Raw genomic sequence first — 57,671 nt, 5'->3', positions numbered from 1 at the left:
TCCGGTCACCTCGACGTCGACGGTGACATGTACACCCTGCTGTCTCGCATGTGGTCGCTCACGGTCAACGACATCCCGGTCGGGCAGAAGCTCGCCGCCATCCGGGCTTTGGGGATCCGCCCGTTGCTGACGCGGATGCCGCCGCCTCCGCAGGAGGTGCGGCGCAGCGTGCTCGCCCGGATGGGCAGCAGGCATGCCAAGCAGCGCGACGCCGAGGCCATTCACCACCACTACGACGTGTCCAACAAGTTCTACTCGTGGGTGCTCGGCCCCTCGATGGCCTACACCTGCGCGGTCTTCCCCGAGCAGGAGTCCACGCTGGAGGAGGCGCAGCTCACCAAGTTCGAGCTCGTCGCCCGCAAGCTGGCCCTCAAGCCCGGCATGAGGCTGCTGGACGTCGGCTGCGGCTGGGGCGGCATGGTCATCCACGCCGCCCGCGAGTACGGCGTGAAGGCGCTGGGGGTCACGCTCTCGCGCCAGCAGGCCGAGTGGGCGCAGAAGGCCATCGCGGAGGCCGGGCTCGGCGAGCTCGCCGAGGTCCGCCACATGGACTACCGCGACGTGCCGGAGACCGGGTTCGACGCCGTCAGCTCGATCGGCCTGACCGAGCACATCGGCAAGGACCAGCTGCCCTTCTACTTCCGCTTCCTGTACGACAAGCTCGTCCCCGGCGGACGGCTGCTCAACCACTGCATCACCCGGCCGACGGGCACGGAGAAGACCCTCAACGCCGGTGGCTTCATCAACCGCTACGTCTTCCCCGACGGGGAGCTGGAGTCGGTCGGCTACCTGGCGCGCCAGATCGAGGACACCGGTTTCGAGATCCGCCACGAGGAGAACCTGCGCGAGCACTACGCGCAGACCCTCCGCTTCTGGTGCGCCAACCTCGACGAGCACTGGGACGAGGCGGTCCGGGAGGTCGGCGAGGGCACGGCGCGGGTGTGGCGCCTCTACATGGCGGCCTGCGTGGTCGGCTTCGAACGCAACAAGATCCAGCTCCATCAGGTCCTCGGGGTGAAGCTCAACGACGACGGCAGCGCCGGCGTCCCGCTCCGTCCCTCGCTCGACTGGCCCTGACCTCCGGGACACACGCTCACGCGGGACCCCGCGCGGGAGACGCTCATCTGGGACGTTCCTCTATGAGAATCCGCGCGGCCCCTCACGAGGGCGCGTTCACACCGGACCGGACGGCCCCCGCCGCGGACACTCCGCGGCGGGGGCCGTCCGGCTTCGCGGCTCCATCGGCCGGGCGGATGCGGGCCCCTCAGCGGAGCTCGCGCTTGAGGATCTTCCCGGTCGCGGTCATCGGCAGGGTGTCGCGGAACTCGACGATCCTCGGATACTTGTACGCCGCCATGTTCTCCCTGCCCCAGGCGATGAGCTCCTCCTCGGTGACCGTCGCGCCGGGGGTGCGGATGACGTACGCCTTGACCTCCTCACCGTGCGAGTCGTGGGCGACACCGACCACCGCCGCGAGGGAGACCTCGGGATGGGTGATCAGGACCTCTTCGAGCTCGCGCGGGTAGACGTTGAAGCCACCCCGGATGATCATGTCCTTGACCCGGTCGATGATGGAGTAGTAGCCGTCGGCGTCGCGGGTGGCGATGTCACCGGTGCGGAACCAGCCGTCCCTCATGACCTCGGCGGTCGCCTCGGGCCGGTTGTGGTAGCCCTTCATCACGTTGTGGCCGCGGATCGCGATCTCGCCGGGCCCCTCGCCCTCGATCGTCTTCCAGTCGCCGTCGATCAGCCTCATCTCCACCCCCCAGATCGGCGTGCCGATCGTGCCGGGCTTGGTGGGCCTGCCCAGCTGGTTGAAGCTGGCCACCGGGGAGGTCTCCGACAGGCCGTAGCCCTCCAGGATGCCGATCCCGAAGGTCCTCTCGAAGTCCTTGAGCACCTCGACGGGGGAGGAGGCGCCGCCGGCGACCGCGACCCTGAGCGAGGTGGGCACCTCGTCGCCGTCGGCGTGGATCTTCGTCAGCATGGCCCAGTACATGGTCGGCACGCCCGCGAACAGCGTGACGTTCTCGGTGCGCATCAGTTCCAGGGCCGGGCCCGGCTCGAAGCGCGGCACGAGCACGATGGTCCCCCGGCGCCGGAACCCGGCGTTCATCACGACGGTCTGCCCGAAGGAGTGGAACAGCGGCAGCACCGCCAGGTAGGCGTCACCGCCCTCGGTGCGGGGGAACATCTCGTCGGAGACCATGGCGTTGACCAGCATGTTCTGGTGGCTGAGCTCGGCGCCCTTGGGCTGGCCGGTGGTACCGCTGGTGTACAGGATCACCGCGGTGTCGTCGGGCGCGGTCTGCACCGTCTCGAACTCGCCGGACACGCCGTCCAGCGCCGCCCACAGCGTCTCCCCGTACTCGGACTCGGTGGCGAACGCGGTGGCGGGCAGGACGAGGAAGTGCTCCGCCGAGGAGTTCTCGAAGCCCGCCCTGCCCCGCTCGCCCAGCGGCAGCTCGGGGGTGCCCTCGAAGCAGAACAGCGCCTTGGCCTGGGAGTCCTCCAGGTGGTAGGCGATCTCCCTGGACTGCAGCAGCACGTTGAGCGGCACGACCGTGGCACCGGTCTTGAGGATCCCGTAGTAGACGAAGGGGAAGTAGGGCAGGTTGGGGCAGGCCAGCGCCACCTTGTCGCCCTTACCGATCCCCCGGGAGACCAGGAGGTTGGCAACCTGGTTCGCGACGGTGTTGACCAGGGAGTACGGCAGCCGCAGGTCACCGAAGACCAGTGCGGTGCGGTCGGGGGCCTCCCGGGCGCTGTCCTCCAGCGCGATCGACAGGTTGAGCATCGTGCGTCCTCCTCCGAGCAAGCTCTGACCCGCTCATACTGACAGTCCGGGATACCGACCGGTAGGTAACACGGTGACAAATTGACGGGCAAACCGCGGGGGAGTAAGCAGATAGGAGCGCGCTTACGGGGAGGCGAGCTGGCCGTCTGTGCGATGAAAGGTCAGTGAGCGTGGAGTACGACTACGTCATCGTGGGCGCGGGGTCGGCGGGGTGTGTGCTGGCCAACCGTCTTTCCGCCGATCCCGGCACGAGGGTCGCCCTCATCGAGGCGGGCGGCTCCGACCGGGGGCTTGAGGTCCGGATGCCCGCGGGCTTCTCCAGGCTGTTCAAGACCGAGCGCGACTGGGACTTCACCACCGTCAGGCAGCCCGAGCTGTCCGGCAGGGAGCTGTACTGGCCGCGTGGCCGGATGCTCGGCGGATCCTCCTCGATGAACGCCCAGATGTGGGTGCGCGGGCACCGCGCCGACTACGACGGATGGAACATACCGGGCTGGTCCTACGAGGACGTCCTTCCGTACTTCCGCAGGACCGAGCGCCGCGCGGGCTCCAACCGCGGCGAGGTGTACGGCACGAAGGGCCCGATCCACATCTCGGAGCTGCGCTCCCCGAACCCCGCCACCGCGCTGTTCCTGCGGGCCTGTGAGGAGCTGGGCATCGCCCGCCTGGACGAGCTCAACGGCCCCTCCAACGAGGGCTGCTCGCCGACCCCCGTCACCCAGCGCAGGGGCCGCCGCTGGAGCTCCGCGGACGCCTACCTCGCCCCCGCGGCCAAGCGGCCCAACCTCACCGTGCTGACCTCCTCGCGCGTGCGCCGGGTGCTCGTCGAGGACGGTCGCGCGACCGGGGTGGAGTACGGCGACGACGGCGGCGGCGCGGCGGTGGTACGGGCGCGCGGGGAGGTCATCCTGTCGGCCGGGACGATCGGCTCGCCACACCTGCTGATGCTGTCGGGCGTCGGCCCGGCCGACGAGCTGCTGGCCGCCGGTGTCGAGCCGGTCCACGAGCTGCCCGGCGTCGGCGCCAACCTCCAGGACCACCTCGCCTCGGGCATTTTCCTGCACTGTCTCAAGCCGATCACCCTCGCCGGCGCCGAGTCGGCGGGCAACCTGCTGCGCTTCCTGGCCGGGGGCCGGGGGATGCTCACCTCCAACGTCGGTGAGGCCGTGGCGTTCATCCGTACCTCGGAGGAGGAGCCCGCCCCCGACATCGAGCTGATCTTCGCTCCCGGGTCCTTCGTCGGCCACGGCCTCACCCCGCCGCCCGGCCACGGCCTGACCATCGCCTCGATCCTGCTACGGCCGGAGAGCCGAGGACGCATCTCGCTGGACGGCCGGGACATCGTGATCGACCCCGGCTACCTGACGGCGGAGGCCGACGTCCGGCGGATGGTCACCGGGCTGCGGAAGGCCGGGGAGCTGTTCGCCACCGAGGCGCTCCGACCGCTCGCGGGCCCCCCGATGGACCCGTACTGGGGCCCGAGGACCGACGAGGAGCTCGTCCGCTGGATCCGCGAGCGCAGCGAGACCCTCTACCACCCGGTCGGCACCTGCCGGATGGGCGAGGATCCCGGGTCGGTGGTGGATCCCGCCCTGAGGGTCCGGGGGATCGCCGGGTTGCGGGTGGCCGACGCCTCGGTCATGCCGGTCATCACCCGGGGACACACCCACGCGCCCACCGTCATGATCGCCGAAAGGGCCGCCGATCTCATCGCGGCCGAGTCGTTGAGCCGTTGAGGTGAGGCGCGGAGGCGTGGAGGCGCGGGCCGCCGGGGTACCTTCCGGATACCGGCCACCCGGAGGGACCAGCTTGGCCAGGCTCCAGCCTTCCTTTCGCCGGGTTCCAGGGTGGAGCATGTTCTGCAGGCCGGGCGCTTCCCGCATCTGGAGTGCTCCGGGGAAAGTCGACGACCTCGTTCCGGGCTGGTTGGGCTGAGGGTCCTGTGGCAGGATCCACAAAACAGAACGCGGTTCTAGTGGAGGCTGGCATGACGGTTTCACTCGCGGACATCGATCTGTCGGACATCTCCTTCTGGGAGCGGCCGATGGCCGAGCGGGAGGCCGCCTTCGCGGTGCTCCGCGCGCAGCCGGGGCCCGTCCTGTTCACCGAGCCCGAGATCCCGTTCGCCCCGCCGGGGACCGGCTACTACGCCCTGGTGCGGCACGCGGACATCATCGAGGCCAGCCGCCACCCCGACGTCTTCTCCTCGGGCCGGGGGGCGACGTCCATCCAGGACCTCGGCCCCGAATTCGGCGAGTACTTCGGCTCGATGATCAATATGGACGATCCCCGGCACGCGAGGCTGCGCAGGATCGTCTCCCGGGCGTTCACGCCAAAAATGATCAAGCAGTTCGAGGTCGACGTCGAGGCCGCCGCCGTGCGGATCGTGGACGAGCTGATCGCGAAGGGGCCCGGCTGCGACTTCGTGACCGAGGTGGCCGCCAAGCTGCCCCTGAAGATCATCTGCGACATGATGGGCATCGGTCCCGAGCACTACCAGGCGGTCTTCGACGCCACGAGCGTCATCCTGTCGGGCGGCGACCCCGAGTTCATCGCCGACGTCAGCCGCGCGGCCGAGCTGCTCCTCGGCGCGGGACAGGGGCTCCAGGACCTCGTCGTCTCCCTGGCCGCCGAGGGCGGAGACAACCTCACCACCGCCCTGACCAGCGCCAACATCGACGGTGAGAAGCTGACGATGCAGGAGCTCGGCTCGTTCTTCATCCTGCTGGTGGTGGCGGGCAACGAGACCACCCGCAACGCGATCTCGCACGGCCTGCACCTGTTCAGCGAGAACCCCGGCCAGCGGGCACTGCTGCTCGAAGACCTCGACGGGCGCCTGCCCGGTGCCGTCGAGGAGGTCGTCCGCCTCGCCTCGCCCGTCGCCTGGATGCGCCGCAGCCTCACCCGCGACCACGAGATGAACGGCCACCGCTACCGCGAGGGCGAGAAGGTCCTGCTGTACTACTGGGCCGCAAACCGCGACGAGAGCGTCTTCACCGACCCGCACCGCTTCGACATCCGGCGCACCGAGGGGCCGCACGTCGGCTTCGGCGGCCCGGGTCCGCACTTCTGCCTCGGCGCCCACCTGGCCCGCCGCGAGATCACCGTGATGTTCCGCGAGCTGTTCACCCGCCTGCCGGACATCCGTTCGGTGGGTGAGCCCGACCGCCTGCGTTCCAGCTTCATCAACGGCATCAAGCGCGTGAGGTGCACCTTCTAGCCTTCCGGGAGCTTCCCGGGTCTCCCGACGGGCGGGACGCTCACCGATCCAGCGCGCGGATCGACTTGAAGACGGTGTTGATGTCGGGGAGCAGCTCCTTCTTGCTGTCCGGCACCGACATGTAGACGATCGCGGGCAGGTCGGCGCCGGTGCTCACGGCCGCCACGACCATGGTCGTCTTCGAGTCGCCAGAGGTGATCTCGTACGCGGCGAGCTGGCCCGGCAGGCCGTTCACCGACAGGGTCTGCTGAGCGGTCTTACGGGCGGTGTTGTCCTCGGGGAAGAACCTGTTGCGCCCGCTGGAGGCCACCGCGTTGATCACCGGGGCGAGGTTCTCCGGCGAGGTGTACTTGGCCCTCAAACGCTGCGAGAGCGGGCCTGACATCAGCTGCGCGAACTGGGCCTTGCCGGTGGAGTCCGTACCCGCCGGGAGATACTGGCGGGTCGTGAAGCCGTAGGTGGCGGGCATGGTGGGACGCTGATCCTGCCGCCAGGGGGCGCCGAGCTGGGTCAGGGTGATCCCCGCCTGCTGGTCGGTGAGCGTACCGGCCACCGGCGACGCCTCACCGGCGAAACGCGGCAGGCGGCCGATGGCGGCGGGCTTGGCCGGCTTCTTGGTCGTCGCCGCCGAGGGCTTGGGGTCGGAGGGGATCTCCTCGTCGGCGGAGGCCAGCGGCCCGGCCAGGAACGCCCAGAGCACCGCGCCGAGCAGCGCGACGACCACGGACCCGGCCAGCGCGAAGATCCAGATCGGCCGGCCCCGCTCCCCGAGCTCGTCCTCGTCCTCGATGGCCTGGTAGTTGTCGCCGAAGACCGTGTTCCACAGCTCCTGCTGGCGCTCCGGCGGAGGCGTCTTCGGGCCGCTGATCTGGCCCGCGGTGACGAACGGCTTGTTCGGGTCGGACGGGTCGCGGCTCAGGTGATGTCCGGGCTGGCCGGGGTGCCCCGGCTGACCCGGTTGTCCCGGATGCCCTGACTGACCCGGGTGCCCTGGCTGTCCTGGGTGACTCGGATGTCCGGACTGCCCTGGCTGTCCCGGCTGGCCGGGGTGGCTCGCCTGGCCCGGCTGGGGCTGTCCCGGCTGGGGGCCGGGTCCGGGGTGAACGGGGGCCTGGGGGGAGGGCGCGTTGGGAGCCGCCGCGTTCGCCGCGGCCAGGGCCCACATGGCGGGGTTGTCCGGCACGCCGTAGCTGCGCCGCGCGTTCCCGTTGCCCGCGCCGCCGCCGTCCGGGGCGCCGTTCGCGCCGCCGTCAGGTGGGGCGCCGAAGGGGGGACCACCGGGCAGGGGGCCCTGAGCGGTGCCGGGGGAGGCGCCGCCGAAGGGAGCGGCCGGGGCGTCGTCGCCTGCCCAGGAGGGGGTGAACGCCGAGGTCTGCGCCTCGGCGGGCTCCGCCCCCGGGGAGGCCGGAGGCCACGCGCCACCGCCCGCCGGGGGCGTGGGCGGCCAGGGGGCGTTCTCCGCCCGCGCCGGTGACCATCCGTTGTGCTCCGCGGGGGGCCGGCCGGAGGCGTCGTTCCCCGCCACACCGGAACCCTGCCGGTGCGCGTTCCCCTGCGGGCTGGACGCCTGGGCCCAGCCGTTGTTCTGCGGGCTGGTGGCCTGTGCCCAGCTGTCGGCCTGCGGGCTCTGCGCGCGGCCGTCGTTCTGGGGCGGGGTGCTCTGGGGCCAGGCGTCGTTGGGCGGGGTGGTGGCTTGGGCCCAGCCGTTGCCGCCGGGGGAGTCCGCGGGGGGAACGGGGGGGTGCTGACCGTTGCCGTCCCGCGACGGGGTGGACTGCGGCCACCCGTTGCCCGGAGAGGACGGGGTGCGGCCGTCGCCGTCGGCCTGCGGGCCCGACGCCTGCGCCCAGCCGTCCTGGGAGGCGGCGGGCTGCGGCCATCCGTTGCCGGGAGAGGTCTGGTGCCGGTTGTCGGCGCCCTGCGGGCCCGACGCCTGAGCCCAGCCGTCGCCCTGGGAGTTCGATGCCTGGGCCCAGCCGTTGTTCTGCGGGCCGGATGCCTGAGCCCAGCCATCGCCCTGGGAGTTCGACGCCTGAGACCAGCCGTCGCCCTGCGAGCCTGACGCCTGTGCCCAGCCGTCGGCCTGCGGGCTCTGCGTACGGCTGTCGTTCTGGGGCGGGGTGCTCTGGGGCCAGGCGTCGTTGGGTGGAGTGGTGGCCTGGGCCCAGCCGTTGCCGCCGGGGGAGTCCGCCGGGGGAGCGTGCTGCTGGTCACCGTCCTGGGAGGGCTGCGGCCATCCGTTGCCGGGGGAGGTCTGGTGCCGGTTGTCGGCGCCCTGCGGGCCCGACGCCTGAGCCCAGCCGTCCCCCTGGGAGTTCGACGCCTGGGCCCAGCCGTTGTTCTGCGGGCCGGATGCCTGGGACCAGCCGTCACCCTGGGAGCTCGACGCCTGGGACCAGCTGTCCCCCTGGGAGGAGTTCGACGCCTGCGCCCAGCTGTCGTTGCGCGGGCTGAAAGCCTCCGACCAGCTGGTGTTGCTGTGGGAGGCCGGCGTCTGGGGCCGGCCGTCGCCCTGCGAGCCTGACGCCTGTGCCCAGCCGTCGGCCTGCGGGCTCTGCGTACGACCGTCGTTCTGGGGCGGGGTGCTCTGGGGCCAGCCGCCGCCGGGGGAGTCCGCCTGGGGGGCGGAGGCGCGCTGCCCTCCGCCGGGTGAGGCGGGTGAGGTCTGCCAGGAGGAGCCGTTGCCGCCCCGCTGCTCGTCCTGCGGGAGGGGAAGCCGGGGACCGGTGCCGAGCGGGTCGTTCGTCCACGGGGCCGATGGCTCGGCAGCCTCCGGCCATGCCGAAGGCAGGTGGGACTGGCTGGACTGCTCCGAGGCCATGCTTTCCTTACCTCCCGCGCGGGTGCCCGAATTAGGCGCATTGGGCATGGTCTCACGTGAGGCGGGGGGGCTCGCAGGGAAACTGGAGAACGCCCCCCTGAACTGGAGTCCGGTGGGATCGGTCGGTGGATCCTGCATGGGCAGGCCGACCTCCATCGGATCCGGGCCCTGCCCCGGCTCTGCTGAATGTGCCACGGTTAGAAGAGTAAACGCGAGAGACATACGAGGTCACAACAGGCGTATAGCCATCGGGTCTCGTTGTCCCGGCGATCGCGGGAAGCTCCATTCTGCTGACCTGGCCGGACCCTGTCCCCCGTTCGCCGCGATCGGCCCTGTTTCCTCCGGCCATGAATACGCCTTGCGGGCTGCGATAGTCTTGCCCTATGCGTGCCGCGACCCTGCTTATCGGGCCGCATCGGCTTTCCCGTCCCTGAGCGACCTGCCGATGCGGCTGCCCTCCGCGTGAGCGGGGGGTTTTTGTATTGGGCCGGACGGGTCGGACCATCCACGCAGGCATACCCCGAGGAAGATCGACGTGAGCGAGCGAGCCGACATGCAGAGCGACGAGCAGCACTATGACCCGCAGGCCCTGCAGGTCAAGTGGCAGCGCAGGTGGGAGGAACTGGACCCCTTCCGGGCCTCCGACGACCCCGCCGACCCGCGCGAGCGGCGCTACATGCTCGACATGTTCTCCTACCCCTCGGGCGACCTGCACATGGGGCACGCCGAGGTCTTCGCCCTGGGCGACGTCATCTCCCGCTACTGGGTCCAGCGCGGCTACAACGTGCTGCACCCCGTCGGCTGGGACTCCTTCGGTCTGCCCGCCGAGAACGCCGCGATCAAGCACAACGCGCACCCGGCGGAGTGGACCTACGCCAACATCGAGACCCAGGCCACCTCCTACCGGCGCTACGCGATCTCCTTCGACTGGTCCCGCCGCCTGCACACCAGCGACACCTCGTACTACAAGTGGACCCAGTGGCTGTTCAACCGCTTCTTCGAGCGCGGCCTGGCCTACCGCAAGGGCGGCCTGGTCAACTGGTGCCCGAACGACCAGACCGTGCTGGCCAACGAGCAGGTCAAGGACGGCAGGTGTGAGCGCTGCGGCGCCGAGGTCGTCCGCCGCGAGCTGACCCAGTGGTATTTCAAGATCACTGATTACGCCGACCGGCTGCTGGACGACATGTCCCTGCTGGAGGGCGGCTGGTCCGAGCGCGTGCTGACGATGCAGCGCAACTGGATCGGCCGGTCCGAGGGCGCCGACGTCGACTTCGTGATCGAGGGCCGTGACGAGCCGGTCACCGTCTACACCACCCGTCCCGACACCCTGTACGGCGCGACCTTCTTCGTGGTCGCCCCGGACGCGCCGCTGGCCGAGGAGATCGTCACCGACGACCGGCGCGAGGCGTTCGAGGCCTACCGGGTCGAGGTGTCCAAGCTGTCCGACATCGACCGGCTGTCCACCGAGAAGGAGAAGACCGGCGTCTTCCTGGGCCGGTACGCGATCAACCCGGTCAACGGCGAGCGCATGCCGGTCTGGGCGGCCGACTACGTGCTGTCCGACTACGGCCACGGCGCCATCATGGCCGTGCCCGCGCACGACCAGCGCGACCTGGACTTCGCCCGCGCCTTCGACCTGCCGGTACGGGTGGTCGTGCACACCGGCCTGGCCGACCCCGGCGAGACCGGCGTCGCCACCGCCGGTGACGGCGCGATGGTCAACTCCGGTCCGCTGGACGGCCTGACCAAGGCCGACGCGATCCGGAAGATCATCGAGGTGCTGAGTGAGCGGGGCACCGGCCGCTTCACGGTCAACTTCCGGCTGCGCGACTGGCTGCTGTCCCGCCAGCGCTTCTGGGGCTGCCCGATCCCGATCATCCACTGCGCCGACTGCGGCGAGGTCCCCGTCCCCGACGACCAGCTGCCCGTCACCCTGCCCGACATGCGCGGCGAGGCCCTGGCGCCCAAGGGCGTCTCCCCGCTGGCCTCGGCCGAGGACTGGGTCAACGTCTCCTGTCCCAAGTGCGGCGGCCCGGCCAGGCGCGACACCGACACGATGGACACCTTCGTCGACTCCTCGTGGTACTTCCTGCGTTACGTCGACCCGGCCTACGACGAGGGCCCGTTCGACGTCGAGCGCGTGCGCAGGTGGGGGCCGATCGACCAGTACATCGGCGGCGTCGAGCACGCCGTGCTGCACCTGCTGTACGCCAGGTTCTTCACCAAGGTCCTGCACGACATGGGGATGGTCGACTTCGTCGAGCCCTTCACCCGCCTGCTGAACCAGGGGCAGGTCATCAACCACGGCAAGGCGATGTCCAAGTCGCTGGGCAACGGCGTCGACCTGGGGCAGCAGATCGACGCCCACGGTGTCGACGCGGTCAGGCTGACCGTCGTCTTCGCCGGGCCGCCGGAGGACGACATCGACTGGGCCGACGTCTCCCCGGCGGCCTCGCAGAAGTTCCTGGCCCGCGCGTTCCGCGTCATGGCGGAGGCCGGTGCGGCCTCCGCGCCCGGTGTGGACGTCACCGCGGGAGACCTGAACCTGCGCAAGGTCGTCCACCACACCATCGACGAGGTCACCAAGCTGATCGACTCCCACCGCTTCAACGTCGCGGTGGCCCGGATGATGGAGCTGACGAGCGCGGCCCGCAAGGCCATCGACTCCGGGCCCGGCGCCGCCGACCCGGCGGTCAGGGAGGCCGCCGAGACCCTGGCGGTGATGCTGTCCCTGGTCGCGCCGTACGCGGCGGAGGAGGGCTGGGAGCGGCTGGGACACGCCGCCTCGGTCGCCACCGCGGGCTGGCCGGTGGCCGACCCGGCGCTGCTGGTCCAGGAGTCGGTGACCTGCGTCGTCCAGGTCGCGGGCAAGGTGCGCGACCGGCTGGAGGTCTCCCCGGAGATCTCCGAGGCGGACCTGGAGTCGCTGGCCCTGGCGTCGGAGAAGGTGCGGTCCTTCCTGTCGGGCGCGCCGCGCAAGGTGATCGTCCGCGTGCCCAAGCTGGTCAACATCGTCCCGTAGGCGGCCGGGGAGGCCGTCTCGCGCGGGTCTCGGGGTCGCTGCGGGAACCTCGCTCCCGTGCCCCCGGCGCGGGGACTTCCCGGCACATCCCGTCACGTGAAAACGCCGGGTGGGTGGTGTCCCGACCTCGGGACACCACCCACCCGGCGTGTCGCGCCTCCTCCGGCGTGTCGCGCGGAGGCTGGAGGCGCGTGATTCGAAGCCCGTGCCCGAACGGTGTGGTTCGGTGGTTCGGAGTCCACGTCCCAGAGCCCGTGGAAGGTGGTTCCGAGCCTGCGCGGGACGCTCGCGTCAGAGCTTGCGGAGGACCGCGACGACCTTGCCGAGCACGGTGGCCTCGTCACCGGGGATCGGGTCGTAGTTGGGGTTGTGCGGGACCAGCCAGACATGGCCGTCTCTGCGCTTGAAGGTCTTGACCGTGGCCTCGCCGTCGATCATCGCCGCGACCACGTCGCCGTTGTCGGCGACCGGCTGCTGGCGTACGACCACCCAGTCGCCGTTGGCGATGGCGGCTTCGATCATCGAGTCACCGGTCACCTGGAGGAGGAAGAGCGTGCCCTCGCCGACAAGCTGCTTGGGCAGGGCGAAGACGTCCTCGATGCTCTCCTCGGCGAGGATGGGGCCACCGGCGGCGATCCGGCCGACGAGAGGCACATAGGCGGCGGTCGGACGGCTGACCGGAGCCTCGTCCTCACCGGAGTCGGGATCCACCCACAACACGGGCTCGCCGGGAAGGCGGACCTCCAGGGCGCGGGGGCGGTGCGGATCACGCCGCAGGTAGCCCTTGCGCTGCAAAGCCGTCAACTGGTGCGACACGCTGGAGGTGCTGGTGAGCTTCACCGCCTCGCCGATCTCCCGCATGGACGGCGGGTAACCGCGCTGCTGCACGGAATCGCGGATCACCTCAAGGATCTTCCGCTGCCTGGGGGTGAGGCCAAGGGAGTCACGCCTTCGCACCGCCAGGTCGCTGGCGGCCGAACCGTTCTCGTTGTGCTGGCTCATACGAACTCCTCGCCTCCCGGTCTGTATTTAACACGTCGCACACAGCGACCATACCTCGGCCGAAGATCATACTCAAACAATTGTTCGAATGTCCTCGAAATCGGCGACGCCGTGGTGTACAACATCGTACGGGAGTTCGATCGACATCGTGTTCGATTCACCGATCTTTCTTCGACATGTGTTCGGCCAGGTCGAAGGGATGGGGGGCACCGTGAAACCGACCGCGACGACACCACGATCCAGGGTCACGCCGAGGTCCCGGGCGGCGCAGCGATCACCGGGGGCGCCGCGCCTGCGGCTCGTGCCGCCCCCGAGACCGGAGCCGGGGTCCGAGCCGGGTCTCGCGCCGGAGTCCGCGCTGAGACCGGAGTCCGCGCTGAGACCGGAGTCCGTACGAAGGTCCGAGGCCGGGCTGAGGCGGGAGTCCGGCCGCGAGTCCGTGAAGAAGTCCGGGCGCGAGCCGGGGCAGGCGTCGCGACGGCCCGGACGCGAGCCGGGGCGAGGGTCCGGCCGTGAGGCGGGGCAGTCGTCCGGGCGCGACCGGAGGCGACGGGCCGGTCGTGAGCCGGAGTGGGGGACCGGGCGGCGGGCCGGGCGCGAGTCCGGGCCGGGACGGGCGCCGGGATCGGCGGCGGCGCCCACGGTGGGCGCCCGCCGTCCGGGTGCGGCTCACCGTCCGGGTGCCACTCGCCGTCCCGGTGCCGCTCGCCGTCCGGGTGTCTCCCGCCGTCCGCGGGCCTCCCGGCGGCCGCTTCGGCTCACCCGGCGTGGCAGGATCGTGGCGGTGACGGTGCTCGTGCTGTTCACCCTGGCGGTGCTCTGGATCGGCGGGCGCGTCGACCTGGCCTCGGCGGGCGAGCGGGCGGGTCTTGAGGGCCTGCCGCGGATCACGGTGCACGCGGGCGACACGCTGTGGGAGATCGCGGACGCGTTGACGGAGGAGGCGGACACCGGCCCGGCGGTCCGTCGCATCATGGACCTCAACGGGCTCTCCGGCCCCGAGGTCCGGCCGGGGGATCGGCTCTATCTCCCCGAGGGCCTCGTCCCCCTGAGGTGACCCGGTCGGTGGCGCGACTGAAGGGCCTCGCCTGACAGGTCTCCGGACGATCGTGAGGGAAGAGGCGCCGGGGACGTGAGAGGTCCCTCCTGACGGGTCGCCTGGGGTGATTGTGAGGGAAGGGACGCCCGGGGCGAGAGGGGCCTCCTTCGGGCGGCGACACGCCGGGACGTGACGGCTGATCAGCGACTTCGTGCGACAAGGTCGTTTCAACTTGCGTTCATGGTCGAGCACTTCTACGGTTGGACCACAACATCTAGTGGCTGCATCGCAACCCTTCACCACAGATTGTGTTTCCATTACCGCACCTCGACTATTCGAAGGTGTGTGCGCGGGCGTCTCGGCGTGCGTGTCATGGGCGGGTGAGGTGGGGTGGCCGCTTCGGTAGGTCAAGGAGGCGACACGCGTGCATTGTCCGTTCTGTCGTCATATGGACACGCGAGTCATCGACAGCCGGGCCACCGAGGACGGTGGGGCCATCCGCCGCAGGCGCACGTGCTCGGAGTGCGGGCGCAGGTTCACCACGCAGGAGACCGTCCTGCTCATGGTGAGCAAGCGCAGCGGTGTGACGGAGCCGTTCTTCAGGGACAAGGTGATCGCCGGGGTCCGGCGGGCGTGCCAGGGGCGGTCCGTCGGTGAAGACTCCCTGGCGCAGCTGGGCCAGCGGGTCGAGGAGAGCATCCGGGCCACCGGGTGCGCCGAGATCGCGGCCCACGAGGTCGGGCTCGCCATCCTGGGCCCGCTCCGCGAGCTGGACGAGGTGGCGTACCTGCGCTTCGCCTCCGTCTATCGGGGCTTCGAGACCCTGGCCGACTTCGAGGCGGAGATCGAGAAGCTCCGCGCGGAGCGCTCCACCGAGCGGGACTGATGCAGGCCCCGGGCGCCGGGGGTGAGGCGGCGCGTTGGTGTGGTCCGATTCGAGGGCTCTGCGGAGCTCCAGAAGGGGGAAGTCATGACGGAGACTGTCGGCGCGGTGACACGTGGGAGCAAGAGGCCACGTAGGGGCCTGAAGATGAAGCGCGTCTTCACCACGCCAGGTGTGCACCCCTATGACGAGCTGGTCTGGGAGCGCCGTGACGTCGTCATGACCAACTGGCGCGACGGCTCGGTCAACTTCGAGCAGCGCGGTGTCGAGTTCCCCCGCTCGTGGTCGGTCAACGCCGCCAACATCGTGACCACCAAGTACTTCCGCGGCGCGGTCGGCACCCCGCAGCGCGAGTGGAGCCTCAGGCAGCTGGTCGACCGGGTGGTGGGCGTCTACACGCGCACGGCGGTCGAGCACGGTTACTTCGCCACCGACGAGGACGCCGAGATCTTCGACCACGAGCTCAAGCACGCCCTGGTCAACCAGGTCTTCAGCTTCAACTCGCCCGTCTGGTTCAACGTCGGCACCGCGTCGCCGCAGCAGGTCAGCGCCTGCTTCATCCTGGCCGTCGACGACCAGATGGAGTCGATCCTCGACTGGTACAAGGAAGAGGGTGTGATCTTCAAGGGGGGCTCCGGCTCCGGCGTCAACCTCTCCAGGATCCGTTCCTCCAAGGAGCTGCTCTCCAGCGGCGGCACCGCCAGCGGCCCGGTCTCCTTCATGCGCGGCGCCGACGCCTCCGCGGGCACCATCAAGTCCGGGGGCGCCACCCGCCGCGCCGCCAAGATGGTCGTCCTCGACGTCGATCACCCCGACATCGAGGAGTTCGTCGAGACCAAGGCGCGCGAGGAGGACAAGATCCGCGCCCTCCGCGACGCCGGGTTCGACATGGACCTGGGCGGCAAGGACATCGTCTCCGTCCAGTACCAGAACGCCAACAACTCCGTGCGCGTCTCCGACGAGTTCATGCGCGCGGTGGAGAACGGCGAGGAGTTCGGCCTGCGCGCCCGCCTCACCGGCGAGGTCATCGAGAAGATCGACGCCAGGGAGCTGTTCCGCAAGATGGGCAAGGCCGCGTGGGAGTGCGCCGACCCCGGTGTCCAGTACGACGACACGATCAACGACTGGCACACCAGCCCGGAGACGGGCCGCATCACCGCCAGCAACCCCTGCTCGGAGTACCTGCACCTGGACAACTCCTCGTGCAACCTGGCGAGCATCAACCTGCTGAAGTTCCTGAAGGACGACGACACCTTCGACATCGCGAACTTCGTGAAGATCACCGAGCTGGTCATCACCGCGATGGACGTCTCCATCACCTTCGCCGACTTCCCGACCGAGAAGATCGACCAGACCACCCGCGCCTACCGCCAGCTGGGCATCGGCTACGCCAACCTCGGCGCGCTGCTCATGGCCACCGGCCACGCCTACGACTCCGACGGCGGCCGGGCGGTCGCCGGGGCCATCACCTCGCTGATGACCGGCGTCTCCTACCGCCGCAGCGCCGAGCTCGCCGCGGTCGTGGGCCCGTACGACGGCTACGCCCGCAACGCCGACGCGCACAAGCGGGTCATGCGCAAGCACAACGACGCGAACGAGGCCCTGCGCACGTTTGACGAGATCGACGGGGCCATCCACCGCGAGGCCTCCCGGCAGTGGAACGAGTGCCTGCGGCTCGGTGACAAGAACGGCTACCGCAACGCCCAGGCCTCGCTCCTCGCCCCGACCGGCACCATCGGCCTGATGATGGACTGCGACACCACCGGCATCGAGCCCGACCTCGCCCTGGTCAAGTTCAAGAAGCTCGTCGGCGGCGGTTCCATGCAGATCGTCAACCAGACGATTCCCCGCGCGCTGCGGCGGCTCGGCTACCAGGAGGAGCAGGTCGAGGCGATCGTCGAGTTCATCGCCGAGCACGGCCACGTCGTCGACGCCCCCGGCCTGCGGCGCGAGCACTACGAGGTGTTCGACTGCGCGATGGGCGAGCGCGCGATCGCTCCCATGGGTCACGTCCGCATGATGGCCGCGGCCCAGCCGTTCCTGTCCGGGGCCATCTCCAAGACGGTCAACCTTCCCGAGTCCGCGACGATCGAGGACATCGAGCAGGTCTACATGGAGGGCTGGAAGCTCGGCCTGAAGGCCCTGGCCGTCTACCGCGACAACTGCAAGGTCGGCCAGCCCCTCTCGGCCTCGGGCAAGAAGACCGAGGAGAAGGAGGCCCCCGCCGAGCCGGCGATCCAGGTCGTGGAGATCAGCCGCCCGACCCGGCGCCGGATGCCGAACCAGCGCCCCAGCACCACCACCCGCTTCACCGTGGGCGGCGCCAAGGGCTACATGACCGCCTCCTCCTACCCCGACGACGGCCTCGGCGAGGTCTTCCTGAAGATGTCCAAGCAGGGCTCGACCCTCGCGGGCGTCATGGACGCGTTCTCGGTGGCCATCTCCATCGGCCTGCAGTACGGGGTGCCGCTGGAGACGTACGTCGGCAAGTTCGTCAACATGCGCTTCGACCCGGCCGGTATGACCGACGACCCGGACGTCCGCATCGCCGCCTCGGTGATGGACTACATCTTCCGCCGCCTCGCCCTGGACCACCTGCCCTACGACGACCGCGCCGCCCTCGGGATCTTCTCCGCCTCCGAGCGCGCCGCCCAGCAGCGCGGTGAGGACCCGGCCCCGATCCACACCGCCGACGAGGTCATCGCCGAACTCGCCACCTCGGCTCCCATCGAGGAGCCGCAGCCCCGCCCCGAGGCGGCACCCGTGGAGGCTCCGCGGCGGGGCGGCTCCCTGGAGTCCCACCAGGGCCGCACCGCCGACGCGCCGCTCTGCATGACCTGCGGCACCAAGATGCGCCCCGCCGGTAGCTGCTACGTCTGCGAGGGCTGCGGCTCCACCAGCGGCTGCAGCTGATCCCCGAAGTCGACGTCTCGGCTGAGGCTTCGCCGATGCCGGGTTCGCGAGGAGGTCCGGCCTTCTGGCCGGGCCTCCCTTCCCGCTCCCGCGAAGGCGAGGGAGGGGGCGTCTTCTCCCGGGCTCTCACAGGCGGTAGACCCGGCGGGCGGTCGCGGCGAACACGTTCTGGGCGACCTGGGCGGACCGGCGGGAGAGGACCTCCCGCCAGGTGGAGACCAGCGTGGGCAGGTCGGTCCAGATCTTCTCGATCGGGAAGTTGCTCCCCCACATGCAGCGGTGGGAGCCGAAGGCCTCCAGGCAGGTGTCCGCGACCGTCTCGATCAGCGCGCGGTCCACGCGGTGCACGAACGTGCCCTGGCCGGTGAGCTTCACCACGACGTTGGGCCGCTCGGCCAGCAGTCTCAGGCCGCGTTTCCACTCCGCGACCCGGCGCGCCTCGGATCCGTCGAGCATCCCCGCGTGGACCAGCACGAACGTGACGTCGGGGAAGTCGTCGACGAAGCTCGCGGCGTCGGCCATCTGTCCGGCGAACACCTGGAGTTCGAACAGCCAGCCGAGGTCGGCGAGCGAGGCGATGTTGCGGCGGAAGACCGGGTCCTTCATGCGGTCGGGGGCGGAGGCGAACCGGAACTCCGGCCGTTCGTGCCAGTGCAGCTGCAGCCGGGTGCCCCTCATGAGCGGGGTGAGCGCGGCCTGGCGGCGCATCACCTCCGCCGCGCCCTCGTCGAAGAGGTCCGCGGAGCCGACCACGGCCGTGGGCCAGCCGGTCTCGGCGTGCGTCTCGCGCAGCCAGCGCACCTCGTCCAGGGAACGGTCGAGCGGCCAGTTGGCCTGGACGTAGACCGCGGAGGTGATGCCGCAGGCGGTGGCCTCCTCGACGTACTCCGACACCGGGTAGTCGCGGCGGATCGGTTCGTAGGGGCCGAAGATGCGCGGGACCATCTCTCCCTGGAGCCAGGGCAGGTCGGCGGCGCGCCAGATGTGGTGGTGCGCGTCGACGATCCCGGTGGGGGCCGGACGGGCGGTGGTGTCGGTCATCGAATGCCTCCGGCGTGGAGATCCCCGGCTTCGGTGCGGGGGAGGGGCTTGTCCGTTCCCGTGGGGAGTGGAGGGTGCGGGCGCCTCGCCGCCGCGCGCCGGGGGCCGGACAGGACCGCCGGGAGGCGGCGGACCTCCGCGAGGCCGGTGGCCAGGTCGCGCACGCCGCCGAGGTGGTCGAGGTGGGGGAGCTGGGCGGCCATGGCGCGCGTGACCGGCCGGTAGGTGGGGGAGCACGCCAGCGGCGACCACCAGACGAGCCGGTGGCCGAGCCGGGACAGGCGGGCGGTCGCGCGGACCATGGGGACGCAGTCGCCGCGTTCGAGCCCGTCGGAGATCACGATCACCAGCGCGCCCCTCGCGAGCGCCACGAACCGCGGGACGCCCAGGAACTCGTGCAGTGCCGCCCCGATCGCGGTGCCGCCGTCGGCGTCCGTCACCAGCTCGGACACCGCCCGCAGCGCCCGCCCCGGGTGGGGATGCGACAGCGCGGAGGTGATCCTGGTGAGCCGGGTGCCGAAGGTGAAGACCTCGGTGCGGGCCGGTGCCGCGCGCAGCGCCGTGTGCGCCAGGCGGAGCAGGCCGGGGGTGTGCCGCCGCAGCGAGCCGGAGACGTCGACCAGGATGAGCAGGCGGCGCGGGCGCGGCGGCCGGGCGCGGTGGCGCAGTTCGACGATCTCCCCGTCGTGGCGGTGCGCCCGCCGCCAGACGCGCCGCACGTCCAGCCGGTCTCCGGACCGCGCCGGGCGCCGCCGCCTGGACGGGGCCGAGGGCAGTACGGCGGGCCAGGCGGCCTCCAGGGCGCGGGTGACCGAGCGCCACCGGTCGCCGTCCGTGTCGAAGTCCCGCCTGCCGTACGTGCTGAGCGTGCTGGCCTCGACGCCGTCGCCGGGCAGCACCTCTCGCGGGGCCGGATCGTCCTCGCCCGGCCCCTGGGGGGAGGGGACGTCGCTCTCCCCGGCGGGGGGCGGGGGTACGGCGTCCGGAAGGCCGCCCCGCCGGAACCACGCGGTGAAGACCCGGTCGAACGCGGCGAGCTCGCCGATGTCGTGCAGCAGGGTGATCCGGGCGTACCAGTACAGGGTGGTCAGGTCGCGCGGCGGCGACGCGCCGACGACCCGCAGCAGGTCGGCCTGTTTCGGCAGCGCGGTGGTCACGCCCTCGGCGCGCAACGCGGTGAGGAACCCCCACAGGTGACCGGCGGCGAGGACGGCCGGTCGGGGGTCGGTGGCGGGTTCGGGATCGCCCGGCGGCTCCTTCGCGAAGGTGGCCGGTTGGGAGGCGTCCGGTGGTTCCTCCGCGTGGTGGGAGGCGTCCGGCGACCTCTCCGCGCCCCCGGTGGGTTCAGACATCGCGGAACAGCTCCTCCGCGTGCCCGGCGACCAGCCGGGTGTCCTCCTCGTCCTTGATGAGCAGGCCGAGGGCGCGGCGCAGCGCCACGGGCCACGGGCTGCCGCCCTCGGCCAGGGCCGTCGCGCCCCTCGCCCACTCCACCGACTCGGCGATGCCGGGCCGTTTGAGCAGCGGCAGCCCGCGTACCCGCTGGACGGCGCGCACCAGCCCCTCCGCGGCCCGCTCCTCCAGGCCGGGTACGGCCGCGCGCAGGATCGCCCGCTCGCGGTCGACCTCGGGGAAGGCGATCCAGTGGTAGAGGCATCGCCGTTTGAGCGCGTCGTGCAGCTCGCGGGTCCGGTTGGAGGTGAGCACCACGATCGGCGGCGTGCGCGCCCCGATGGTGCCCAGCTCCGGGACCGTGATCTGGAAGTCGCCCAGGAACTCCAGCAGGAACGCCTCGAACTCGCTGTCGGCGCGGTCGATCTCGTCGATCAGCAGGACCGCGCCGCGATCGGCCTCCAGGGCGCGGAACAGCGGCCGCCGCAGCAGGAACTCCTCGCGGTAGAGGTCGCCGACCTCCTGGCCCCGGCTCTCGGCCACCCGGACCCACAGGAGCTGCTTGGGATAGTCCCACTCGTACAGCGCCTGTCCGGCGTCCAGCCCCTCGAAGCACTGGAGCCGGATGAGCTCGCGGCCGACGACGCGCGAGAGCACCGAGGCGACCTCGGTCTTCCCGACGCCCGGTTCCCCCTCCAGCAGCAGCGGCCGGCCCAGCCGCAGCGCCAGGTGGACGGCCGTGCGGAGTCCCTCGTCGGCGAAGTACCCCTCCCGTTCGAGGGCCGAGGCGAGCGCGCGCTCGTCCAGGGGACAGGCCGCCACGGAGGCCCCACCGGCCGGTGGGAAGGGCCCGCCGGGTGTCACAGCTGGGCGTGCTCGGTCGTGAGCAGGTGGATCCGCTGGGTGGTGTGCGCGGCGGCGTCGGCCGCGGCGGCCTTGCCGTGCTCGGAGCCGAACGCGGCGACGCGGGCGTCCTCGTCGTCGAAGTAGAGTTCGTTCACCGAGTCGAACGGCGCGTCCTCGCCGTTGCTGACGCTCACCGTGTACTTGCGCAGCCCGGGAAGCCTTTTGGCGAACTCGACGTGGTCCTCCACGACCCACTTCGCGAACTCCTCGTGGGACATGTTCTCCGCGCGCTTGAGCAGTGAGACGACTTTCAGCATGGTTGCCGGTTCCTTCGGATCAGGTGGGTGTGCTGGGTGTTCAGGCGTCCCCGCGCGAGGGCACCCCGGGCGGGGCGTCCTCGTACAGGGTGTCCTCACGCAGGGCGTCCAGCCCGCGCAGGACGCGTTCGGGGGTGAAGGGCATCGCGGTGACGCGTACGCCGCAGGCGTCGAAGATGGCGTTGGCGATGGCCGGGATCGGCGCGTTGGCGGTCATCTCGCCGATGCCCTTCGCGCCGTAGGGGCCGTTGCCCGCCGGGCGTTCCAGGAACAGGCTGTGCTGTACGGGGATGTCGGCCGGTCCCGGCATGAGATAGTCGGCGAAGTCGCGGGGCCCGTGGTCGCGCCGGGGATAGTAGGGCTCGGTGGTCTCGAACAGGGCGTGCGACATGCCCATCCACGCCCCGCCCTCGACCTGCTGGGTCGCCATGGCCGGGTTGAGCGCCCGGCCGATCTCGTAGGCGTTGTACAACTCCAGCACCTCGACCGTCCCGGTCTCGTCGTCCACCTCGACGACGGCGACCGTGCACGCGTGCGCCTGGCACGAGTCGGGGTCCATCTCTCCCGTCTCGGGCACCGGCACGCTCGGCTCCTTGAGGAAGATGCCGCGCCCGGAGATCGTCCGGCCGTGCTTGAAGTGCGCGGCGAGGGCGAGGTCGGTGATGTGGATGCTCGGCTGCTCCGAACCCTTGAGCTTGACGACGCCGGTGCCGTCGGTCTCCAGGTCCCCGGCGTCGACCTCCAGCTCCTCGGCGGCGACCTCCAGCATCACGGCGCGCGCCTCGGCCGCCGCCATGATGACGGCGTTGCCGACGCGGTGGGTGCCCCGGCTGGCGAAGGTGCCCATGCAGTGCGGCCCGGTGTCGGTGTCGGCGGTGTTGACCAGGACGTTCTCGATCGGCAGGCCGAGTGTCTCGGCCGCGCACTGCGCGGCGATCGTCTTGATGCCCTGGCCGAGGTCCACCGAGGACAGCGTGATCACGAAGGTGCCGGTGGTCGTGGCGTGGATCAGCGCCTGCGAGGGGTCGCCGCCGAGGTTCATGCCGGTCGGGTAGTTCACCGAGGCGTACCCGCGCCCGCGCAGCCTGGCCATCTCCTACAACCCCTCTCGTGTCGTCGAGGACATCCGGCGGTACGCCTCGGGCAGCTCGTGCCCGGACATCTCAGCGGCCTTCTGGATCACTTCGACCAGGGCGGTGCCCTCGGCGACCTTGCGGTGGGCCTTGAGGTCCCCGTCGCGGTAGGCGTTGAGGAGACGCAGTCGCAGCGGGTCCATGGACAGCGCCCTCGCGATCCGGTCCATCTGCGACTCCAGCGCGAAGTCGCCGATGGTCACGCCGAACCCGCGCATCGCGCTGGAGGGCGTGCGGTTGGTGAACACGCAGTGGCAGTCGGCCCACACGTTCGGGATCGAGTACGGTCCCGGCAGGTGGGCGGCGGCCTTGGTGGTGCCGTACGGGGTGTGCCGGGCGTAGGCGCCGGAGTCGACGTACAGCGTGACCTTGCGGCCGACGATCCGGCCGTCGTCCATCACGGCGTCCCTGATGTAGATGCGCTCGGCCGCGCGCGGCGAGGAGACCTGCATCTCCTCGTACCTGCCGTAGACGAACTTGACCGGGCGGTCGGTCATCATGGCGGCCACGCACGCGACCGGCTCGACGACGACGTCGACCTTGCCGCCGAAGCCTCCGCCGACCGTCCCGCCGACGACACGCAGCTTGTTGAACGGGGTTTCCAGGATCAGCGCGGTGTTGTCGAGGGTGAAGAAGCACGCCTGGGTGTCGGAGTGGATCCGCAACCGGCCGTCGGCCTGCGGGATCACCACGCATCCGGTGGTCTCGGTGGGGGCCTGCTCGATCGGCGCGGACTCGTAGCGCCACTCGAAGACGTGGTCGGCCTCCCCGAACGCCCGCTCCACGTCGCCGAACCGGATCCGCCGGCAGTGGTGCCCCTCGTAGGTGAAGAAGTTGCGGCCGTGGTACTCGTTGACCAGCGGCGCCCCCTCCGCCAGGGCCTCCTCGACGTCGAAGACGGCGGGCAGGTCCTCGTAGCCGACCCTGATCCTGGCCGCGCCCTCCAGGGCCGCCGCCTCGGACTCGGCGACCACCGCGCAGATCGGCTCGCCGAGGTAGCGGACCTTGTCCACGGCCAGGATCGGCTCGTCGTCCGGTCCGACGCCGATCAGCTTGAGCGGGGTGTAGAGGTTGTTCGGGATGTCGGCGTGGGTGAGGATCCGGACGACGCCGGGCACGGCGAGGGCGTCGGTCAGGTCGACGCCGGTGATCCTGGCGTGGTGGCGGGCCGAACGGTGCATCTTCAGGTGCAGCATTCCCCTCGGGGCGACGTCCTCGAAGAACTCGGTCCTGCCGGTGACGTGCCCCAGCGCGTCGGAGCGCTGGACGACCGAGCCGATGACGGTGAAGTCGTCCTCGCGCTCGGCGGCGAAGGAGCCCTTGTCGATGGGGGCGAGCCGGTAGGTCATCGCGCCACCGTCCCTTCCACGGGCCGTCCCGGCTTCGCGCTCTCCTCGCGCCTGCGTCTGGCCGCGTCCAGGATGGCGATCATGATGGGCTGGTAGCCGGTGCACCGGCAGACGTTGCCCGAGATCGCCTCGGCCACGTCCTCCCGGCTCGGGTCGGGGTCGCGGTCCAGCAGGGCCTCGGCGACCATGATCATGCCCGCCGTGCAGAACCCGCACTGGGTGGCGAAGTTGTCGACGAAGGCGCTCTGCACCTCGTCGAGGTCCCCGCCGGCTGCCACCCCCTCCAGCGTGCGGACCGAGCAGTCCGAGACCGTCTCCACGGCGACCAGGCACGCCGTCACGGGCCGGTCGTCGACCAGTACGGTGCAGGTGCCGCAGCTCCCCTGCGAGCAGCCGCGCTTGGCGGCCGTGAGCCCCAGCGTGTCGCGCAGGGCCGCCAGGAGCGTGGTGCCGGGCCTGGCGATGAACTCCCGGGGTTCGCCGTTGACGACGAGCGAGACGATCTGTGACGGCATTGTCCGGCCCTTTCTGGGGGATGGGCGCGTATACGGGGGCGGCTAGGAGGTGAAGGCCCGGCGCAGGTGCACGGGCAGGACGCGCGCCCGGTACCACGCGCTGGCGTAGGCGTCGTCGAAGGGGGCCGTGTCGGCGCGGGCGGCCTCTCCGGCCTCGGTCAGGACCTCGGCGCTCAGCGGGCGGTCCCGCAGCAGCCGCTCGGCCGACACCGCGCGCACCGGGCGCGGGGCGACGCCGCCGAGGGCGATCCTGGTCGAGGTCACCACGCCGTCCTCGACGCGCGTCACGGAGGCGACGGTCACGATGGACGCCGAGTTCAGCCTGCGGCGCATGGCCTTGTGGTAGTACCAGGTTCCCGGTTCCGGCAGTCTCACCACCACCGCCGTGACGAACTCGCCCCCGGCGACCCCCGAGGCGAGCACGTCGGCCACCGGGGCGTCACGCCGCCCGCCGGGGCCCGCGATCTCACACAGCGCGTCGAGGGCGAGCAGGCAGACCGCCAGATCGCCGTACGGCTGCGCGACGAACAGGTTGCCGCCCACGGTCGCCAGGTTGCGGATCGTCGGGGAGGCGATCGTGCGCAGCGCCGGACGCAGGAAGCCGAGCCCGGGATGCTCCTCGACGGACGACAGGGGAGCCGCCGCGCCGATCCTGGCCACGCCGCCGCGGACCTCGATCCCCGCCAGCCCGGCCCTGCGCAGGCTGATCAGTTCGCTCCCGGCCGCGGCCCCGCTGTTCACCAGCGGCATCACGACGGTGCCACCGCCCATGATCCAGCCGCCCCTCGCCGAGTGGGCCGCCACGGCCTCCGCGGACTCGGGGACGTGGACCGCCTGGATCATCATGGCCGAACCCCCTGCGTTACAAGCGGGTTAACTATCGATAATTGATTATCGGCACCGTAGGCTGAGCGTCGTCTCGGAGTCAAGAGGGAGTCAAGGGAAGATCGATGAGCGAGAATCGACACTCGGTAGGATGCGCTCCATGACCGAGGAGCCCCCCATGCTGCCGCGGCTGACGCTGTCGCGGCAGATCCGCGACTCGCTGGTCAGCCGGATCGTCTCCGGCCAGTTCAGGCCCGGTGAGCGGCTGGTGGAGACGCGTCTCGCCGCGACGTACGGCACGAGCCAGGCCCCCGTCCGCGAGGCGCTGCGCGAGCTGGAGGTCATGCGGCTGGTGGAGACCCAGCCGCGCAGGGGCACCTTCGTGCGCCCCTTCGTCCACGAGACGCTCCGGGAGAGCTACGTCGTGCGGGCCGCGCTGGAGGAGACGGCCATCCGCCTGGCCCTGCTCGCCGGGACCGTCCCGGTCGAGGCGCTCGGATCGGACGTGGCGGCGATGCGGGCCGCGGCCGTCGAGGGCGACGGTGAGGCGTCCATGCGAGCGAGCGTGTCCTTCCACCGGCGCATCGTCGAGGCGGCCCACAACGAGCTGCTCAGGCTCTCCTGGGAGGGGTTGCAGATCGAGGCGCGCACCTCGGTCACCATGCTCGCGACCGGCGTGAACCTCCACGACATCGCCCGCGACCACGCCGAGCTGCTGGCGGTGATCGAGCGCGGCGACCTGGAGACGGCCTGCAAGCACGCCCGCGACCACCAGTGGCACTACGCCGACCTGCCGCACGACGCCCACGGCCGGATCCGCGACACCGCCGCCGGCTGAATCGCCGCGCGATCCGGGGTTTTCGCGGTTGGAACCCGGCGACCGGGGTAGCCGGGCCGGACTGTCGTCATCACCGGCCGGAACGGCGGGGACCGCTCCTCACGAGGAACCGGCACCCGCCGAGGCACGGGCGGCGGGGTCGTGCGCGACCCCACGGCCCGGCCCGGGATGCGAGGGACGCGGATACGGTTCGAGGAAAGGTGAGATCGTGACGAGCAACTCCGGACAGACCGGTTCCGAGGCGGCGTCGGCCGCGGCCAAGACGCTGGCCGACCCCAACGCGACCGAGGAGGAGAAGTCCGCCGCCGCCAGCGCGCTGTCGCAGGCCCCGGAGAGCCAGGGGGAGACCGGCTCCGAGGCGGCGTCTGCCTCCTCCAGGACGCTCTCGGACCCCGAGCAGGGCGACACGGAGAAGTCCGCGGCGGCCAGCGCGCTGTCGCAGACGCCGGAGAACCCCGACAAGGAGTGACGACCGCGGCTGCCCGGAGGCCGCCTCCGGGCAGCCGCCGTTCGGGGCGTCCCGAGGCCCTCTTCAGGGGGTCGTCCGGGTCGTCCCGGGGTCGCCTCGGGGTCGCCTCGGGGTGGCTCGTCCTCCGGTCGTCACATCGCCCAGCGCCGGAACCCGCCCTCGGAGTTGATCACCTGGCCGGTGATCCAGGCGCCGTCGTCGGAGGCGAGCCAGCGGACCAGCCGGGCGACCTCCTCCGGTTTCCCCCACCGCCCCGCGGGCAGGGCGCGGCCCACCCTGCGGGTGAGGTCGGGGTCGGCCCAGCCGGTGTCGACCGGTCCCGGGTTGACGGTGTTCACGGTGATTCCCCGGTCGGCGAGGGCGTCGGCGAGGCTGAGCGTCATCTGGTGGATCGCGCCCTTGCTGATGGCGTACGGCAACTCCTGGCTCATCGGGGCGAGATGCTGCCCCGAGGTGAACATGATCACCCGCCCGCCGGGCCGCCGGTCGTCGTGCTGAGCGGCGAAGGCTTGTGCCAGCAGCACGCTCCCGCGGGCGTTCACCGCCCAGGAGAGGTCGAGTTCGGCCGCGGTGATCTCGTCGAGCGTTCCCAGGGCGCTGCGGGTGTGGTTGGCGACCACCACGTCGACGTGCCCGAAGGACCGCGCCGCCAGCTCGATCACCGACGCCGGGGTCTCCGGGTCGGTGAAGTCGGCCTCCACGTGCCGCAGGCGCTCGCCCACACCGCCGAGTTCCTCAAGGATCCCCGCCATCCCGGCGGGGTCGGCGCCCCACGGCTGGTCGGCGTCGTGCGGCGTCCACGAGTGCGCCAGCACGCTCGCCCCCTCGGCGAGCAGCTCGCGGGCGATCGCGAAGCCGATCCCGGCCCGCCTGCTCACCCCGGTCACCACCGCGACGCGCCCCGCCAGCGACTCCCGGCCGCGACCTGTGTCCATTTCGATGGTCATGATCTGATTTTGCCGAAAAGGAGCCCACTCGCGGCCGATCGCCGCGATTCCCCGTCCGGAGGCCCGGAAGTTCAGGAGCCCGGAAGGAGGCGGGGCTCTCCCGTGGAGGGATCGCGAAGGACCCGTGGCCGCCGCCGGAGGCCGACGGCGTGCCCGGCCGCCGGTCGGGCTCCGCCCCGGCTACGCGCTCATTCGCTCATTCGAATCGCCAGCGCCGGTTGACCTCCTCGACGCTGGGCGGCGGGCCGGGCAGCGGATCCGCCGAGGGCAGGCGCAGGCCGTCCAGGACCAGGGTCAGGTAGCGGTCCCTGATCTCGGCGGTCCTGGCCTCGTCGCCGAGCCGGAGGCAGGCGATCTGCTCGAAGACCATCGCCACGTCGGCGACGGCCAGGCCGGGGCGGAGCACTCCCGCGTCCCTGGCCCGCTCGAAGATCCGTATGGTGAGCTCGTTCGCGTGGGCGGACGCGCGGTGGAGGTCCTCGCCGGGGGCGAAGGTCCCGGCCAGGTTGATCACCAGGGAGTGGTTGTCGGTCTCCACGACGCGGCGGACGAACCCGGCGAAGGCGTCCCACGGGTCGTCCTCGCCGGTGAGGGCCGCCTCGGCCTCGGCGATGTAGCGGTCCAGGCCGTCCGAGCAGAGCCTGCGGAGCAGGTCCTCCTTGCCCGCGTAGCGGCGGTAGAGCGCGCTGATGCCCACCCCGGCCCGCTCGGCCACCGCGGAGATCGGGGCGCCGGGGTCGGCGACGAAGACCGCGCGGGCGGCCTCCAGGATCACCTGGTCGTTACGGGCGGCCTGGGCCCTGCGGCCGTTCATCGGTCCCGGAGTGGCTGTCTCCATGCCGCCAATATAACGACCGGAACATAGCATTCCATTCTGGCGGGAGGCTCCGGCGCGAGGGGAGTCCGGGTCGCCTGTGGGTCGGGTGTTCCGTGGTTTGGGCCGTCCCGGTGAAGGATTCGCGGGAACCCGAGACAGGAACGACGGCGGAACCGAGAAAGACCCGCCGTGGCGGGTCTTTCGCGAGGAGGCCGGACGAGGGGTCAGGCGGCGGAGGTGGGGCCGCTCGTCCGTGGAAAACGCAGGACGTTGCGACCCGTGTGGGCACTGAGGTCGATGACTTTGGCGTCACCGGTCACGCCTCGGCGTGTCGCGGAACGAATGTCCCTGATCTTGAGCCGTGCGACATATGGTGGCACGACCACAAGTCTCTTCATTGAGCCCCCCGGCGTGATGGTTCCGTTATAAGAAATATTTACAGAGCGCCACATAAGACTGCCGTAAAGACCAGGTCAACAGGGGAGTGGGTGCCCTGAGGGGGATCGCGGATCCGGGCCCTGGGTGCGGCCGGGGCGACGCGGGATCCGCCGCCGGGTGATCCGGGTGCGTCGCCGCATGATCCGCCCCCTTCCCGGGCTCGCCGTGCTCCGCGTCCTGTGACGCCGGTCCGCCGGCCGCTCGCGCGTCCGGCTCGCACGGTCGCCCGTGCGAGCCAAACCTAGTCCGCCCCGCCCCTCCCGATCAACCGCTTTGACTACGCAGGGTCCCCGGAACCATACGGGTGGTGACGGCGATCCGGTTCCACGCGTTGATCGTCGAGATGGCCACGACCAGCGCGGCCAGCACCTCGGGCTCGTAGTGCCTGGAGGCCTCCTCCCAGACCTCGTCCGGCACCGTCTCACCGCGGTCGCTGAGCCGGGTGGCCTCCTCGGCCAGGGCGAGGGCCGCCCGCTCGGCGTCGCTGAAGAAGGGCGTCTCCCGCCAGGCCACCACCGAGAACAGCCGCTCGTCGCTCTCCCCGGCCGCCTTGGCGTCGTGGGAGTGCATGTCGACGCAGAAGGCGCAGCCGTTGATCTGGCTGACCCGCAGCTTGACCAGCTCCTTCGTGGTGTGCGGCAGCCCGCTGTCGGTCAGATATTTCTCCAGCCTCAGCATGGCCCGGTAGGCCTCGGGGGCGAGTTCGCCGATGCTCATCCGCTCTTTCATCGGACACTCCTTAGTTTCTCCGGGTTCCTCATGATGTCGATCCCGGTGATCCGGCCCTCGGAGACGGTCAGCCCGTAGACGGCGAGCCCGCCCTCCGGCGTGCGCAGCAGCCCGGCCCGGCCGTTGACCGTGGTCACCGTGAGCCGGTCCGCGGCGCCGATCTTCCTCGCGATGCCGAGCAGGAAGCGGGCCACCCGCGCGGAGCCGTGGATCGGCCGCCTGGCCGCCACCACCACCCCGCCGCCGTCGCTGCGCAGCACCACGTCCGGATCGAGCAGCGCCGTCAGCGCGCCGATGTCGCCGTCGCCGTTCCCGCCCCGGATGACCCGCGCGAACGCCTCGACCACCCTGCGGTGCTCGGCCTCGTCGACCTCGAAGCGGGGCGCCCGTGCCGCGACGTGCCCGCGGGCGCGGGCGGCGAGCTGCCGGCACGCGGCGGCCGAGCGCCCGACCGCGCGCGCCACCTCCCCGAACGGCAGCCCGAACACGTCGTGCAGCACGAAGGAGGTGCGTTCGGCGGGGCTGAGCGACTCCAGCACCACCAGCATCGCCATGCTCATCGACTCGTCCAGGGTTACCCTGTCGGCGGGGTCGCCCCCGCCCACCACCGGCTCCGGCAGCCACGGCCCGACGTACTCCTCACGCCGCACGCGCGCCGAACGCAGTACGTCCAGCGCGAGTCTCGATACTGTGACCACCAGCCAGCCCGTGACGTCCCCGATCTCCGAACGCTCCGCCCTGCCCAGCCGGAACCAGGCATCCTGCACCACGTCCTCGGCCTCGTCGACGCTGCCGAGCAGGCCGTAGGCCACGCCGACCAGCCGTGGCCGGATGGCCGCGAACTCCGCCGCGAGAGCTTCGTCACCGTTCACGTAAGGAGGACGAGACATGTCCCCAGTTTGTGACACCGCCCGAACCTCGCCGTCCTCCGGGGCGTCCAATCCACCGGCGAAACGGAGCGTGAGTTGAGTACGGCACTTATCGACGGTGATCCGCAGCGGCTAGGTGACTACTGGCTGGCCGGACGGCTGGGCGCGGGCGGCCAGGGCGTGGTCTACGAGGCGTACGACGCCGAGGGCACGCGCGTCGCGGTGAAGGTCCTGCACGGCGATGCCGGGACCGACCCCGAGCTGCGCGAGCGGTTCGGCCGCGAGGCCGCCGCCGCCCGCCGGGTGGCCTCCTTCTGTACGGCGGGCGTGCTGGACGCCGACCTCGACGGGCCCAGGCCGTACATCGTCAGCGAGTACGTGGAGGGCCCCAGCCTGCGCAGGGCCGTCGCGGAGGGGCGCCGCTTCACCGGGGGTGACCTGCACCGCCTCGCGACCGCGATCGCCACCGCGCTGACCGCCGTCCACGAGGCCGGGGTCGTCCACCGCGACCTCAAACCCGACAACGTGCTGCTGGGCCCGGACGGCCCACGGGTGATCGACTTCGGGGTCGCCCGCACCGAGGACATGTCGCTGACCGCGACCGGCATGGTGGCGGGCACCCCGACGTACATGGCCCCCGAGATCTTCATGGGTCAGCGCGCGAGCGCGGCCGTCGACGTCTTCGCCTGGGGCGGGATCATGGTCTTCGCCGCGACGGGGGCCGACCCGTTCCGCGCGGAGAGCCTGGGCGGGATCATGCACCGCGTGCTGTCGGTACAGCCCCAGCTGGACATGCTCCCCGAGCACCTGCGGCCGTTCGTCGCCGCCTCGCTCGCCAAGGACCCCGAGTCCAGGCCCACCGCCAGGGACCTGCTGCTCGCCCTGGTCAGCGGTGACGGCGCCGTCGACACGCCGAGACTGCTCGCGGCGGGCAGCGACGCCGGGGCCCAGGTCCGCGCCACCTCGTCCGACCCCGCGCTCGGCACCCTCGCCGAGGACGCCTACGTCGCGCTCGGTCCCGCCGAGCGGGAGCTGGCCCCCGAGATCTTCCTGCGGCTGGTCACCGTGACCGACGACGGCCAGCTGGTCGTACGCCACGCGCAGTGGGCCGAGCTCCTCGACGGGCGCCAGGAGGGTGAGGCCGCCGCGGTACGGCGCCTCGTGGAGGTCTTCGCGTACCTGCTCACCCACGACGACCGGGAGGTCTGGCTGTCGCGGCCCGCGCTGCCGCAGGCCTGGCCCAGGCTGCGCGCGTGGGTCCGGGCCAACCGGGACGGCCTGGCCGTGCACCGGGGCATCCTCACCGCCGCGCGGCGCTGGCAGGTCCAGGGGCGCAGGGACGGGGACCTTTTCCAGGGCGGCAACCTGGAGAACGCCATGCGCTGGGCGGCCACCGGACGCCGCAACATCACGCTCAGCCCGGTCGAGCGCGACTTCCTGGAGGCCGGAGCCGCCCTCACCCGCCGCCGGGCCCGCAGGGGCAGGGCGATCTCCGGCACGCTGGCCGTGCTGCTCGTCGCCGCGCTGGCCGCCGGGGCGTTCGCCGTGCAGCAGAGCAGGGTGGCCGACGCGCGCAGCGCCGTCATCGCCTCCCAGCGCGACCAGGCGACGGCCGCGAGGCTCGCCGCGACGGCCGACACGCTGCGGATCGCCGAGCCGGTCAGGGCGATGCTGCTCAGCGTGGCCGCCTGGCGGCTGGCACCGGTGGTCGAGGCCAGGGCGAGCCTGGCCGGTTCGCTGGCCCAGCGGGAGACGGCCGCCTTCCACGACCCGGCCACCGGGATACAGACCCTCAGGGCGCTGAGTGCCGACGGGCGCACGCTCGTCAGCGCGAGCGACGGCGAGGCGCGTGTCTGGGACGTGCGGACCGGCAAACGCGTCGGCGGCTTCACCGGGATCGGCGGCGACCTGCGCGGGATCGCGCTGAGCCCGCGAGGCGGCCGGCTCGCGGTGATCAGCGGCCTGAGGCTGAGGATCTGGGACGTGCGAACCGGCAGGCCGACCGGCGCCGTCCTGGGGGTCCAGGGCCGGAGCGCGGGCGGCGACACCAGCGCGTCCTTCGGGCAGTCGGATGACTGGCTCATGGTCTGGCAGGGGGAGGGGTTCACCGTCTGGAACGTCGTGACCGGCGAGAAGCGCTACCCGCTCGGGGGAGCCGTCGGCACCGACATCTCCGCCGACGGGCGCGGGCTCGCGGCCGGGGACCTCAACGGCGAGGTGGCGGCCTTCCCCCTGGACGGCCCGCGCAGGATCCCGCTGGGGAGCCGCTGCAACGGCTGCGCGCCGCGCCCTGCCTACAGTCCCGACGGCGCGACCATCGCCGTCGGCAGGGGGAAGACCGTCGAGCTGCGTGACGCGGCCACCGGGACGAAGCTGGACCGCTTCTTCGAGCCGGGCGCGACCGGCGACCTCGTCTTCAGCCCCGACGGGCGTTTCCTGGCCTCGGCGCTCGACACGGCCCTGCGGCTCTGGCGGGTCGAGGACGGCAGGCTGCTGCTCACCCAGAGGATCGACGCGTACGACCCTGTCGTGGCCTTCGACCCCGATGGGCGCACCCTGCGCTACCTCACCGAGTCCTCGGTGACGAGCCTGGACGTCTCCGCGCTGACCAGGCCCGACACGCTGAAGGGCCCGGGTACCGGCTGGGCGGTCCTCAGCCCCGACGGGCGGCTCCTCGCCTCCAGGGCCGCCGAGGCGAGTGAGGTCGTGATCCGCGACGTCCGGCGGCGCGTCCGGGTGGGCTCGCTGGACATCGGGCCCGGGGGCGCCGACGGCTACTTCGAGATGGCCTTCAGCGCCGACGGCGGGCGGCTGGTGGTCAACAACGGCGCGGACAGCGCCCGGCTGACCGTCTGGGACACCTCCACCTTCAAGCGGATCACCACCGTCTCCCTCGCCCGCGGCGGCCAGGTGCCCGCCGTGGCGATCAGCGCCGACGGCACCGCCGTGGCCTCGTACACCCTCTACTACGACGCCGAGGTGGAGCCCGGCGGGGAGCTCCACGTCTGGGACGTGCCCAGCGGGCGGCTCCGCTGGTCGCGGCCCCAGGAAATGGTGGAGAAGCTGGTGTTCGCCCCGGACGGCGGGGCGCTCGCGGTGGCGGGCGGTGAGCACCGGCTGCTGGACGCGGGCACCGGCAAGCCGTTCGGCGACACCTACGGCTCGCCCACCGTCAGCATCCCGGCGATCGCGCTCGCCTTCGGCGAGGAGGGTGCCCGCTTCGCGGTCGCCGACCAGGTGGGGCGGATCTCGGTGTTCGAGACCCGGGGCAGGAAGCGGGTGGGCAGCATGATCAGGGGCGAGGCGGGAACGGGGACCGGCCTGGCGTACTCGCCCCGCGGCGACGTCGTCGCCGCGGCGGTGACCGAGCGGTCGGTGGGGATGTGGGACGTCGCGACCGGGCGCCGCCTCGGTCAGCCGATCGTCGCCCAGACCGGCGATCTCCAGGCGCTGGCGTTCAGCCCCGACGGTGCCCGGCTGATCACCGTCGACGGGGCCGGCACCCTGAGCGAGTATCCGGTCGAGCCGGAGGCGGTGACGCGGGCGGTCTGCGAGCGCGCGGGCCGCACCCTGTCCCGCGAGGAGTGGCGCACCTACCTGGGGGATCTGCCCTATCGCGACGTCTGCCCTGGTTGAAAGCAACTTTTTCCCCACGTACCGCATCAAACACCGCATGAGAGTGGCGCAGGGGTTGATCGTGGGCGACCCGTGGCGGCTGGGAGGGTACCGCCTCGCCGGGCGGCTGGGGGCGGGTGCCCTGGGCGTGGTCTACGAGGGGTACGACCCGGCCGGGCGGCGGGTCGCGGTGCGGGTCCTGCACGGCCCTTCGGGGCGTGAGGCGTCCGCCGAGGCCGCCGCCGCCCGCCGCGTCACCGCGCCCTGTACGGCGAACGTGCTGGACGCCGACCTCGACGGGCCCAGGCCGTACATCGTCAGCGAGTACGTGGAGGGCCCCAGCCTGCGCCGGGCCGGGCGGATCTTCGGCGGCGACGACCTGCACGGCCTCGCGACCGCGGTCGCCACCGCGCTGACGGCCCTGCACGAGGCCGGGGTCGTCCACCGCGGCCTCACGCCCGGCGACGTGATCCTCGGCGGGAACGGCCCCAGGGTCACCGGGTTCGGGACGAACCCCGGGCGGGGAACGTCGCTGACCGCCACCGGGCTCAGGACGCGCGTGCCGTCGTACACGGCGCCCGAGGTGTTCACCGGCGGCGCGGCGGGCCCGGCCGTCGACGTGTTCGCCTGGGGCGGGATCGTGCTGTACGCCGCGACCGGGGAGGACCCGTTCGCGGCGGGCAGCCTGGGCGGGGTGATGCACCGGATCCTCGCGCGCGACCCCGACCTGGACCCGCTGCCCCCGCTCCTGCGGCCCCTCGCCTCCGCCGCGCTCGCCAAGGACCCCCGGGCCAGGCCCGCCGCCCGCGACCTGCTGATCGCCCTGCTCGCCGCGGGCGCCCCGGGACCGAGGGCGGTGATGACGGCGGGGCCGTGGGTGGCCTCGCTGCTGCGGTCGGGAGCCGAGGTGGCGGCCGGGATCCGTACGGCCTGCGACGATCCCGGGCTGGGAGCGCTCGCCGAGTCCGCGTACGCCGCGCTCGGCCCGGCGGACAGGGAGCGCGCGCCCGGGATCTTCCTGAGGCTCGTCGCCATCGCCCCCGACGGGCAGCCGGTCGCCCGCGAGGCCAGGGTACCCGCCGGGTCCGAGCGCGTCCTGCGCGGCTTCGCGGGGCTGGTCGCGCACCGGGGGAATGAGGCGATCCTGGTCCACCAGGCGCTTCCGTACGCCTGGCCCCGCCTGGGGGAGTGGATCGAGGCCGATCGCGCCCGCCTCGTGGCGCGCGGGACGTTCGCCCGGCTGCTTCTCCCGCTGCTCGCCGTGTCGGTGGTGCTCGCGGTGCTGGCCGGGGTGATCGCGGTGATATGGGTTGTCTGACCTGCGGATACCTGGGTAGGACGTTTACCGGAAATGCCACGAGTTTTCGGGGGGAAACATGGCGAACTGTGAAACGTGCGGCAATGACTATGACATGAGCTTCGAGGTGCACGCCCAGGGCAAGGTGCACGTCTTCGACAGCTTCGAGTGCGCGATCCAGCGGATGGCGCCGATCTGCGAGCACTGCGGGGTCCGCATCGTCGGGCACGGCGTCGCGGCCGGTCGCCACTGGTTCTGCTGCGCCCACTGCGCGCGGCAGGAGGGCATGGACGCGCTCGTGGACCGGGTCGAGATGAAGGTGTGAGGCGATGGAGCCTCACGGTCCGGGCCGTCGCGCGGCGGCCCGGTGACGGCGCGTGTCGCCCCGTGGACGGCGCGCGCATCGAGGTCCGCGTGACGCTGTGAGGCGGTGTTAACGAGACCGCCACGATCAGGTATGGCGTGAGTCTGGCTGAGACCGCCTCCTGCCCTCACACTGGGGCCTATGTGGGATTTCGATGTCCTTGTTCTTGGTTCCGGGCCGGGTGGGCAGAAGGCCGCGATCGCCGCGGCGAAACTCGGCAAGAGGGTCGCGATCGTCGAGAAGCAGCACATGCTCGGCGGGGTGTGCATCAACACCGGGACGATCCCGTCCAAGACGCTACGTGAGGCGGTCCTCTATCTGACGGGGCTCAACCAGCGGGATTTGTACGGGTCGAGCTACCGGGTGAAGGACGAGATCACCGTCGCGGATCTCGGGATGCGTACCCAGCACGTCATCGGCCGCGAGGTTCAGGTGATTCGCAGCCAGTTGAGCCGTAACCGGGTGGTCATGTTGCAGGGGACCGCACGGTTTCTGGACGAGCACACGGTTGGAGTGACCGGGGACGAGGAAAGGAAGGTCACGGCCGAGAAGATCGTGATTGCGACGGGGACCTCGCCGGCTCGTCCGTCCAGTGTGGAGTTCGACGACCACACCATTATCGACTCCGATGCGATCCTGCACCTCGACCGGGTGCCCGAAACACTCGTTGTCGTCGGAGCCGGGGTCATCGGAATCGAGTACGCCTCGATGTTCGCGGCGCTCGGCACCAAGGTCACCGTGGTGGAGCGTCGTGAGCGGATGCTGGAGTTCTGCGATCTGGAGATCGTGGAGGCACTCAAATATCACCTGCGGGATTTGGCCGTGACGTTCCGGTTCGGTGAGAGCGTCGCCGCGGTCGAGCGACGGCCGCGCGGGGCCCTGACCATTCTGGAGAGTGGTAAGAAGATCCTTGCCGACTGCGTCATGTACTCGGCGGGGCGGCAGGGCAAGACGGCCGAGCTGTGCCTGGAGGCCGCCGGGCTCGCCGCCGACGACCGAGGCCGGATCGAGGTGGACGAGCACTACGCCACACCCGTTCCGCATATCTACGCGGTCGGCGACGTGATCGGCTTTCCCGCGCTGGCGGCCACTTCGATGGAGCAGGGCCGTTTGGCGGCCCAGCACGCGTGCGGTGAACCCGTCGCCGACATGCACGAGCTGCAGCCGATCGGGATCTACACGATTCCGGAGATCAGTTTCGTCGGGAAGTCCGAGGACGACCTGACCCGCGACAAGATCCCGTTCGAGGTGGGCGTCTCGCGGTACCGGGAACTGGCTCGTGGGCAGATCATCGGTGACTCGTACGGCATGCTCAAACTGCTCGTCTCTCCCGAGGATCGGCGGCTGCTCGGCGTCCATGTGTTCGGTACCGGGGCCACCGAACTCGTACATATCGGGCAAACAGTGATGGGCTGTGGCGGAACGGTCGACTACCTGGTCAACGCCGTGTTCAACTATCCGACGCTCGCCGAGTCGTACAAGGTCGCCGCCCTCGACGCCATGAACAAGATGCGGGCCATCGCCAGGCTGACGGCCGAGCCGTGACCATGCCTGGAGCGACCTGTCCGAGACAACCGGATATCGGCTGTCGGCGGCCAGGGCTCCTCACCCAGCCGGATGTCCGAGTCGGACGATCTCTCCTGCCCCGGGTTCGGTGAGGCCGGGGTACGTCGGAGTCCCCGCCGAACCCGGTACGGCTCGATGAGGTGATCTCGGCGGCCGACGTCGCCGGTCACCAGCCCAGTTCGCCGTCGTCTTCCCAGAAGGTGCCGGTGGGGCCGTCGGGGCCGATGGCGGCCATGTGGGCGACGGTCCGCGCGCTGACCTCGACCGGGCGGCCCTGGCTGTGGTCGTGGCCGCCCAGCTCGGTCGCGGTGTAACCGGGCTCGACCGCGTTGAACTTGATCTCGGGCACCGCTCTCGCGTACTGGACGGTGAGCATGGAGACGGCCGCCTTGCTCGCGCCGTAGACGATCGCGGAGACGTGTGACGCTGGTCGGGCGGGGTCGTGGTTGGCCGCGAAGGAGCCGAGCGCGCTGGAGACGTTGACGACGACCGGGTTGGCGGACCTCCTCAGCAGGGGCAGGGCCGCCTCGGTGACACGGACGATCGAGACGGCGTTGGTGTCGAACACCTCCAGGGCGTCCGGGCCGTTGAGGGCGAGCATGGCGATGCCGGCGTTGTTGACGAGCACGTCGAGTCCGCCGTCGGCCTCGATCCGGGCGAGGGCCGCGGCCACGGAGGCGTCGTCCGTGACGTCGAGCTGGACGAAACGGGCGCCGAGTTCCTCCGCGGCCGCACGGCCGCGGGCCTCGTCGCGGGCGCCGACGTAGACGGTGTGCCCGGCGGCGGCGAGCTGGCGGGCGGTTTCCTTGCCGATGCCTCGGTTCGCCCCGGTGATCAGTGTGGTTGTCATGCTCCGAGCTTCGGGCAGCGGCGGACGCTCAGGCAGCCGTCCCGTTGTCGTAGGAATGCCGGGGCCAGGACAAAGATGTCATATCCCTGCAGACTGGACGCATGGAGTCGTGGGAGTTCGGCCGGACGCTACGCCGCTGGCGTGATCGTGTCGCGCCCGAGACCGTCGGCGTGCCGGTCGGCCGACGCCGCCGGGCGAGCGGGCTACGCCGCGAGGAACTGGCCGGGCTCGCCGGGATCTCGGCCGACTATCTGACCCGGCTTGAGCAGGGGCGGGCGACCGCGCCCTCGGCGCAGGTGGTGGAGGCGCTCGTGCGGGCGCTGCGCCTGTCCGAGACGGAGCGTGACCTCCTCTACCGGCTGGCCGGTCACGCCGCTCCCGGACGCGACGTCGTCCTGTCGCGCGTCACGCCGAGCGTGCAGCGGCTGCTCGACCGGCTGGCGAACACCCCGGTCGTCGTGTACGACGCCACCTGGACGCTCGTCCTCGCCAACGCCCCCTACGACGCGCTCATGGGCGAGACCTCGACCTGGCACGGGATCGAACGCAACGCCATCTGGCGCAACCTCCTCGGGCCCGGTACCCGCATCGTCCACACCGCGCAGGAGTGGGCCGACCATGAGGCGCGACTCGTCGCCGACCTGCGGCTGACCGCTTCCCGGTACCCCGCCGACCGGGCGCTCCGGCGGCTCATCGGCGAGCTCGCGGACGACAGCGCGCGCTTCGCCGAACTCTGGGACTCCAACGCCCCCGCTCCGCTCGCGAACCCGTCGAAAAGGAAGGTCATCGACCATCCCGCGGTCGGCCGGATGACGCTCGACTGCGACACCCTCATCGTCGCCTCGGACGATCTGCGCATCATGGTCTACACCGCCGAACCGGGCACCGAGGACGCCCAGCGCCTCGCGCTCGCCATCGTCCTCGGCACCCAGACGCTCATCGATTAGACCTCGGCCGGCCACGTCCGCCCGGAGCCGCCGGCCACGCCTTCTTCACCGGGCTGCCCCGCGCCGCACTGGGACCGGAACATCCTCACGCCGTTCCGCTTTGACCACGCCAGGACTCCCCGGGGCCCCGGCAAAGTCGCGCTCACGGTGACCGCCGCGCTCGCGGTCCTTTGCCACGCGGATACGGCCGGAAGCCCGTGGTTTCCGGGATGTCTCCACCTGGGGAGAGGAGTCACCGCCCGGTGCTTCCCCGTTCCTGACCGGTCGTCAGCCGGTCCAGGACCGCGCCCATGTAGTCCAGCGCCTGCCGGTCGGTCAGGCCCGGGTCCGCCGCGCGCCCGCCCACCGCGTACGGCACCAGCAGACGCGCGGCCATCGCGCCGAACTCGTTGCGCGACTCCAGGTAGGCCAGCATCCGCTCGGCCTCCTCCCGCAGGCCGAGCGCCGCCGTCATGGTGACGAACTCGATGCAGACCACACTCGCCGCGACCACGTTGCCGGTGGCCACGAGCTCGTCGATGTAGCCACGCAGCAACCGGTACGCGCGCGGATGGTCGCCGCGCCGGAACGCCGCACGTGCCTGGACGGCCTTTCCCGCCGACAGCGACCCCTCCGGCAGGTCGATCGTGGCCGCCTCGTCGAAGAACCGCTCGGCGTCGCCGGGGCGGCGCTGGAACGCGGCCGAGTAGGCCAGGGTCTGCAGTGCCCAGTGGTGGAGCGTCGGCGGCCCCTCCGCGCGGTAGCGGGCGGCCAGCACCGTGACCGCCTCATCCACCTGCGCGAAGCGGCCGATGCCGAGTAGCGTTCCGGCCGCGTTCAGTCGCAGGAACGCCGCCAGGTACGGCTCCCGCTCACGCAGCCCGGCCGCCGCCGGCGGCAGCAGCTCCGCCAGGGCCTGCCCGTCGCCGCGCACGTAGGCGGCGGCGTAGCGGGCCAGCGGGTGGTCCGGCGCGGCCGGGGCGGCGAGGGCGGCGAAGGCGGCCGGGTCGGCGGTCTGGGTGAGCCGCTCGGCCGCCCACAGCAGCCAGAACGCGCGCCGGTCGGCCTGATCCGGCGGGAGCAGGGCCAGCAAACGCTCGGCCCAGTCGCCGATCTCCTGGGTTCCGCGCAGCGTCAGCTCCGTCACCACCGGGCGGACCAGCGCGTCGGCCGTCACCACGTCGCCGGTCGCGCACGCCCACCCGAACGCGGCGCGCAGGTTCGGCCACAGCTCGCGCAGCCGGGCCACGCCTTCCTCCTCCCGGATGCCGCGCAACAGCGCGCCGATCTCGGCGACCTCGACGAGGCACCAGCGGGCGTGCCGTCCCGAAGCCTCCTCGGTCGGGCCCTGGGCCGCGGCGAACCGGCGGATCGGCTCCAGCAGCCGGAACCGCGGCCCGGGTACGGTCGCCACCATCGACCGCTCGACCAGGGTGCCCAGCAGGGTGTCGTCCCCGGTCACGGCGGCGGCCGCGGCCAGCGGGAAAGGGCCGCGGAAGACCGACAGGTCGCGCAGCGTCACGCGCTCGGCGTCGGTGAGCAGGTCGTGGGACCAGGCCAGGGCGGCGTGCAGACTGCGGTGCCTGGGGGCGCCGGTCCTGCGCTCACCGGTCGCCGCGCCGGGGCGGGCCAGCAGGTCGCGGGGGCGGTGGCTGCGGACGCGGGCGGCGGCCAGTTCGATGGCCAGCGGAATGCCGTCCAGGTGACGGCACAGGTCGGCCACGTCGGCGGCGTGCGCGAGGCGGTCGTAGCCGAGGTCGGTGGCGGACGCGCGGGTGTGGAACAGTTCGGCGGCGGCCCCCGGCGCCAGCGGGTCGACGGCCACCACCTGCTCGCCGTCCACGGCGAGCCGCTCCCGTGAGGTGGCCAGCACCCGTACGTGCGGGCACCCCCGGGCCACCGCCTGGACGAATCCGGCCGCGCCGTCCGGCACGTGCTCGCAGTTGTCCACCACCAGCAGTGCCGTACGGGAGGCCAGCGCGGCCACGACCGACTCGGTCAGGCCGTGGCCGGGCCGCTGCGCCACGCCGAGCGTGCCGGCCGCGACACGGGGCACGTCGGCGGCGTCGGTGATCTCCGACAGGTCCAGGAACCAGGCGGCGCCACCGGTCCGCAGCGCCGCCGCCAGGGCGAGCCGCGTCTTGCCGATACCGCCGGGCCCCACCAGGGTGACCACCGGCGACCCGGCGAGAGCGCCGGCCACCGCCGCCAGGGCGTCGTCGCGGCCGATCAGCGGGCTCAGTCGCGACGGCAGGTTGCCCTCCCGAGGCTCCTCCTCGCGCAGGATCCGCGCCTCCAGGTCGCGCAGCCGGGGACCGGGCTCGATACCGAGTTCGGCGACCAGGTGGCGGCGGGCCCGCCGGTAGGTGGCGAGGGCGTCGGCCCGCCGTCCGGACCGGGTCAGCGCGGTCATCAGCAGAGCCCACAGGCCCTCCCGAAGCGGGTGGCGGGCGACCAGGCCGGTCAGGGTGGTGGCGGCCCGGTGCGGGTCGCGGTCCACCTGGTGTTCCAGAGCCGACTCCAGGGCGCCGAGCCGCTCCTCCACCAGGCCGTGCACCGCCGAGGCCAGGCCCGGCGCGTCCACTCCGGCCAGCGGGTCGCCGGTCCATTCGGCGAGTGCCGCTTCCGCGTCGCCGTCGCGCAGGTGGGCGCGGAAACGGCCCACGTCGACGGCCTCGGCCGGCAGGTCAAGCCGGTAGGCGGCGCCGGCCCGGCCGATCGCGGCGTGGCCCAGCGCCGCGCGCAACCGGGCGACGTGCCACTGCAAGGTCTTGGCCACCGTACGGGGCGGCGCGTCGGCCCACACCTGCTCGATCAGCCGCGCGACCGGCACGGGCACGCCGGGCGACAGGGCCAGGGCCGCCAGCAGGGTGCGCGTCCTGGCCGCGCCCACGTCGATCGGGTCGCCGTCGTCGGTCTCGGCGGTCACGCCGCCCAGCAGCCGGATCCGGACCACGGACCGCCCCCTCGCCCGGCCAACCGCCGGCACACCGTTCGCACACCGTCCCCGGCCAGGGTGGGTGCCGCATCGATCGGACCATAGCGGACATCGCGGTCCTCATCGTTTTCAGATGTCTTCAGTCGTCTTCAGTCGTCTTCAGAGTTTGGGAGTTTCGGAGTGAGCATGAACAGACGGACGACGGCCCGGATCGTCGGGGGCCTCTTCGTCACCGCGACCGTGGCGGGTGTGCTGAGCGCGGTGCTGCTGGCCGGGGACCGGTCGCGGGCCGGGGCGCTGCTGGTGGTGGTGATGGCCGCCGCCATCGCGATGATCCCGGCGGCGATCTTCCCGGTGCTGCGCGAACGCGGCGAGGGGGTGGCCGTCGGATACGTTGTGGCGCGCACGCTGGAGGTCGTGCTGCTGCTGCTGTCGGCGCTCGGGCCGCTCGTCGCCGCGTCCGGCGGGGATGCCTCGTGGTCCGGCACGTACGGCACCTGGGGTTATCCGGTCAGTTCCCTGTTCTTCTGCCTGGCCGTGGTACTGCTCAACGGGGCGCTGTGGCGGGGCGGGCTGGTGCCGCGGCTGATCTCCGGATGGGCGCTGGTCGCGGTGGTGCCGTACGCGGTGGACGCCCTGCTCGTGCTCTTCGGGGTGATCGAGGTATCCGCGCCGGCGCACGCCGTGCTGATCGCACCGCTGTCGGTCAGCGAGATGGTGCTGGCGCTGTGGCTGCTCATCAAGGGCTTCAACAGGTGATGCGGGCGTCGCGTAGATTTTTCCACGGATGATCACAGGAACGCTCCTGTCGTTGACCACGACATCAGGGGGTCGCGGTGGCGCCGCACGAGATGATGGGTTTCGGCGTTCCGATTGTGGCCGTCCCACTGCTGAAGGACGCCCTCGCTCGCCATCTCGCTTTCGGCCGCAGCCTCGACGCGCTCCGGGAAATGGGGGTGCGGGTCCTCTTCGATCCCGCCGCGCCGTCAGACGCGCGCATGCCATCCTGGGAACGCGTCATGGAAGAACTGCACAGCGTTGTCGGGGCACGACACTCACAGATGACGCCGGGCGCGGTCTGGTCAGTGCCTCCTCGGCCAGGTCCACGTGTCGCAGTCCTGCCTGGCGGTCGTGGGCGGCGGCGCAGTGGCGGGCGGCGACCGCGTGCAGGTTGGCGCGTTCGGCCGAGCCGATCCGCTCGTCTCCCAGGGCCAGACGGAGAATCTCCACCCCTTCACGAGGACGGCCCGAGTCGGTGACGACGGTGGACAGGTCCGGCATGACGTGGGCGCGCAGGTCCCGGTCGGTGCCGCGTGCGGAGGTGTCCAGTGCGAGCGTGAGCACTTTGGTGGCCTTCGCGGTGTCGCCCGCGTCATAGACGGCCCAGCCGAGACGGTCGGCCAGCAGGCCGACGGCCGAGGACAGGCGTTCGCGGATCGGCGTGGTCAGGCATCACCTGACCCGCATTTCAGTACGGGTTTTTTAGCTTCACGATGGTACGGGGCTCACGAACGCACCCTCCTTACGGTCTTTCCTGACGTGCTGACGACATCAGCTCACCTCACTGTCAGGAAGGCCAGCCCATGCCGGTGATACGCGGGCAAGTCGCGAAATCCGATCAGACACTTCCGGATAGACCGGATGCCGTGCGTCCTCAGCCGGGTAGTGAAGGCAATCTCGCAGGCAGGTGGGCACCTTTCGCGGTGAAGCCCTCGGCGGAGGTAATCGCCGCGAAGGAGCTCCAGGAGGCTCTGGAGACATACGGCATCGCCTCCGACGTGCACGACGGTTACGGGCTGGCGCTGGTGTCGGTCTGGGTGGGGCTGGTGGTGTGACGGGGAGCGGTTCTGGTGGCGTATCGGGTGGGACGCTCGGCGGGGGCGGTTCGTCTATGCCCGGCATCCGGTGGACGATCCCGGGCGGGCCGCTGATCGCGTCGCGGTCCGTTCCTGGTCCGCGTGCGGAAAACCACAGCCCGCTACGGGTACGCGCATCATTCCGGCGGCCGGGTGGGGAAACCTAGCGTTTCCGGCCATGATGGAAAAGTTGATCGACGTCCCCCGCCGGGGCGTCGCGGGGATCGCGGGCCTGCTGGTGCTGGCAGGGATGATCATGCTGACCGCGATGGGGGAAAGCACCATGCAACCCCTTTCGTCGTCGGCGCCGGAACGGGAGTTCAGCGCCGGGCGGGCGTTGGAACACCTCGGGCGGTTCGCCGCTGAACCGCGTCCGCTGGGCAGTCCGGCCGCCGACAGGGCCAGGGACTACCTGGTCGGGCAGTTGCGCTCGGAGGGGTTGAAGGTCGAGGTGCAGCGGGCGGTCGGAGCCCGTTCGGCCTCGGGACTCGCGACGTTCGGGCGGGTGGACAACATCGTGGCGACCCTGCCGGGCACGGACCCGACGGGCACCGTCATGATCGCGGCCCACTACGACTCCGCGGCCATGGGACCCGGCGCGTCGGACGACGGCGCGGCCGTGGCCGCGATGCTGGAGACCGTGCGCGCGTTGCGAACCCAGGGAGATCTCCGCAACGACCTGGTGTTCCTGATGACCGACGGTGAGGAGGACGGGGTTCTCGGGGCCGAGGCATTCGTCCGCGAACATCCCCTGGCCGGTAGGGGCGGGGTGCTGCTCAACTGGGAGGCGCGGGGTGTCGGCGGGCCGTCCCTGATGTTCGAGACGTCCAGGAACAACGCGCGGCTGGTCGAGACGTTCGCCGAGGCCGTGCCGCATCCGCGCGGCGACTCCTCGATGGTCGAGCTGTATCGGATGCTTCCTAACAACACCGACTTCACCCCGCTGATCGGGGCGGGTTTCACCGGGATGAACTTCGCCTACATCGAGCGCTCCTCGCGCTACCACACCGCCGACGACTCGATCGCCAACCTCGACCGGGGCAGCCTGCAACACCACGGCTCGAACATGCTGGCGCTCGCCCGCACCCTGGGTGATGCGACTCTGCCCGACCTGACCTCCGACGGCGACGCCACCTACTTCAGGGTGCTGGGAAGCATGGTCACGTATCCCGGCTACCTGGTCCGCCCCCTGGCGGCGCTCGCCGTACTGTCCCTGGCGGGTCTGACGCTGCTCGCGCGGCGGCGGGGACTGGTCTCCATTCCGAGAGTGCTCGCCGGTGCGGCGTCCGCGACACTCCCGCTGGGTTTGTCGGCGGTCCTCGCGCAGGGGATGTGGGAACTGCTGGTGGCCTGGCGGCCCGCCTACGACACGATGGGCGGCCTGCTCCACCGTCCGCTGGCGTACCAGGCCGCCGTTGCCGCTCTGGCGGGAGTGGCACTGCTGAGCTGGTATCTCCCCCTGCGCCGTCGGATCGGGCCCGCGGCACTCGCCGCCGGGGCGCTGGCGTGGCCGGCCGCGCTGGGCGTGCTCTGCGCGTGGGCCGCGCCGGGAGCGGCCTTCGTCTTCACTCTTCCGGTGCTGTTCTGCGCGCTCGGTGGGCTCACCGCGCTGCTGCTTCCGCGATTCCCGGCATGGCGGGTCGCCGCGATCAGCTGCGGGGCGGTCGCGTCCGCGCTGCTGCTACCGGCTCTGGCCAGGAACGCGCTGGACGGGATGGGCCTCGCGCTCGGCGGTGCGGGAGCCCTGGTGTTCGCCGTCTTCGGTCTCACGGTGCTGCCGATCGCGGAGCTCCCGCTCCCCGATCCCCGCCGGGGCTTGAGCCGTCACGCGGCCGTCGCGGCGCCCTCGATCGCGGTCGTGCTCGCGATGGCGCTGGTCGGCCTCGGGCTCGCGGTGGACAGGTTCGACGAGGGGCACCCCCGGCGCACGCATCTGGCGTACGTGATGGACGCCGACACTGGGGTGGCCCGGTGGGTCAGCGCCGACGTCGATCCGGCCGGATGGACCAGGAGGTACGTGTCCGGCCGCGACGTGGAGTCGCTGCCCGCGGGTTACGCGCGCGGTGAACTGTGGACCGGCCCCGCTCAGGCGATCAGGGCCGGAGAGCCGAGGGTGTCGGTGCTCTCGCGGAACGGAAACAGCGGGAGCGGGGACAGCGGGGACAGGGGGGACAGGGGGGACAGGGGGGACAGGGGGGACAGGGGGGACACTGTCACGTTGCGCGTGACCGCCGGGCGTGCCGTGCGCGGGGTGACACTGCGGGTGGATCACCCGATCACCGTGGCCACGGCGTCCGTCGGGGGAAGCGGGCCGGTGGCCGTCGCCGTCACCGGCGTCCGCACCGGCATCTGGCCCGGCGAGGTCCGGTTCCGTGCCCTGCCACCCGGGGGAGCCGAGATCACCCTGCGCGTTCCGGGGACGGACCGGGTACGGGTCACCGCGATCGCCGAGACGTACGGGCTCTCCACGGTGCCCGGCTACGTGCCGAGGCCGCCGGGCCTGGTGGCGTCGACCCGCGAGGACGGCGACCTCATCGCTGTCACCCGGACATACGATCTATGAAAGCTCTCCACCCGGGTCCGCGCGAAGAGTCTCGAAGCAGCGGCGAGGTGGATCGGGTGGTCGCGAAAACCGTTCGTCCGGTGAGATGGTCACGGCCTAGCATGCGGACGCGTGAGCGGAAGATTGCGTGGTATCGCGGACGTCAACGCGCGGATCATCGCTGAGGGCGAGTATTCGACCGATGACGGCACCGTCGTCGTGGGCCCGGCACTGCGGGCGGCGCTCTCCGGCACCGCGAGCCATCCGGCGGATGGATACATCGACGTTCCCCGCCCGACGACCGGTCACCGGACGTCTTTCCAGGTGACCGCCGAGGGGAGTCTCCAAGCCGCGCGACGGCTGCACCTCGCCGGGGCCGGGCGGATCGCCGTCCTGAACTTCGCCTCGGCTCGTAACCCCGGAGGCGGCTACCTCGGCGGTGCCAAGGCCCAGGAAGAGGACCTCTGCCGCAACTCCCTGCTGTATCCCTGTCTCCTGCGGGCTCCCGACTACTACGCCGCCCATCGCACCTCTCCCGACCTGCTCTACAGTCACCGCGTCATCTGGTCTCCCGATGTTCCCGTGCATCGCGGCGATGACGGCCGGCTGCTGAGCGAGCCGTACCCCGTCTCGTTCCTGACGTCTCCCGCCCCCAACGCCGGAGAGGCGCTACGCCGTGACCCGGGCCTACGGGACCTGATCCGGCACGTGCTCCACCAACGCGCGGAACGGGTCCTGACCGTGGCCGCCCATCACGGAGCGCGTCGGCTGGTCCTCGGTGCCTGGGGATGCGGGGTGTTCCGCAACGATCCCCGTGAGGTCGCCGAGGCGTTCCACACCCACCTCACCGCGGGCGGCGCGTTCGCGGCGGTGTTCGAACGGGTGGTGTTCGCGGTCTGGGACCGTTCACCCGACTCCGCCAACCGAGCCGCGTTCGCCGACCGTTTCGCCTCCGTGTCGGAACCGGTGTCGGAACCGCGGTGACTGTCACCCGCACGAACGCGCGGTCAGCCGGGGGCGCCGAAGGCGTACTTCAGGGGCGGTAGCACCGCCTGGGCGTCCGCGCCGCCGACCCAGAGGCCGATCATGAACGCCGCGGTCGCCTCCAGCAGGCCCGCGCGTTCCAGGCCGCCGCCGTCGACCGGCTCGCATCCGAGGTCGGTGACGAGGGAGCGTACGGCGGCCAGCGCGGCGGGGTCGTCGCCGCAGAGGGGCACCGCCAGCGGGACGCCGTCGAAGGCGGGCGGCGTCATCCGCCAGACGTCCTCGTGGCACAGGTTGAACGCCTTGACGACGTGGGCCCCGGTGGCGTCCGCGACGCGCCGCGCCATCGAGGGGCCGCCCTCGGTGGCCAGGGTGAACCGTCCCTGGACGACCGGGTTGACGCAGTCGGCGAGCACCCGCCCGTCCAGCGTCCCCCGGGCGGCTCCGGCGGCCTCCAGGACCTCGGTGACGGCGTGATCGCGGACGGCCAGCAGCGTCACCTCGCCGAAGACCGCCGCCTCCTCCCAGGTGCCCGCCCGCGCGGTGGGTCCGAGCCTGCCCGCCAGGGCGGCGGCCTTCGCCGGGTCCCGGCCGCTCACCGTGAGCTCGTGGCCCGCGCGGGCCCAGTGCGTTCCGAGCGCGTCCGCCATGCGGCCCGCCCCGAGGATGCCGATGCGCATCCGTCCTCCCCTGCTCGACTGCTGGTGTAGGACGAAGGTAGACAGTTCATCAGGCACCGTTCGGTGCGTAACGTCTCGGAGAGACTGGAGGACCCGGCGTGTTCCTCGCCGACTGCCGCGCCCGGCTCGCCTTCGACCTGATCGGCAACACCTGGAACGCCGTCGTCGTCTGGGCGCTGCGCGCCGGTCCCCGGCGTCCCGGCGAGCTGCGCGAGGAGATCGGCGGGATCAGCACGAAGGTGCTCACCGAGACGCTGCGCAGGCTGGAGTACAACGGCCTCGTCTCCCGGCGGGTCTACGCCGAGGCGCCACCCCGGGTCGAGTACGGGCTCACCGACCTGGGGCGGACACTGGTGCCGCTGATCGGGGCCTTCGGCGAGTGGGCCTTCGACCACGGCGACGAGGTCCTCGACGCCCAGGACCGCGCCGACGACGTCACCCGGTGAGGTCCTTGACGCCCAGGGCCGTGCGGAGGGCGTCACCGGGTGGCGTCGTCCGGGCTGATCGAGGGCGGGGCCAAGGTACGTCATGGCGGAGGAGAGCCGAGGAGAACGGGCGCGGAACGCGGAGGTGCCCGCCTCGTGAACGGCCGGTGCCGGGCGCTCTGACTCGGTGGAACGGTGGCGCCCGGCTGTTTCGCCAGGGTGGTCTGAGTTACTCTTTGCCCACATTCCGATCATGTGAGGCACTGGTGGTTTCTGGTCCACTTCGCCGTGGTGACCCCGATCGGATCGGTGGTTACCTGATCACCGGACGGCTCGGCGAGGGTGGCCAGGGGGTCGTCTACCTCGGAGAGGGTGACGGCGGCGAGAAGGTCGCGATCAAGGTCATGCGAGGCGGCATCGAGCGTTCGTTCGAGAAAGAGGTCGCCGCCGCTCGTCAGGTCGCCGAGTTCTGCACAGCCAGGGTGCTCGCCGCCGATCTCGACCACGACCCGCCCTACGTGGCCAGCGAGCACATCGACGGTCCCTCGCTGGCCGCGGTCGTCGAGGCCGAGGGAGTGGTCCGCGGGGCCGTGCTCCACCGGCTGGCGGTCGGTACGGCCACCGCGCTCACCGCCATCCACCGGGCGGGAGTGGTGCACCGGGACTTCAAGCCGGGCAACGTGCTCATCGGCCCGGACGGGCCACGTGTGATCGACTTCGGCATCGCCAGGCTCGCCAACGTGACCGCGACCACGAGAGGGCTGATGGGCACCCCTCCCTACATGGCTCCCGAACAGTTCGACGCCGGGCAGGTGGGACCGGCGACGGACGTCTTCGCGTGGGGCTCCACCATGACCTACGCGGCCACCGGCAGGCCGCCGTTCGGCGGCGACACGTTCGCGGCGATCGCCTACCGGATCCTGCACGGCGAGCCCGAACTCGGCGACCTGGCCGAGCCGCTCCGCTCGATCGTGGCGCGCTGCCTCGCCAAGGATCCCGCACGTCGGCCCAGCGCCAGGGACGTGCTGCTGGAACTGCTCGGCGAGGCGCGGACGGGCGACGTCACCGGCGCCCTCCGGCAGGGGCGGCTCACCGCGACCGTCGAGGGCGCTCCTGTGACGCGCAGGCGGCTGCTCCTGGCCGGCGGGGTCGCCGCGACGGCGCTGGCCGTGACGGGAGGGGTGTTCTGGCGGTGGGGGACGGGGAGCCCCTCCCCGGGACCCCTGTCCATCCCGACCGTGCCGGGGACCCCCACTCTCGGCGGCGGGACGTCCACCCCCGCGCCCGCCTCCGCGGGAAGTACGCCCGCCGCGGTCAACGCGTCCGCCTCCGCTCCCGCGCCGAGCACCCGCGTCTCCTCCTCGCCCCCCGGTCCGCCGCCCGCCAGGTCGGCCGAGCTCGTCGCGGCCGTCGAGAGCGCGGTCCTCGCCGCGCCCGTCGCCGACTTCACGTTCGAAGGTCAGCTCACCGACAGCGACTTCCTGGGCACCGCCACCGGGCGGCTGGGCTACGGCGGCGTCGACGCCGAGGCCAGCCAGTACGGAACGGGCTTCGACATGAGGGTCCGCATGAGGTCCGGGAAGGCCAGGAAGGTGGCCGTCCTGTGGGAGGAGGGGCGGCAGGAGACCTACCTCGACGCCCGCAGGGTGAAGGACCAGGCCGACCCTCCCGAGGCACTGTCGATGGCGGAGATGGTGATCGTGACGGCCTCCGTCGACGTCATCCTCGACCTGGCCATACAGACCACGCGGATCACCCGCGAGGGGCGCCTCTACTCCGGCCAGCTCGTCACCACCAGGGCGCCCGCGGCGGTCGTCGACAAGCTCTCCGAGATCACCGGAGGATGGACGCCCGAACAGCTCGAACGGCAGTCCACGATCCAGTGGCGGCTGCGCCTGGACGCCGACGACCGGCCCGCGACCTTCGACTTCGACTGGCGTGCCCTGCTCCACGGAAGCCGGACGACCTCCCCCTTCCGTACCGTCTACCGCGACTGGCGGGCCGGGACCGTCACCATCTCCTAGCGACGCCGGCGGCGCGGGTCAGCGGACCTCTTCCCGGGTGCGCCCAGAGGCTCGTACGAGGCGCCGGGGCCAGGGCGGCCATGGCGATGAGCGCGATCCCGCCGAGGTCGAACAGGCACACCCGGGCCGGGGGCCGAGGTGGACCGAGGGTACGCCCGGCGTGCACGACGATCAGCGGCAGGTATCCGGCCGCGAACGCCATCCATCGAACACGGAGGGGGTCGACAGCGCCACGATCATGAATCCGGCCATGCCCGGCGGGATCGGCGCCCTGCGGGGGTGAATTCAGTTGAGGGCCGAAAAAGTTTTTCTCACAAAAGCGGATATATGGCCTTAAATCATTAGCTTCGAGGGGAGGGCTTGTCCTTCTTCCCGGCCACGAGGGTGTCGGCGGTCTTGCCGGGCACGGGCGTCCCGACCGGCGTGGGTGCGGTCGCGGGGGGCACGGAGGTCGCGGCACCGGACGGGGGCTTGCGGGTGCGCGTACGGGGGCGGGCGACCGCGGGGAACTCCGCGGTGTCGGTGGTGCCCTCCGGGGTGGGACCTCCCGAGGTGGTGCCCTCCGAGGTGGCGCCCTCAGGGGTGAGCCTCGCAGGGGCGGGCTCGTCGGGCTTCTTCCCGGCGCTGGGCCGGGCGGGGGCGGGCGCCGCGTGGGTCTCGGGCTCGCGTAGCGCGGCGATGACGTCGTCGGCCTCGGCCTCGGCGGCGAAGTCCTCGGCGGCCTCGGCCTCGCGGCGTTTGATCACCACCATGTGGTCGACCGACAGGCGGCCCGCGCCGCCGACCGCGAGCAGGATGGAGGCGGCCCCGAGGGCCACGATCAGCTTGGCGTCGCCCCCGGTGAGCGGCAGGCCCGTCTCGCCGCTGGCCAGTACGAACACGGCGAGAGCCTCGGCGAACAGCAGCAGTCCGCACGCGGGCACGGCGAGACCGGCCACCAGCAGCGCGCCGCCGATGAGCTCCGTCAGCATGGTGGTGGCGGCCCACACTTCGGCTCCGGAGGCGCCCAGGGCCTCGAACTGGTCGGAGGTGGCGTTCAGGCCCGCTTCGAGCTTGTGCCAGCCGTTGGCGAAGAAGATCCCGCCCACACCCAGCCTCGCGGCCAGGGAGGCGAGATCATGAAGGGTTTGTCGCACGGTTCCTCATTCTGGTTAGATTCCCCGTTCCTGCCCATGCTTGACCGATAGATGACCGAGCAGGGGCCTTCCAAACCCGTCACGAGGGGTCGTCCCCCTCCTCTTCGCCGGGGCGGCGGGGCACCAGGAGTGTCACCGCGAGCGCGGTGGCGCCCAGCAGGAACACGCTCACCGCCACCGTCGCGTGCAGGCCGGAGACGAACGCGACGCGGGCCGAGGCGAGCAGGGCGTCCCCCACGCCGCCGCCGATCTCCCGCGCCACGTGCGCGGCGGAGGCGAGCGACTGGCGGGCCTGGTCCATCATCGCGGGCGCGACGCCGTGGACCGAGGGCAGCGAGGGGGCGTACACGACCGTGGTGATCGTGCCGAGCACCGCGACCCCGAGCCCCGCGCCCAGCTCGTAGGCGGTCTCCTCGATCGCGGCGGCGCCGCCCGCGTGGGACTCCGGGGCGGACGACATGATCGTGTCGGAGGCGGCCAGCAGGGTGACCTGGATGCCGAAGCCGATACCGATGAAGCAGAGCGTCAGGGCCACCGGATGCCCCTCGGTGTGCCAGGTCAGGGTGGGGGCGAGGGAGAGGGCGGTCAGCGCCAGCCCGCCGCCCATCGTGGCGCGCAGCCCGAACCACCGCAGCAGCCGCGCCCCGGCCAGGCCGCCCGCGATCGAGGCGATCATGAGGGGGAGCATGCGTACGGCGGCCTGGAGCGGGCTGTCGCCGAGGACCAGCTGGAGATACTGGGCGAGCATGAGCTCCAGCCCGACCAGGGCGAAGACCGTCAGCAGCACGGCGCCCACCCCCGCGCGGAACGCCCGCAGCCGGAACAGGCTCAGGTCCAGCAGGGGGAAGGCCAGCCGTCGCTGCCTGCGGACGAACCACGCCAGCAGCCAGACCCCGCCCAGGAACGCCACTACCCCGCCCGGATGCCCGGTGCCCGCCTCCTTGAGGCCGAAGGCCACCCCGAGGATGCCCAGCACCGACAGCGCCGCGCTGAGCGCGTCCCACGGCCGGCCGGAGCGCCTGCGGGACTCGGGGAGGACCCTGGCCGCGGCGGGCAGCAGGACCACGAGGATGGGGACGTTGATCAGGAAGACGGCGCCCCACCAGAAGTGCTCGACGAGCACCCCTCCGACGATCGGGCCGACCGCGGCCCCGGCGGCGGCCACCGCGCTCCACACGCCCAGCGCGATCGCCCGCTCGTGCCGGTCGGTGAAGACCTGCCGGATGATCGAGAGTGTGGCGGGCATGATCATCGCTCCGCCGAGGCCGAGCAGCGCGCGTGCGGAGATCAGCGCGAGCGGGGTCGGCGCGAACGCCGCCGCGGCCGAGGCGACGCCGAAGACCAGGTATCCGGCCAGCACCAGGCGCTTGCGCCCGTAGCGGTCACCGAGCGTGCCGAAGGTCAGCAGCAGCGGCGCGACCATCAGCGAGTAGACGTCGATGATCCACAACAGTTCCACGGAGGACGGTTCGAGGGCGGCCGTCAGTGCCGGTACCGCGATGTGCAGCACCGTGGCGTCCACCGCGATCAGCAGCAGGCTGAAGCAGAGGATGGCGAGGACCGACCATCGGCCGGCCCCGGATGCCCGTGGGTCGCCGTCCGTGCGCCTGGCCATGACGGTGGTCATGAGCCGCTCAGGATCTGTCGGCGTGGACGAACATGCGTCGCAGCTTAGGCGAAGTCGGGCGGTGTCCGGGGCGGCATTGGGTGATTGATTCACAGGGGAATGTCCGTTTTGCACCCCGGGTTGGGCGATATTCCAGGCCTTCCGAGGCGCCGTGGGTGACCTCTCTAGAGAGATACAGGCATATACCGCTATCTAGGCAAAAGGTGATCTCGCACGGACCATGGCGATCGTGGGGAGCCAGCGCGAGGCCCGTGAGCCGCCGTGGTGAGCGGGCCCGGCGGGCACGACCCCGCCTCGGTCCCGCCACCGCGGGACCCCGACAACCCCGAACACGGGAACGCCCCCGGCCGGGTGTCTGAGCCGCCACGGGACCCCGCCACCTCCGGACGCGGGAACGTCTCCGGCCGGGTGTCTGAGTCGCCACGGAATCCCGCCGGCCCCGGGAACGCCCTCGGCCGGGTCCCCGCGCCGTCCGGGGATCCCGACGGCTCCCGGCACGGGCACGACCCCGCCTCGGGACCCGTCCCGCCGCCCCGGGATCCCGCCGATCCCCGGCAGTGGTGTGCCGTGGCCGCCGCGTGGCTGGGCCGCGACCGGCCCGAGGCCGCGCTGGAGGCCGCCCGCAGGGCGCTGGACCTCGACCCCCGCTCCGAGTCCGGCGCCGACTGGGGGTACCGCCTCGCCAGCCTCGCGTTCGAGCGGCTCGGCCGCGACGCGGAGGCCGTGGCGGCCGCCGAGGAGGCCGTACGCCTCGCACCGGGCTCCTGGGCCGCGCGGATGCGCCTGGGAGCCGCGCTGCGCAGGGTGCCGGGGCGCTGGCGCGAGTCGCGGGCCCAGGCGGCCAGGGCCGTACGCTACGCGCCGGAGGAGCCGGACCCGCACGTCCTCGCCGGTGACCTCGCCCTGCTGCGGGGTGAGTACGGCCTCGCGGAGGCCGCCTACCGCGAGGCGCTGCGCCATCTGCCCGGCCACCCCGGCGCCAGGATCAACCTCGGTCTGGCCCAGTTGCGCTGGGAACGCCCGCGTGTCCACCACGACCCCGCCTGGCCGGTCGACCCCCGCGAGACGAGCCGGGCCAGGCGTGCCCTGGAGACCTGGTCGCGACAGACCCGGATCCTGCTGGCCGCCGCCCTCGTCGCGGTCTGCGCGGCGGAGTTCGGGTTCGGCCTGGCCGCCGTGGCGAGGATCGGCGGCGGGCTGATATTGCTCGCCGTCCTGGCGATCACCCTCAGGCAGGCGCACCGGGTCAGGCTCTGGTCGTACGTGCCGGGCATGCTCGCCCGCGATCTCTGGCTCAGCACGTCGGTCTCGATCACCCTGGTCGCCGTGACCGCGTACGTCGCGGTCGTCGCCACCCTGCCCACGGAGATCCCGCCGCTCCTTCACACCCCGGTATCGGGCGCGCCGGGGGCGGTCTGGGCCGGTCTCGCCGGGTTGGTGCTCCTCAACGGGGCGGTACTGCTCGTCCTGCGCGTCCTCGTCGAGGCGTGGCGCGGGCGGCCGGGCAGGGCGCTGGCCGAGTTCGCCGCCGCCGGTGACGACCGCACGGCCAGGCGCGACGTGAACGTGACCCTCTGGCTGGTGGCGGGCCGGGTCTGGTCGGTGCCGGTGGCGGTCGTGGTGGCGGTCGCCGTCCTGGACGAGCGAAGCTGGGCGCTGGCCGCGCTCGCCGTGCCGCTCGTGCTCGGCTGGGCGCGCGGCCGGGTGGGACCGGCCCCGGCCCTCACCCGCGCGCTCGCCTCGGACCGCGTGCTGGCGGCGGCGCTGGCCCTGCCCGCCTCGGCGTCGGTCCTGCTCGGCGCGGCCGGGGTAGCGACGCTCCTCGGGTTCGCCCCGGTGGGGGAGTGGGTCTGGTGGGCCGGGATCGTGCTGCTGGCCCTGCCGGTGGCGATGTTCGCCACGAGGTCGATACGGGCGTGGTGGCGGGGCGCGCCGGGGCCGTGGCGGGCCTCGCTGGTCATGTGCGACGGCCGCGGGAGCCGCCTGCCCGGCGACGCCGCGCCGCCGGTGGGGCTCAGCGGGGAGGTGCGCGCGGCCTTCACCTACGCGCGGGGGGTGGTGCTCGCGTACGCCGACCCCAGCGGCCCGCGCGCGCTCGCCGTCGGCGCGGTCAGCTCGGTCGGCCCGAGCGGCGAGCTGCGCCTGATCGCCGCCTCCGACGCCTGGGAGGCCGCCGAACGCGACCCCAGGGTGGCGGTCTTCGTCGCCGATCCGCTCGACCGCCGATTCTGGGCCGAGGTACGCGGCATCGCCATCGGCGACACCGAGGCCGACCTGCTGAGGATCACCCCCAAGGAGGTCGTGGTCGGCGAGTATCCCGGCCGCCACCAGGGCCGCGCCCACCGAGGCTGAACCGTCCCCCGGACCCCCGGACCGCCGGTCGCTGACACCGGGACCGAACGCCGGGACCGGGCGCTGAGACCGGGCGCCGGGACCGGGCCGGGGCCATGAACCGCCGGGACCGGGCGGGGTGTCCACCGGCATCGCGGGCCGCCGGGCCGAGAGGTCGCCGGGACCGTGGGCCGCCTTGCCGGGCGGTGACATTTTCCTGCCCGCCCCCCGGCGCGCCTCCCCGCCCTGACGAGCGGCGGAAGGCGGCCGGAACCGGGCCGTACCACCCTCGGGGAACGCGGGCGCGGGCCGCCGCGCGCGGGGCGCGGAGGCGGCACGGAGAAGGGTGTGACCGAAGGGGCGGCACAGGAAGAGCTTGCTGCCTCGAACGTTGGTTTCATCCGTTCTCATCCGTATATCTGATCGTGCCCGTACGACGGCGTGGCGCGCCCCCCAGGCACGCGCAAACGTCCCCTCGTTGCGGTATAACCGGGGGCGAACCGGGGAGGCGTGATGCGGGAATCCAGCAGGGCCCGTCCGGCGGGGCGCGCGGCGGCACGGGATCTGTTCGAGCAGGTCCGGCTGGGCTACTTCCGGCTCTCGCCGCCCCTGCGCAGGCTGATCTACGTCGCGGTGCTGGCCGGAGCCGTCGCGCTGGCGTTCGGGCTCGGCTGGTCGGTCCTCAACACGTTCTTCGGCACGCTGGCGTTGCTCGGCTTCGCGGCGCTGACCCTGAGCTTCCCCCGCGCCGCCGCCACCCTGCTCGTGGTGCTCGCCTGGCTGGCGACGATCCTGATCGTCCAGGGCGCCTCCGGTGCGAGCTCGCCGATCCCGACGGCGCTGATGATCCTCGGCCTGCTGGTCGCCGGAGCCGCCCACCTCATCCGCTGGGTCCCCCCGTGGGTGACCACGGTCATGGCGCTGGTACCCGCCGGGCTGACGGCCGTCCTGCTCGGCGTGGTCGTCACCGGGTTCGTGCCCGCCGTCGCCATCTGGGCCGCGTACGCCGTGGCGGCCGGGGTGCTGGTTTACCGGTTCCTGCAGGCCCGCCGGGTGCGGGGCGCGCTGGAGGCGGGGGAGCGGCACCAGACCGGGCTCCGGGTCCGCGAGGGCGGCCACCTCGCCCCCGCCCAGGGAGCCGGTGAGCGCGACGCGCCGCCGCCGATCTCGGTGGAGGAGGCGCTCGGCGAGCTGGACGCCATGATCGGCCTGGCCCCGGTGAAGGAGCAGGTCCGCTCGATCGCCGCCTCGATCGAGGCGGCCAGGCTGCGCAGGGAGGCCGGATACTCCACCGAGCCGCCGATGCGGCACTTCGTGTTCGTCGGCCCGCCGGGCACCGGCAAGACCAGCGTGGCCAGGACCGTCGCGAAGATCTTCTACGCCTTCGGCCTGCTGGAGACCCCCTACGTGGTGGAGGCCCAGCGCGCCGACCTGGTGGGGGAGTTCCTCGGCGCCACCGCGATCAAGACGAACGAGCTGGTCGACCGGGCGCTCGGCGGGGTGCTGTTCGTCGACGAGGCGTACAGCCTGATCAACTCCGGCGACGGCCAGCCCGACAGGTTCGGCGCGGAGGCCGTGCAGACGCTGCTCAAGCGGGCCGAGGACGACCGCGACCGGCTGATCGTCATCCTGGCCGGATACGAGAAGGAGATGAGCGCCTTCCTGTCGTCCAATCCCGGCCTGGGCAGCAGGTTCTCCAGCAGGGTCCGCTTCCCCAGCTACGCCCCCGACGAGCTGCTCCAGATCACCGAGCTGCTGCAGCGGCGCCGGGGCGACCGGATGGCGCCCGAGGCCGCGCCCGCCCTGCTCGCCCGCTTCGAGGACATCCACCGCCGCGCGATCGTCGACGACCTGGGCAACGCCCGGTTCGTCCGCAGCCTCGTGGAGGCCGTCGCGCAGGCCAGGGACGTGCGCGTGGTGGGGGCGGGCGGCGCGCCCACCACCGAGGACCTGGTCACCACGGTCGAGGGCGACGTCGTCAAGGCGTTCGACGAGATCACCGCCCGCTATCGGGGCTACCAGGCCGCCCCCTCCCTCGAGGAGGCGCTGGCCGATCTCGACCGCATGGCGGGGCTGGAACCCGTCAAACGGCAGGTGCACGCGATCGCCGCGCAGCTCAGGGTGGCCAAGATGCGCCAGGAACGAGGGCTGCCGACCCCGCCGCAGATGCGGCACTTCGTCTTCGCCGGGCCGCCCGGCACCGGCAAGACCACCGTGGCCCGCATCCTGGGCCGCATCTTCGCCGCGCTGGGCCTGCTCGCCCAGCCCGACGTGGTGGAGGCCCAGCG

44 protein-coding genes (2 of these 44 cut by a window edge) are annotated in these 57,671 nt (G+C 72.0%); 22 read left to right on the top strand and 22 right to left on the bottom strand.

Annotation, left to right across the window (positions count from 1 at the left end):
- Positions 1–1,077, top strand: the 3' portion of a protein-coding gene (locus tag ABD817_RS14935) for a class I SAM-dependent methyltransferase (RefSeq protein ID WP_344918485.1). The gene continues 183 nt to the left of window position 1, outside the view; the window shows 1,077 of its 1,260 coding nt (coding positions 184–1,260); its start codon lies off the left edge, out of view; its stop codon occupies positions 1,075–1,077.
- A 187-nt stretch (positions 1,078–1,264) separates the two neighbouring features.
- On the opposite strand, the gene ABD817_RS14930 is transcribed toward ABD817_RS14935, so the two are convergent.
- Complete coding sequence (locus ABD817_RS14930) at positions 1,265–2,797, bottom strand: long-chain-fatty-acid--CoA ligase (protein ID WP_344918484.1); 1,533 nt, start codon at positions 2,795–2,797, stop codon at positions 1,265–1,267.
- A 170-nt stretch (positions 2,798–2,967) separates the two neighbouring features.
- On the opposite strand from ABD817_RS14930, the gene ABD817_RS14925 reads away from it, so the two are divergent.
- Together ABD817_RS14925 and ABD817_RS14920 are read left to right on the top strand one after the other, a co-directional pair.
- Positions 2,968–4,533: a GMC family oxidoreductase gene (locus tag ABD817_RS14925; RefSeq protein ID WP_344918483.1), complete on the top strand. Its 1,566-nt coding sequence runs from the start codon at positions 2,968–2,970 to the stop codon at positions 4,531–4,533.
- A gap of 251 nt (positions 4,534–4,784) precedes the next feature.
- Positions 4,785–6,017: a cytochrome P450 gene (locus tag ABD817_RS14920; protein ID WP_344918482.1), complete on the top strand. Its 1,233-nt coding sequence runs from the start codon at positions 4,785–4,787 to the stop codon at positions 6,015–6,017.
- Between the two features lie 40 nt (positions 6,018–6,057).
- Here ABD817_RS14920 and ABD817_RS14915 read toward each other — a convergent pair whose 3' ends face one another.
- On the bottom strand, positions 6,058–8,838 hold the full coding sequence (locus ABD817_RS14915; RefSeq protein ID WP_344918481.1) for a collagen-like protein: 2,781 nt from the start codon (positions 8,836–8,838) through the stop codon (positions 6,058–6,060).
- Positions 8,839–9,391: 553 nt separating this feature from the next.
- Between ABD817_RS14915 and leuS the strand changes: the two genes are divergently transcribed.
- Positions 9,392–11,860 carry a leucine--tRNA ligase gene (gene leuS / locus ABD817_RS14910; RefSeq protein WP_344918601.1) on the top strand — a complete coding sequence of 823 codons (2,469 nt, stop codon included), beginning with the start codon at positions 9,392–9,394 and terminating at the stop codon, positions 11,858–11,860.
- Between the two features lie 291 nt (positions 11,861–12,151).
- Here the strand turns inward: leuS and lexA are convergent, their stop codons facing one another.
- The gene (gene lexA, locus ABD817_RS14905) at positions 12,152–12,862 is read right to left on the bottom strand and encodes a transcriptional repressor LexA (protein WP_344918480.1); all 711 of its coding nucleotides are present in this window, start codon (positions 12,860–12,862) and stop codon (positions 12,152–12,154) included.
- 784 nt (positions 12,863–13,646) lie between these two features.
- On the opposite strand from lexA, the gene ABD817_RS14900 reads away from it, so the two are divergent.
- The 3 genes from ABD817_RS14900 to ABD817_RS14890 all read left to right on the top strand — a co-directional run bounded on the left by ABD817_RS14900 (position 13,647) and on the right by ABD817_RS14890 (position 17,697).
- Positions 13,647–13,919, top strand: coding sequence for a LysM peptidoglycan-binding domain-containing protein (locus tag ABD817_RS14900; RefSeq protein ID WP_344918479.1), 273 nt, complete (start codon positions 13,647–13,649; stop codon positions 13,917–13,919).
- 406 nt (positions 13,920–14,325) lie between these two features.
- The gene (nrdR, locus tag ABD817_RS14895; RefSeq protein ID WP_344918478.1) at positions 14,326–14,787 is read left to right on the top strand and encodes a transcriptional regulator NrdR; all 462 of its coding nucleotides are present in this window, start codon (positions 14,326–14,328) and stop codon (positions 14,785–14,787) included.
- A gap of 84 nt (positions 14,788–14,871) precedes the next feature.
- Positions 14,872–17,697 (top strand): vitamin B12-dependent ribonucleotide reductase, encoded by a 2,826-nt coding sequence (locus ABD817_RS14890; RefSeq protein WP_344918477.1) that lies wholly within the window; start codon positions 14,872–14,874, stop codon positions 17,695–17,697.
- 126 nt (positions 17,698–17,823) lie between these two features.
- Here the strand turns inward: ABD817_RS14890 and ABD817_RS14885 are convergent, their stop codons facing one another.
- From ABD817_RS14885 to ABD817_RS14850, 8 genes are read right to left on the bottom strand one after another with little or no spacing between them, the layout of a single operon-like run.
- Positions 17,824–18,738: an amidohydrolase family protein gene (locus tag ABD817_RS14885; protein WP_344918476.1), complete on the bottom strand. Its 915-nt coding sequence runs from the start codon at positions 18,736–18,738 to the stop codon at positions 17,824–17,826.
- A complete protein-coding gene (locus ABD817_RS14880) occupies positions 18,735–20,090 on the bottom strand; it encodes a vWA domain-containing protein (protein WP_344918475.1) in 1,356 nt (451 codons plus the stop codon). Before ABD817_RS14880 ends, ABD817_RS14885 begins: the two co-directional genes overlap by 4 nt.
- Positions 20,083–20,952, bottom strand: coding sequence for an AAA family ATPase (locus ABD817_RS14875; protein ID WP_344918474.1), 870 nt, complete (start codon positions 20,950–20,952; stop codon positions 20,083–20,085). Before ABD817_RS14875 ends, ABD817_RS14880 begins: the two co-directional genes overlap by 8 nt.
- 38 nt (positions 20,953–20,990) lie before the next feature.
- Complete coding sequence (locus tag ABD817_RS14870; RefSeq protein ID WP_344918473.1) at positions 20,991–21,293, bottom strand: EthD family reductase; 303 nt, start codon at positions 21,291–21,293, stop codon at positions 20,991–20,993.
- Positions 21,294–21,333: 40 nt separating this feature from the next.
- Entirely contained in the window at positions 21,334–22,386 is a 1,053-nt protein-coding gene (locus tag ABD817_RS14865) for a xanthine dehydrogenase family protein molybdopterin-binding subunit (RefSeq protein ID WP_344918472.1), read from the bottom strand.
- 3 nt (positions 22,387–22,389) lie between these two features.
- A complete protein-coding gene (locus ABD817_RS14860; protein WP_344918471.1) occupies positions 22,390–23,775 on the bottom strand; it encodes a xanthine dehydrogenase family protein molybdopterin-binding subunit in 1,386 nt (461 codons plus the stop codon).
- The gene (locus ABD817_RS14855; protein WP_344918470.1) at positions 23,772–24,290 is read right to left on the bottom strand and encodes a (2Fe-2S)-binding protein; all 519 of its coding nucleotides are present in this window, start codon (positions 24,288–24,290) and stop codon (positions 23,772–23,774) included. Before ABD817_RS14855 ends, ABD817_RS14860 begins: the two co-directional genes overlap by 4 nt.
- Positions 24,291–24,332: 42 nt before the next feature.
- Positions 24,333–25,136: an FAD binding domain-containing protein gene (locus ABD817_RS14850; protein WP_344918469.1), complete on the bottom strand. Its 804-nt coding sequence runs from the start codon at positions 25,134–25,136 to the stop codon at positions 24,333–24,335.
- 139 nt (positions 25,137–25,275) lie between these two features.
- Between ABD817_RS14850 and ABD817_RS14845 the strand changes: the two genes are divergently transcribed.
- Complete coding sequence (locus ABD817_RS14845) at positions 25,276–25,953, top strand: GntR family transcriptional regulator (protein WP_344918468.1); 678 nt, start codon at positions 25,276–25,278, stop codon at positions 25,951–25,953.
- A gap of 208 nt (positions 25,954–26,161) precedes the next feature.
- Positions 26,162–26,422, top strand: a complete 261-nt coding sequence (locus tag ABD817_RS14840; protein ID WP_344918467.1) for a hypothetical protein — start codon at positions 26,162–26,164, stop codon at positions 26,420–26,422.
- Positions 26,423–26,553: 131 nt separating this feature from the next.
- Here ABD817_RS14840 and ABD817_RS14835 read toward each other — a convergent pair whose 3' ends face one another.
- The 4 genes from ABD817_RS14835 to sigJ form a co-directional block, all read right to left on the bottom strand.
- On the bottom strand, positions 26,554–27,369 hold the full coding sequence (locus tag ABD817_RS14835) for an SDR family oxidoreductase (RefSeq protein ID WP_344918466.1): 816 nt from the start codon (positions 27,367–27,369) through the stop codon (positions 26,554–26,556).
- Positions 27,370–27,565: 196 nt separating this feature from the next.
- Positions 27,566–28,207 (bottom strand): TetR/AcrR family transcriptional regulator, encoded by a 642-nt coding sequence (locus ABD817_RS14830; RefSeq protein ID WP_344918465.1) that lies wholly within the window; start codon positions 28,205–28,207, stop codon positions 27,566–27,568.
- A gap of 681 nt (positions 28,208–28,888) precedes the next feature.
- Positions 28,889–29,353 carry a carboxymuconolactone decarboxylase family protein gene (locus tag ABD817_RS14825; RefSeq protein ID WP_344918464.1) on the bottom strand — a complete coding sequence of 155 codons (465 nt, stop codon included), beginning with the start codon at positions 29,351–29,353 and terminating at the stop codon, positions 28,889–28,891.
- Entirely contained in the window at positions 29,350–30,243 is an 894-nt protein-coding gene (sigJ, locus tag ABD817_RS14820; protein ID WP_344918463.1) for an RNA polymerase sigma factor SigJ, read from the bottom strand. Before sigJ ends, ABD817_RS14825 begins: the two co-directional genes overlap by 4 nt.
- A gap of 75 nt (positions 30,244–30,318) precedes the next feature.
- On the opposite strand from sigJ, the gene ABD817_RS14815 reads away from it, so the two are divergent.
- The 4 genes from ABD817_RS14815 (at position 30,319) to sthA (ending at position 37,043) form a co-directional block, all read left to right on the top strand.
- Positions 30,319–33,858 (top strand): protein kinase domain-containing protein, encoded by a 3,540-nt coding sequence (locus ABD817_RS14815; protein ID WP_344918462.1) that lies wholly within the window; start codon positions 30,319–30,321, stop codon positions 33,856–33,858.
- Positions 33,859–33,895: 37 nt separating this feature from the next.
- Positions 33,896–35,155, top strand: coding sequence for a serine/threonine protein kinase (locus ABD817_RS14810; RefSeq protein ID WP_344918461.1), 1,260 nt, complete (start codon positions 33,896–33,898; stop codon positions 35,153–35,155).
- 58 nt (positions 35,156–35,213) lie between these two features.
- Complete coding sequence (locus ABD817_RS14805) at positions 35,214–35,459, top strand: hypothetical protein (protein WP_344918460.1); 246 nt, start codon at positions 35,214–35,216, stop codon at positions 35,457–35,459.
- Positions 35,460–35,639: 180 nt separating this feature from the next.
- Positions 35,640–37,043: a Si-specific NAD(P)(+) transhydrogenase gene (gene sthA / locus ABD817_RS14800; RefSeq protein WP_344918459.1), complete on the top strand. Its 1,404-nt coding sequence runs from the start codon at positions 35,640–35,642 to the stop codon at positions 37,041–37,043.
- 187 nt (positions 37,044–37,230) lie between these two features.
- On the opposite strand, the gene ABD817_RS14795 is transcribed toward sthA, so the two are convergent.
- Complete coding sequence (locus tag ABD817_RS14795) at positions 37,231–37,914, bottom strand: SDR family NAD(P)-dependent oxidoreductase (protein ID WP_344918458.1); 684 nt, start codon at positions 37,912–37,914, stop codon at positions 37,231–37,233.
- Positions 37,915–38,015: 101 nt separating this feature from the next.
- Between ABD817_RS14795 and ABD817_RS14790 the strand changes: the two genes are divergently transcribed.
- Positions 38,016–38,861: a helix-turn-helix transcriptional regulator gene (locus tag ABD817_RS14790; protein ID WP_344918457.1), complete on the top strand. Its 846-nt coding sequence runs from the start codon at positions 38,016–38,018 to the stop codon at positions 38,859–38,861.
- A 232-nt stretch (positions 38,862–39,093) separates the two neighbouring features.
- On the opposite strand, the gene ABD817_RS14785 is transcribed toward ABD817_RS14790, so the two are convergent.
- On the bottom strand, positions 39,094–41,796 hold the full coding sequence (locus ABD817_RS14785) for an AfsR/SARP family transcriptional regulator (protein ID WP_344918456.1): 2,703 nt from the start codon (positions 41,794–41,796) through the stop codon (positions 39,094–39,096).
- A 168-nt stretch (positions 41,797–41,964) separates the two neighbouring features.
- Here ABD817_RS14785 and ABD817_RS14780 point away from each other — a divergent pair, with 168 nt between their 5' ends.
- Complete coding sequence (locus ABD817_RS14780) at positions 41,965–42,537, top strand: DUF4386 family protein (protein ID WP_344918455.1); 573 nt, start codon at positions 41,965–41,967, stop codon at positions 42,535–42,537.
- A 258-nt stretch (positions 42,538–42,795) separates the two neighbouring features.
- Here the strand turns inward: ABD817_RS14780 and ABD817_RS14775 are convergent, their stop codons facing one another.
- Entirely contained in the window at positions 42,796–43,215 is a 420-nt protein-coding gene (locus tag ABD817_RS14775; protein WP_486389321.1) for an NsdA family TPR-like regulatory protein, read from the bottom strand.
- Positions 43,216–43,481: 266 nt separating this feature from the next.
- Between ABD817_RS14775 and ABD817_RS14770 the strand changes: the two genes are divergently transcribed.
- The 3 genes from ABD817_RS14770 to ABD817_RS14760 all read left to right on the top strand — a co-directional run bounded on the left by ABD817_RS14770 (position 43,482) and on the right by ABD817_RS14760 (position 47,160).
- On the top strand, positions 43,482–43,613 hold the full coding sequence (locus tag ABD817_RS14770) for a hypothetical protein (RefSeq protein ID WP_344918453.1): 132 nt from the start codon (positions 43,482–43,484) through the stop codon (positions 43,611–43,613).
- A gap of 199 nt (positions 43,614–43,812) precedes the next feature.
- Entirely contained in the window at positions 43,813–46,197 is a 2,385-nt protein-coding gene (locus tag ABD817_RS14765; protein WP_344918452.1) for a M20/M25/M40 family metallo-hydrolase, read from the top strand.
- A gap of 111 nt (positions 46,198–46,308) precedes the next feature.
- Positions 46,309–47,160, top strand: coding sequence for a TIGR02452 family protein (locus tag ABD817_RS14760; RefSeq protein ID WP_344918451.1), 852 nt, complete (start codon positions 46,309–46,311; stop codon positions 47,158–47,160).
- Between the two features lie 23 nt (positions 47,161–47,183).
- Here the strand turns inward: ABD817_RS14760 and ABD817_RS14755 are convergent, their stop codons facing one another.
- On the bottom strand, positions 47,184–47,840 hold the full coding sequence (locus ABD817_RS14755; RefSeq protein WP_425583349.1) for an NADPH-dependent F420 reductase: 657 nt from the start codon (positions 47,838–47,840) through the stop codon (positions 47,184–47,186).
- A gap of 98 nt (positions 47,841–47,938) precedes the next feature.
- On the opposite strand from ABD817_RS14755, the gene ABD817_RS14750 reads away from it, so the two are divergent.
- Together ABD817_RS14750 and ABD817_RS14745 are read left to right on the top strand one after the other, a co-directional pair.
- Positions 47,939–48,286: a winged helix-turn-helix transcriptional regulator gene (locus tag ABD817_RS14750; protein ID WP_344918449.1), complete on the top strand. Its 348-nt coding sequence runs from the start codon at positions 47,939–47,941 to the stop codon at positions 48,284–48,286.
- Between the two features lie 245 nt (positions 48,287–48,531).
- A complete protein-coding gene (locus ABD817_RS14745; protein WP_344918448.1) occupies positions 48,532–50,289 on the top strand; it encodes a serine/threonine protein kinase in 1,758 nt (585 codons plus the stop codon).
- Here ABD817_RS14745 and ABD817_RS14740 read toward each other — a convergent pair.
- The 3 genes from ABD817_RS14740 to ABD817_RS14730 all read right to left on the bottom strand — a co-directional run bounded on the left by ABD817_RS14740 (position 50,276) and on the right by ABD817_RS14730 (position 53,052).
- A complete protein-coding gene (locus ABD817_RS14740; RefSeq protein WP_344918447.1) occupies positions 50,276–50,491 on the bottom strand; it encodes a hypothetical protein in 216 nt (71 codons plus the stop codon). The genes ABD817_RS14745 and ABD817_RS14740 overlap by 14 nt on opposite strands.
- A 139-nt stretch (positions 50,492–50,630) precedes the next feature.
- Positions 50,631–51,425, bottom strand: a complete 795-nt coding sequence (locus ABD817_RS14735; RefSeq protein ID WP_344918446.1) for a DoxX family protein — start codon at positions 51,423–51,425, stop codon at positions 50,631–50,633.
- A gap of 79 nt (positions 51,426–51,504) precedes the next feature.
- The gene (locus ABD817_RS14730; protein WP_344918445.1) at positions 51,505–53,052 is read right to left on the bottom strand and encodes an MFS transporter; all 1,548 of its coding nucleotides are present in this window, start codon (positions 53,050–53,052) and stop codon (positions 51,505–51,507) included.
- A 408-nt stretch (positions 53,053–53,460) separates the two neighbouring features.
- On the opposite strand from ABD817_RS14730, the gene ABD817_RS14725 reads away from it, so the two are divergent.
- Positions 53,461–55,404 (top strand): tetratricopeptide repeat protein, encoded by a 1,944-nt coding sequence (locus ABD817_RS14725; RefSeq protein WP_344918443.1) that lies wholly within the window; start codon positions 53,461–53,463, stop codon positions 55,402–55,404.
- A 492-nt stretch (positions 55,405–55,896) separates the two neighbouring features.
- Positions 55,897–57,671, top strand: the 5' portion of a protein-coding gene (locus ABD817_RS14720) for an AAA family ATPase (protein WP_344918442.1). The gene runs 589 nt beyond the window's last position; the window shows 1,775 of its 2,364 coding nt (coding positions 1–1,775); its start codon is at positions 55,897–55,899; its stop codon lies off the right edge, out of view.

The organism is Streptosporangium oxazolinicum, assembly GCF_039537505.1.
Lineage (GTDB): Bacteria > Actinomycetota > Actinomycetes > Streptosporangiales > Streptosporangiaceae > Streptosporangium > Streptosporangium oxazolinicum.
This window is presented reverse-complemented; position numbering and strand designations above follow the sequence as displayed.

Excerpts from the sequence above, each read along its gene's own strand:
- ABD817_RS14730 (WP_344918445.1), bottom strand. The coding sequence starts at position 53,052 with ATGACCACCGTCATGGCCAGGCGCACGGACGGCGACCCACGGGCATCC.
- ABD817_RS14825 (WP_344918464.1), bottom strand. The coding sequence starts at position 29,353 with ATGAAAGAGCGGATGAGCATCGGCGAACTCGCCCCCGAGGCCTACCGG.
- ABD817_RS14780 (WP_344918455.1), top strand. The coding sequence starts at position 41,965 with ATGAACAGACGGACGACGGCCCGGATCGTCGGGGGCCTCTTCGTCACC.
- ABD817_RS14845 (WP_344918468.1), top strand. The coding sequence starts at position 25,276 with ATGACCGAGGAGCCCCCCATGCTGCCGCGGCTGACGCTGTCGCGGCAG.
- ABD817_RS14790 (WP_344918457.1), top strand. The coding sequence starts at position 38,016 with ATGGAGTCGTGGGAGTTCGGCCGGACGCTACGCCGCTGGCGTGATCGT.
- ABD817_RS14835 (WP_344918466.1), bottom strand. The coding sequence starts at position 27,369 with ATGACCATCGAAATGGACACAGGTCGCGGCCGGGAGTCGCTGGCGGGG.
- lexA (WP_344918480.1), bottom strand. The coding sequence starts at position 12,862 with ATGAGCCAGCACAACGAGAACGGTTCGGCCGCCAGCGACCTGGCGGTG.
- sigJ (WP_344918463.1), bottom strand. The coding sequence starts at position 30,243 with ATGTCTCGTCCTCCTTACGTGAACGGTGACGAAGCTCTCGCGGCGGAG.
- ABD817_RS14860 (WP_344918471.1), bottom strand. The coding sequence starts at position 23,775 with ATGACCTACCGGCTCGCCCCCATCGACAAGGGCTCCTTCGCCGCCGAG.
- ABD817_RS14930 (WP_344918484.1), bottom strand. The coding sequence starts at position 2,797 with ATGCTCAACCTGTCGATCGCGCTGGAGGACAGCGCCCGGGAGGCCCCC.
- ABD817_RS14805 (WP_344918460.1), top strand. The coding sequence starts at position 35,214 with ATGGCGAACTGTGAAACGTGCGGCAATGACTATGACATGAGCTTCGAG.
- sthA (WP_344918459.1), top strand. The coding sequence starts at position 35,640 with ATGTGGGATTTCGATGTCCTTGTTCTTGGTTCCGGGCCGGGTGGGCAG.
- ABD817_RS14865 (WP_344918472.1), bottom strand. The coding sequence starts at position 22,386 with ATGGCCAGGCTGCGCGGGCGCGGGTACGCCTCGGTGAACTACCCGACC.
- ABD817_RS14920 (WP_344918482.1), top strand. The coding sequence starts at position 4,785 with ATGACGGTTTCACTCGCGGACATCGATCTGTCGGACATCTCCTTCTGG.
- ABD817_RS14755 (WP_425583349.1), bottom strand. The coding sequence starts at position 47,840 with ATGCGCATCGGCATCCTCGGGGCGGGCCGCATGGCGGACGCGCTCGGA.
- ABD817_RS14915 (WP_344918481.1), bottom strand. The coding sequence starts at position 8,838 with ATGGCCTCGGAGCAGTCCAGCCAGTCCCACCTGCCTTCGGCATGGCCG.
- ABD817_RS14880 (WP_344918475.1), bottom strand. The coding sequence starts at position 20,090 with ATGTCTGAACCCACCGGGGGCGCGGAGAGGTCGCCGGACGCCTCCCAC.
- leuS (WP_344918601.1), top strand. The coding sequence starts at position 9,392 with ATGCAGAGCGACGAGCAGCACTATGACCCGCAGGCCCTGCAGGTCAAG.
- ABD817_RS14885 (WP_344918476.1), bottom strand. The coding sequence starts at position 18,738 with ATGACCGACACCACCGCCCGTCCGGCCCCCACCGGGATCGTCGACGCG.
- ABD817_RS14855 (WP_344918470.1), bottom strand. The coding sequence starts at position 24,290 with ATGCCGTCACAGATCGTCTCGCTCGTCGTCAACGGCGAACCCCGGGAG.
- ABD817_RS14810 (WP_344918461.1), top strand. The coding sequence starts at position 33,896 with ATGAGAGTGGCGCAGGGGTTGATCGTGGGCGACCCGTGGCGGCTGGGA.
- ABD817_RS14830 (WP_344918465.1), bottom strand. The coding sequence starts at position 28,207 with ATGGAGACAGCCACTCCGGGACCGATGAACGGCCGCAGGGCCCAGGCC.
- ABD817_RS14740 (WP_344918447.1), bottom strand. The coding sequence starts at position 50,491 with ATGGCGTTCGCGGCCGGATACCTGCCGCTGATCGTCGTGCACGCCGGG.
- ABD817_RS14870 (WP_344918473.1), bottom strand. The coding sequence starts at position 21,293 with ATGCTGAAAGTCGTCTCACTGCTCAAGCGCGCGGAGAACATGTCCCAC.
- ABD817_RS14890 (WP_344918477.1), top strand. The coding sequence starts at position 14,872 with ATGACGGAGACTGTCGGCGCGGTGACACGTGGGAGCAAGAGGCCACGT.
- ABD817_RS14795 (WP_344918458.1), bottom strand. The coding sequence starts at position 37,914 with ATGACAACCACACTGATCACCGGGGCGAACCGAGGCATCGGCAAGGAA.
- ABD817_RS14850 (WP_344918469.1), bottom strand. The coding sequence starts at position 25,136 with ATGATGATCCAGGCGGTCCACGTCCCCGAGTCCGCGGAGGCCGTGGCG.
- ABD817_RS14765 (WP_344918452.1), top strand. The coding sequence starts at position 43,813 with ATGATGGAAAAGTTGATCGACGTCCCCCGCCGGGGCGTCGCGGGGATC.